The 57,671-nt window shown below is 62.5% G+C and carries 47 protein-coding genes (1 of these 47 only partly in view); 18 read left to right on the top strand and 29 right to left on the bottom strand.

Features of this window, described 5'->3' with window-relative positions; genetic code table 11:
- The 5 genes from FHW69_RS02310 to FHW69_RS02290 all read left to right on the top strand — a co-directional run.
- Positions 1–937: the 3' portion of an FkbM family methyltransferase gene (locus tag FHW69_RS02310; protein ID WP_183421398.1), read on the top strand. 488 nt of this gene lie to the left of the window's left edge; only the last 937 of its 1,425 coding nucleotides appear in the window; the start codon falls outside the window, past its left edge; its stop codon occupies positions 935–937.
- Positions 938–1,050: 113 nt separating this feature from the next.
- On the top strand, positions 1,051–4,383 hold the full coding sequence (locus tag FHW69_RS02305; RefSeq protein WP_183421397.1) for a glycosyltransferase family 1 protein: 3,333 nt from the start codon (positions 1,051–1,053) through the stop codon (positions 4,381–4,383).
- A gap of 89 nt (positions 4,384–4,472) precedes the next feature.
- The gene (gmd, locus tag FHW69_RS02300; protein WP_183421396.1) at positions 4,473–5,507 is read left to right on the top strand and encodes a GDP-mannose 4,6-dehydratase; all 1,035 of its coding nucleotides are present in this window, start codon (positions 4,473–4,475) and stop codon (positions 5,505–5,507) included.
- Positions 5,491–6,414 carry an NAD-dependent epimerase/dehydratase family protein gene (locus FHW69_RS02295; protein WP_183421395.1) on the top strand — a complete coding sequence of 308 codons (924 nt, stop codon included), beginning with the start codon at positions 5,491–5,493 and terminating at the stop codon, positions 6,412–6,414. The genes gmd and FHW69_RS02295 overlap by 17 nt, the downstream gene beginning before the upstream one ends.
- Before the next feature lie 18 nt (positions 6,415–6,432).
- Positions 6,433–7,779, top strand: a complete 1,347-nt coding sequence (locus tag FHW69_RS02290) for a phosphomannomutase (protein ID WP_183421394.1) — start codon at positions 6,433–6,435, stop codon at positions 7,777–7,779.
- A 30-nt stretch (positions 7,780–7,809) separates the two neighbouring features.
- On the opposite strand, the gene FHW69_RS02285 is transcribed toward FHW69_RS02290, so the two are convergent.
- The 8 genes from FHW69_RS02285 to FHW69_RS02250 form a co-directional block, all read right to left on the bottom strand.
- Complete coding sequence (locus FHW69_RS02285; RefSeq protein ID WP_183421393.1) at positions 7,810–8,517, bottom strand: class I SAM-dependent methyltransferase; 708 nt, start codon at positions 8,515–8,517, stop codon at positions 7,810–7,812.
- A 31-nt stretch (positions 8,518–8,548) separates the two neighbouring features.
- On the bottom strand, positions 8,549–9,961 hold the full coding sequence (locus FHW69_RS02280; protein WP_183421392.1) for a mannose-1-phosphate guanylyltransferase/mannose-6-phosphate isomerase: 1,413 nt from the start codon (positions 9,959–9,961) through the stop codon (positions 8,549–8,551).
- An 84-nt stretch (positions 9,962–10,045) separates the two neighbouring features.
- Positions 10,046–11,206, bottom strand: coding sequence for a glycosyltransferase family 4 protein (locus tag FHW69_RS02275; protein WP_183421391.1), 1,161 nt, complete (start codon positions 11,204–11,206; stop codon positions 10,046–10,048).
- 4 nt (positions 11,207–11,210) lie between these two features.
- Positions 11,211–11,570, bottom strand: coding sequence for an EamA family transporter (locus FHW69_RS02270; protein WP_183421390.1), 360 nt, complete (start codon positions 11,568–11,570; stop codon positions 11,211–11,213).
- Position 11,571: 1 nt separating this feature from the next.
- Positions 11,572–13,809 (bottom strand): hypothetical protein, encoded by a 2,238-nt coding sequence (locus FHW69_RS02265; RefSeq protein ID WP_183421389.1) that lies wholly within the window; start codon positions 13,807–13,809, stop codon positions 11,572–11,574.
- A gap of 45 nt (positions 13,810–13,854) precedes the next feature.
- The gene (locus FHW69_RS02260) at positions 13,855–15,279 is read right to left on the bottom strand and encodes a UbiA family prenyltransferase (protein WP_183421388.1); all 1,425 of its coding nucleotides are present in this window, start codon (positions 15,277–15,279) and stop codon (positions 13,855–13,857) included.
- Between the two features lie 137 nt (positions 15,280–15,416).
- A complete protein-coding gene (locus FHW69_RS02255) occupies positions 15,417–16,355 on the bottom strand; it encodes an electron transfer flavoprotein subunit alpha/FixB family protein (RefSeq protein WP_183421387.1) in 939 nt (312 codons plus the stop codon).
- A 21-nt stretch (positions 16,356–16,376) separates the two neighbouring features.
- Positions 16,377–17,123 (bottom strand): electron transfer flavoprotein subunit beta/FixA family protein, encoded by a 747-nt coding sequence (locus tag FHW69_RS02250; RefSeq protein WP_183421386.1) that lies wholly within the window; start codon positions 17,121–17,123, stop codon positions 16,377–16,379.
- Between the two features lie 225 nt (positions 17,124–17,348).
- Between FHW69_RS02250 and FHW69_RS02245 the strand changes: the two genes are divergently transcribed.
- Genes FHW69_RS02245 through FHW69_RS02225 form a run of 5 tightly spaced genes read left to right on the top strand, consistent with a single transcriptional unit; the run spans position 17,349 to position 22,667 of the window.
- The gene (locus FHW69_RS02245) at positions 17,349–18,314 is read left to right on the top strand and encodes a glycosyltransferase family 2 protein (protein ID WP_183421385.1); all 966 of its coding nucleotides are present in this window, start codon (positions 17,349–17,351) and stop codon (positions 18,312–18,314) included.
- Positions 18,307–18,876, top strand: coding sequence for a class I SAM-dependent methyltransferase (locus FHW69_RS02240; protein WP_183421384.1), 570 nt, complete (start codon positions 18,307–18,309; stop codon positions 18,874–18,876). The genes FHW69_RS02245 and FHW69_RS02240 overlap by 8 nt, the downstream gene beginning before the upstream one ends.
- On the top strand, positions 18,873–19,508 hold the full coding sequence (locus FHW69_RS02235; protein ID WP_183421383.1) for a class I SAM-dependent methyltransferase: 636 nt from the start codon (positions 18,873–18,875) through the stop codon (positions 19,506–19,508). The genes FHW69_RS02240 and FHW69_RS02235 overlap by 4 nt, the downstream gene beginning before the upstream one ends.
- The gene (locus FHW69_RS02230) at positions 19,505–20,401 is read left to right on the top strand and encodes a hypothetical protein (protein ID WP_183421382.1); all 897 of its coding nucleotides are present in this window, start codon (positions 19,505–19,507) and stop codon (positions 20,399–20,401) included. The genes FHW69_RS02235 and FHW69_RS02230 overlap by 4 nt, the downstream gene beginning before the upstream one ends.
- Positions 20,382–22,667 carry a hypothetical protein gene (locus tag FHW69_RS02225; protein ID WP_183421381.1) on the top strand — a complete coding sequence of 762 codons (2,286 nt, stop codon included), beginning with the start codon at positions 20,382–20,384 and terminating at the stop codon, positions 22,665–22,667. The genes FHW69_RS02230 and FHW69_RS02225 overlap by 20 nt, the downstream gene beginning before the upstream one ends.
- A 15-nt stretch (positions 22,668–22,682) precedes the next feature.
- On the opposite strand, the gene FHW69_RS02220 is transcribed toward FHW69_RS02225, so the two are convergent.
- From FHW69_RS02220 to FHW69_RS02170, 11 genes are all read right to left on the bottom strand, one after another.
- Complete coding sequence (locus tag FHW69_RS02220) at positions 22,683–24,650, bottom strand: hypothetical protein (RefSeq protein WP_183421380.1); 1,968 nt, start codon at positions 24,648–24,650, stop codon at positions 22,683–22,685.
- Complete coding sequence (locus tag FHW69_RS02215) at positions 24,647–25,987, bottom strand: NAD(P)/FAD-dependent oxidoreductase (protein WP_183421379.1); 1,341 nt, start codon at positions 25,985–25,987, stop codon at positions 24,647–24,649. Before FHW69_RS02215 ends, FHW69_RS02220 begins: the two co-directional genes overlap by 4 nt.
- Position 25,988: 1 nt before the next feature.
- Positions 25,989–27,047 carry a lysylphosphatidylglycerol synthase transmembrane domain-containing protein gene (locus tag FHW69_RS02210; RefSeq protein WP_183421378.1) on the bottom strand — a complete coding sequence of 353 codons (1,059 nt, stop codon included), beginning with the start codon at positions 27,045–27,047 and terminating at the stop codon, positions 25,989–25,991.
- Positions 27,029–27,802 (bottom strand): glucose-1-phosphate cytidylyltransferase, encoded by a 774-nt coding sequence (gene rfbF / locus FHW69_RS02205; RefSeq protein WP_183421377.1) that lies wholly within the window; start codon positions 27,800–27,802, stop codon positions 27,029–27,031. The genes FHW69_RS02210 and rfbF overlap by 19 nt, the downstream gene beginning before the upstream one ends.
- 10 nt (positions 27,803–27,812) lie before the next feature.
- A complete protein-coding gene (locus FHW69_RS02200) occupies positions 27,813–28,772 on the bottom strand; it encodes a glycosyltransferase family 2 protein (RefSeq protein WP_183421376.1) in 960 nt (319 codons plus the stop codon).
- Complete coding sequence (locus tag FHW69_RS02195) at positions 28,769–29,698, bottom strand: NAD(P)-dependent oxidoreductase (protein WP_183421375.1); 930 nt, start codon at positions 29,696–29,698, stop codon at positions 28,769–28,771. The genes FHW69_RS02200 and FHW69_RS02195 overlap by 4 nt, the downstream gene beginning before the upstream one ends.
- On the bottom strand, positions 29,695–30,789 hold the full coding sequence (gene rfbG / locus FHW69_RS02190) for a CDP-glucose 4,6-dehydratase (protein WP_183421374.1): 1,095 nt from the start codon (positions 30,787–30,789) through the stop codon (positions 29,695–29,697). The genes FHW69_RS02195 and rfbG overlap by 4 nt, the downstream gene beginning before the upstream one ends.
- 115 nt (positions 30,790–30,904) lie before the next feature.
- A complete protein-coding gene (locus FHW69_RS02185; protein WP_183421373.1) occupies positions 30,905–33,853 on the bottom strand; it encodes a glycosyltransferase family 1 protein in 2,949 nt (982 codons plus the stop codon).
- Entirely contained in the window at positions 33,850–34,074 is a 225-nt protein-coding gene (locus FHW69_RS02180) for a hypothetical protein (RefSeq protein WP_183421372.1), read from the bottom strand. The genes FHW69_RS02185 and FHW69_RS02180 overlap by 4 nt, the downstream gene beginning before the upstream one ends.
- Complete coding sequence (locus FHW69_RS02175) at positions 34,071–35,261, bottom strand: glycosyltransferase (RefSeq protein WP_183421371.1); 1,191 nt, start codon at positions 35,259–35,261, stop codon at positions 34,071–34,073. The genes FHW69_RS02180 and FHW69_RS02175 overlap by 4 nt, the downstream gene beginning before the upstream one ends.
- A gap of 88 nt (positions 35,262–35,349) precedes the next feature.
- The gene (locus FHW69_RS02170; protein ID WP_183421370.1) at positions 35,350–36,951 is read right to left on the bottom strand and encodes an electron transfer flavoprotein-ubiquinone oxidoreductase; all 1,602 of its coding nucleotides are present in this window, start codon (positions 36,949–36,951) and stop codon (positions 35,350–35,352) included.
- Positions 36,952–37,126: 175 nt separating this feature from the next.
- Here FHW69_RS02170 and FHW69_RS02165 point away from each other — a divergent pair, with 175 nt between their 5' ends.
- Both FHW69_RS02165 and FHW69_RS02160 read left to right on the top strand, forming a co-directional pair.
- Entirely contained in the window at positions 37,127–38,530 is a 1,404-nt protein-coding gene (locus FHW69_RS02165; RefSeq protein WP_183421369.1) for an amidase, read from the top strand.
- 53 nt (positions 38,531–38,583) lie between these two features.
- The gene (locus FHW69_RS02160; RefSeq protein ID WP_343203949.1) at positions 38,584–39,135 is read left to right on the top strand and encodes an alpha-ketoglutarate-dependent dioxygenase AlkB; all 552 of its coding nucleotides are present in this window, start codon (positions 38,584–38,586) and stop codon (positions 39,133–39,135) included.
- 40 nt (positions 39,136–39,175) lie between these two features.
- On the opposite strand, the gene FHW69_RS02155 is transcribed toward FHW69_RS02160, so the two are convergent.
- From FHW69_RS02155 to FHW69_RS02140, 4 genes are read right to left on the bottom strand one after another with little or no spacing between them, the layout of a single operon-like run.
- Positions 39,176–39,799 carry an ABC-type transport auxiliary lipoprotein family protein gene (locus tag FHW69_RS02155; protein WP_183421368.1) on the bottom strand — a complete coding sequence of 208 codons (624 nt, stop codon included), beginning with the start codon at positions 39,797–39,799 and terminating at the stop codon, positions 39,176–39,178.
- The gene (locus FHW69_RS02150) at positions 39,796–40,734 is read right to left on the bottom strand and encodes an MlaD family protein (protein WP_183421367.1); all 939 of its coding nucleotides are present in this window, start codon (positions 40,732–40,734) and stop codon (positions 39,796–39,798) included. The genes FHW69_RS02155 and FHW69_RS02150 overlap by 4 nt, the downstream gene beginning before the upstream one ends.
- A gap of 5 nt (positions 40,735–40,739) precedes the next feature.
- A complete protein-coding gene (locus FHW69_RS02145) occupies positions 40,740–41,549 on the bottom strand; it encodes an ABC transporter ATP-binding protein (protein ID WP_343203948.1) in 810 nt (269 codons plus the stop codon).
- Positions 41,546–42,685 (bottom strand): ABC transporter permease, encoded by a 1,140-nt coding sequence (locus FHW69_RS02140; RefSeq protein WP_183421366.1) that lies wholly within the window; start codon positions 42,683–42,685, stop codon positions 41,546–41,548. Before FHW69_RS02140 ends, FHW69_RS02145 begins: the two co-directional genes overlap by 4 nt.
- A gap of 141 nt (positions 42,686–42,826) precedes the next feature.
- Between FHW69_RS02140 and gcvT the strand changes: the two genes are divergently transcribed.
- Complete coding sequence (gcvT, locus tag FHW69_RS02135; protein ID WP_183421365.1) at positions 42,827–43,936, top strand: glycine cleavage system aminomethyltransferase GcvT; 1,110 nt, start codon at positions 42,827–42,829, stop codon at positions 43,934–43,936.
- 63 nt (positions 43,937–43,999) lie between these two features.
- Here gcvT and FHW69_RS02130 read toward each other — a convergent pair whose 3' ends face one another.
- Positions 44,000–45,307 carry a DUF3103 family protein gene (locus FHW69_RS02130; protein WP_183421364.1) on the bottom strand — a complete coding sequence of 436 codons (1,308 nt, stop codon included), beginning with the start codon at positions 45,305–45,307 and terminating at the stop codon, positions 44,000–44,002.
- A 368-nt stretch (positions 45,308–45,675) separates the two neighbouring features.
- Between FHW69_RS02130 and gcvH the strand changes: the two genes are divergently transcribed.
- The 3 genes from gcvH to FHW69_RS02115 all read left to right on the top strand — a co-directional run bounded on the left by gcvH (position 45,676) and on the right by FHW69_RS02115 (position 48,518).
- Entirely contained in the window at positions 45,676–46,074 is a 399-nt protein-coding gene (gene gcvH / locus FHW69_RS02125) for a glycine cleavage system protein GcvH (RefSeq protein ID WP_183421363.1), read from the top strand.
- Between the two features lie 497 nt (positions 46,075–46,571).
- On the top strand, positions 46,572–47,213 hold the full coding sequence (gene metJ, locus FHW69_RS19175; protein ID WP_343203947.1) for a met regulon transcriptional regulator MetJ: 642 nt from the start codon (positions 46,572–46,574) through the stop codon (positions 47,211–47,213).
- 267 nt (positions 47,214–47,480) lie between these two features.
- Complete coding sequence (locus FHW69_RS02115) at positions 47,481–48,518, top strand: energy transducer TonB (RefSeq protein ID WP_183421361.1); 1,038 nt, start codon at positions 47,481–47,483, stop codon at positions 48,516–48,518.
- A gap of 90 nt (positions 48,519–48,608) precedes the next feature.
- Here the strand turns inward: FHW69_RS02115 and FHW69_RS02110 are convergent, their stop codons facing one another.
- Positions 48,609–50,021, bottom strand: a complete 1,413-nt coding sequence (locus FHW69_RS02110; RefSeq protein ID WP_183421360.1) for a serine hydrolase domain-containing protein — start codon at positions 50,019–50,021, stop codon at positions 48,609–48,611.
- A 234-nt stretch (positions 50,022–50,255) separates the two neighbouring features.
- Between FHW69_RS02110 and FHW69_RS02105 the strand changes: the two genes are divergently transcribed.
- Positions 50,256–51,539 carry an MFS transporter gene (locus FHW69_RS02105; protein ID WP_343203946.1) on the top strand — a complete coding sequence of 428 codons (1,284 nt, stop codon included), beginning with the start codon at positions 50,256–50,258 and terminating at the stop codon, positions 51,537–51,539.
- Here FHW69_RS02105 and FHW69_RS02100 read toward each other — a convergent pair.
- The 3 genes from FHW69_RS02100 to mtgA all read right to left on the bottom strand — a co-directional run bounded on the left by FHW69_RS02100 (position 51,532) and on the right by mtgA (position 53,724).
- Complete coding sequence (locus FHW69_RS02100; protein WP_183421358.1) at positions 51,532–51,960, bottom strand: CBS domain-containing protein; 429 nt, start codon at positions 51,958–51,960, stop codon at positions 51,532–51,534. The two genes, FHW69_RS02105 and FHW69_RS02100, sit on opposite strands and share 8 nt — an antisense overlap.
- Positions 51,961–52,056: 96 nt before the next feature.
- The gene (locus FHW69_RS02095; RefSeq protein WP_183421357.1) at positions 52,057–52,980 is read right to left on the bottom strand and encodes a glycosyltransferase family 2 protein; all 924 of its coding nucleotides are present in this window, start codon (positions 52,978–52,980) and stop codon (positions 52,057–52,059) included.
- A 9-nt stretch (positions 52,981–52,989) separates the two neighbouring features.
- Entirely contained in the window at positions 52,990–53,724 is a 735-nt protein-coding gene (gene mtgA / locus FHW69_RS02090) for a monofunctional biosynthetic peptidoglycan transglycosylase (protein ID WP_183421356.1), read from the bottom strand.
- A 97-nt stretch (positions 53,725–53,821) separates the two neighbouring features.
- On the opposite strand from mtgA, the gene FHW69_RS02085 reads away from it, so the two are divergent.
- The gene (locus FHW69_RS02085) at positions 53,822–54,733 is read left to right on the top strand and encodes an Hsp33 family molecular chaperone HslO (RefSeq protein ID WP_343203945.1); all 912 of its coding nucleotides are present in this window, start codon (positions 53,822–53,824) and stop codon (positions 54,731–54,733) included.
- Between the two features lie 20 nt (positions 54,734–54,753).
- Here the strand turns inward: FHW69_RS02085 and FHW69_RS02080 are convergent, their stop codons facing one another.
- Complete coding sequence (locus FHW69_RS02080; RefSeq protein WP_183421354.1) at positions 54,754–57,651, bottom strand: EAL domain-containing protein; 2,898 nt, start codon at positions 57,649–57,651, stop codon at positions 54,754–54,756.
- Positions 57,652–57,671: the final 20 nt, after the last annotated feature.

Here is a 57,671-nt window from a genome sequence, read left to right as displayed (position 1 = left end):
CTTGCTGGAAGCGGTTGAACCCAATAGCCAGATTCCCAATCACCAGCCATGGGAATACCTGCTGACGGATCGCGGCTACGTGCTTGCTTACGACGACGGCCTGAATCGGTTCTATGTCGCCAGCGAGAAATCCGATTTGCTGCCGGCTTTCGCCTTCCCGCCAAACATCTTCGATGATTTCGTGCGCGTGGGTGACAAGGCCGCGCACGATCAGCTGGATGCGGCGCACGTGCGTCTGCGTGCCATCACGCTGGAACTGGAGGGTGCCCGTTCGGCCACGGCGGGCGCTGCCGAGAGCCTTCGTAAGGTGGCCGCCCACTACGAGCATTGGCGTGCTGAACATCAGCGCCAGGCAATCGCTGCCCAGACGGAACGTGACGAGGCAATAGCCCGCGCGGCGGGCGCCGATGCAGAGATCGCGGCGCTTCGTGCTGAAATTGATTCGCTTTACGGGGACCGTCAGCGTCGCCATGCGGCGGGTCGTAGCGGGTCCACGAGCGAGGTGGATCAGCTTTTGCGCCGGCAGCATGAATTCCTGGTGATGACCGAAGGCCTTCGCGAGCAGCTCAAGCGGCAGGACGAGGCGATTCTGGCACTTACCACCAGCACATCGTGGCGCATCACGAAACCTTTGCGATCCGGTGTCCTATTCTCCCGCAGAGTTGCGCGCAGAACCTGGAGCATCAGCCGTCCGCTGGTCGTGAAGCTTGCCCGTGCAGGGAGGCCGCTGGTCCGCGGAATTCTGAAGATCGGGCCGTTGCGAAGGGTGGCAGCGTCGCTGGCTGGTCCGGAAACGCGGCTTGGACGGCGAATCCGGCGTTTCCTTTTTCCTCATGGGGTCGCTCCGGTGGTTGGCGCGCAGACGCCGAGTGCGATGTCATCTGAGGCCGTGGCTATCCAGGGGATGCTCAAAGACGCGATCGGTCGACGCAAATAATTTTCTGATTGGGAGGTGGAGCCATGCGCGTCGTTGTGGATATGCAGGCATGTCAGTCACCTGACGGACGAATTCGTGGGGTAGGTCGCTATTGCCTGTCGCTTTGCATGGCCATGGCCAAAGGAAATGAAGGCCACGAAGTCTGGATTGCACTCAATGGCTCCATGCCCGATTCGGTGGGCACCCTGCGCGACATGTTCGATGGCGTGATTCCGCCCGAACGTATCGTTGCGTGGGAAAGCCTGGTGCCCACGGCATCCATGCACGCGGCCAATCACTCGCGCAATGCGGCAGCTGAACTGCTGCGCGAGAGCTTTCTGGAAAGTCTTCATGCCGATGTGATTCTTACCGCCAGCATGGTGGATGGCTGGGTGGATTCGGTAGTGACCTCCGTGCCGGCGCACTCGCGTGCGCTGCAGGTGGCCATTCTCTTCGACCTCATCCCACTGGTGATGCCCGACATTTATCTGGGCAGTGACGGCATTCGTCCCTGGTACATGCGCAAGCTGGACCATCTGAAGCGCTGCGACCTGTTGCTTGGCATTTCCGAGGCGACCCGTCAGGAAGCCATGCAACTGCTGGACGTCGATGCCGCGAAAGTGGTGAATATTTCGGCGGCGGTTGATGGCATCTTCCGCGTGCTGCCCGACGCTACCGTAGCGTCCGTGGGTCGCAAACACGGCATTGAGCGCTCGTTTGTGATGTACGCGGGTGGCTTTGACCATCGCAAGAACCTCGCATCCCTTATCAAGGCCTATGCGGCGCTTTCTCCCGCCGTGCGTGCGGAGCATCAGCTCGCCCTGGTTGGAAATATCGCGCCGAAGGAACTGGGTGAGCTCACTGCGGTTCGCGAGCAGGCGGGCCTGCATGAAAGCGATGTGGTGTTCACCGGATTTGTATCCGATGCCGAGCTGATCAAGCTTTATAACGCGTGTTCGCTCTACATATTTCCGTCGACGCATGAAGGCTTTGGTTTGCCTGCGCTGGAGGCTATGTCTTGCGGCGCCGTTGTGCTGGGGTCCAATACGACTAGCCTGCCGGAGGTCATCAATTCGCCAGAAGCGCTCTTCGATCCGCTGGATATCGCAGATATCACCGCATCCATGCATCGCGGACTGACTGACGAGGCATTCCGTCAACGTGCTCGCGAGCATGCTGCGCGACAGATCAAGGGATTTTCCTGGGAAGCATCTGCTGCGAAGGCGTGGGCGGCGATCACCGCAGCCGCGCACGCGCACAGGCACCGCCCTGAAGCTGCCAGCATTTCGACGTCCGCTCCGGTGGTCGCCGTGCTGGCTTCGCAGGCGCTGGATGTGGCGGCTATCGCAAGTATCCAGGCGCGCGCTCCATCGCACGTCGATGTCTACGGCGATCTGAATCACACAGGTTTTGTTTCCGCTTCGTTCCCCGAAGGATGGAAGAAGAAGGCGTTGTCGACGCTTGAATCGTCGCCTTTCCATGAATTGTTCATGCAGGTTCATGACGATGCAGCGGCGGCGCCGCTGCTTCTTGCGGCCAAGGGAATGAATGCCACACTCCTGCCCACGGGCGAGGGTGTGACCCAGGCGCTTCGTGAGCTGGAAGTCGTGGATCGCCGAATGCTTGTCGGTTTGATTTATCGGGCGAAGGGCTATGCCGCCCTGCATCGTGTGGCGGGTCCAATAGCGGCAGATGCTTTTGCAGACCTGACGTCGCATGATCTTAAATACGCGGACCCGGCCTGGTTGAATGCCAGCCATGAGCCCATTCCCGCGAGCAGTGGTCGCGTTGACGTGCGCTCACTGGTTGACCGGCTGGCCGCTGTTCCTCATATCGACCGTTGGGATGACGACGACCTGGCACGGCTGGCGATGGCCGTCTCGCGCAATCAGCCGCGCGCGCAATCGCAGAAAACGGTGTTCGTCGATATCTCCCATCTGGTGATCGAAGACGCGCTCACCGGCATTCAGCGCGTGGTGCGCCATATCGTGGCCGAGATGATGGCGTTGCCGCCCGAGGGCTATCGGGTCGAGCCGGTGTACATCAACGACGATGGCATCTTCCGTTACGCACGCTCGTATTGCCAGAAGCGTTTCTTCCCGGAATTGCCCATCCCCGACGATGAGCCGGTGACGTTCATGTCGGGCGATATTTTTGTCGGCTTGGATCTGGCCGCACATCTGGTGCCGTATTTGCGTGATACGTACGTCTGGATGCGCAGCCGTGGCGTACAGATTCACTTCGTGGTGTACGACCTGTTGCCGCTGCTCCGGCCCGACTGTTTCGACGAAGCTGGGTTGCCGACGTTCCGGCGCTGGTATGAAGCGGTGGCCGAATTGTCCGATGGCATCATCTGCATTTCGCGCACGGTCGCGGACGAATTCCGCACGTGGCTTGACCAGTCGATGCCGGCGCGCGGTCGACCGGTCAAGATCGGCTACTTCCACCTGGGTGCCGATCTGGTGCCCACCGCCGAGCCGGCTATGCTGGACGGCGCTGTCGGACTTGATCTGGGTGGCCGTCCCTCTTTTCTCATGGTGGGCACCATCGAACCGCGCAAGGGGCACGCGCAGACGCTGGATGCGTTCGACATCCTCTGGAGCACCGGCCACAACGTCAACCTGATCCTCGTTGGCAAACCCGGCTGGCGCGTGGATGAGCTGGTCCTTCGCCTGCGCAATCATCCCGAAGCCGGTCGTCGCCTGTTCTGGCTGGAGCGGGCAGATGATCGCCAGCTGATCGCGATGTACCACACAGCGTCGGCTCTGCTGGCTGCGTCGGAAGGCGAGGGCTTCGGTCTCCCGCTGATCGAGGCCGCGCAATACGGCTTGCCGATCATCGCCCGCGACCTGCCGGTGTTCAAGGAAGTGGCTGGGGAGCATGCCCATTATTTTTCGGGCATGGAGCCCGAGGGCATGGCCTCGTCCATCATTGCGTGGCTTGATTTGTATGCTGCTGGCGAGGCACCGGCATCCACGGGCATGCCGTGGCTTACCTGGCAGCAAAGCGCCCGGCAACTGGAGGGTGTGGCGGTCCATGGCAACTGGTACCAGAGCTGGACGCCCGGTTCCTATCGACGCTTTGGCGCTTCGGACTACCGCGCACAGACATCCACCGGTATCTTGCGCCGCTGCAGCCGGCAGGCTGATGGCTCGCCTGGGGTCCTGTTCGGCACGCCGGAATTCCCGGTGGCCAGCGGTACCTATGAATTACGCCTTCATGGCAAGCGTCATTCTCCTGCGGGCGTCGCGTGGGTGGACGTCGAAGCACACGCGGGCTCATGGCGTCTTGAGTCGACGGCGTTGCATGGCGATGCCGGCTACCTGGGCAAACTGAACGTAAATGTCCCGGAAGATGTTCTCGACTTCCGGATTCGTGTCATGGTCGATGGGGCAGCCGACGTGGTTTTCCACGGTCTGGAGCTGGTTCCTGCCCATCGTCCCGAGGTGAGGGCTGGCGCGTCCTGAACGACGTGCCCCGTTCGACTTGAGTAGGCGGGCCCGGTCACGGAGAATGCCTGCCCCGAAGAATCAATCATTTGTAGCGACGGACACACATGAAGACAGCACTGATCACTGGAATTTCGGGCCAAGACGGCGCCTATCTCGCCGAGCTTCTGCTCGAGAAGGGCTACCGGGTCTTTGGCACCTACCGGCGCACGAGCTCGGTGAATTTCTGGCGCATCGAAGAGCTGGGCATTCAGAACCACCCGAACCTGGAACTGGTCGAATTCGATCTGACCGACATGGGCTCGGCTATTCGTCTGCTGCAAACCACGGGTGCCACCGAGGTGTACAACCTCGCTGCGCAGAGTTTCGTGGGCGTGTCGTTTGACCAGCCGGCCACCACGGCGCACATCACGGGAGTTGGCGCGCTGCACCTGCTTGAAGCCATCCGCATCGTCAATCCGAAGATCCGCTTCTACCAGGCATCCACCTCGGAGATGTTTGGCAAGGTGCAGGCTGTACCGCAGAAGGAAGATACGCCCTTCTATCCGCGTAGCCCTTACGGCGTGGCCAAGCTCTACGCGCACTGGATCACGGTGAATTACCGCGAGTCGTACGGCATCTTCGGTTCCAGCGGCATCCTCTTCAATCACGAGTCGCCGCTGCGCGGCCGTGAGTTTGTGACACGCAAGATCACCGACTCGGTCGCCAAGATCAAACTCGGCAAGCTCGATCAACTGGAACTGGGCAACCTCGACGCGAAGCGCGACTGGGGTTTTGCGAAGGAATACGTGGAAGGTATGTGGCGCATGCTGCAGGCCGACGAGCCCGATACCTTCGTCCTGGCAACCAACCGCACGGAAACCGTGCGTGACTTCGTCACGCTGGCCTTTGCGGCGGTCGACATCGCGATTGAATGGTCCGGTTTGGAAGAGAATGAAATCGGCGTCTGCAAGGCTACCGGCAAGACGCTCGTCAAGATCAATCCGAAATTCTATCGTCCGGCTGAGGTGGAACTTCTGATCGGCGATCCGGCCAAGGCACTGGAAAAGCTGGGCTGGAAGCCGCAGACCTCGCTGGAAGATCTTTGCCGCATGATGGTGGAAGCAGACCTGCGCCGGAACGAACGTGACGCTTCCTTCTGATACGTCCAGCCAACGGGTTCTGGTAACGGGGCACCGCGGTTTTACCGGTCGCTATGTAGTGGATGCACTGCAGGCGGCTGGTTACATCGTGCACGGGCTCACCGTTGATCCGGCCAATCTCGACGCCGAAAGCATTGATCTGCTGGACCGCACTGCCGTGGCATCGGCGGTCGCTGCGTCGAAGCCTCACGCGGTCATCCATCTTGCGGCCATCGCCTTCGTCGCCCACGGCGACACGGATCAGATGTACCGCACGAACGTGGTCGGCACGCGCTATCTGCTGGATGCCCTGGCGTCGCTTGAAGAGCGCCCCAAGGCCGTACTGCTCGCGAGCAGCGCCAACATCTACGGCAACAGCGACGTCGAGGTGCTGGATGAGTCGGTTGCGCCGCAGCCGGCCAACGATTACGCCGTCAGCAAGCTGGCCATGGAATACATGGCTCGCCTCTGGGCTGATCGTCTGCCGATCATCCTGACGCGTCCGTTCAACTACACGGGCATCGGCCAGTCGCCGCAGTTCCTTTTGCCGAAAATCGTCTCGCACTTTCAGCGCGGCGAACGCGTGATCGAACTCGGCAATATTGATGTGGCGCGTGACTTCCAGGACGTCCGCTTCGTTGCTGACGCTTACGTACGCCTGCTTTCGTCTACGGAGAAGGCGGCCGGCCTGGCGATCAACCTGTGTTCGGGTGTATCGGTTTCACTGACCGAAGTCATCCGCATGATGGAGCAGATCGCGGGCTACACGATCGAGGTTCGGGTCAACCCTGCCTTCGTTCGTGGCAACGAGGTAGCCCGACTGACGGGCGACAACCGCCGGCTGGCCAGCGTCATCGGCCCCCTGGCCATCATTCCGCTGCAAACGACCCTGCAGTGGATGTACGAGCACAAAGACGCGTCACACTGACGCCAGAGGACGTTCTCCATGCATTGCTTCAAGGCCTACGACATTCGCGGGCGCGTTCCTGACGAATTGAACGAAGACATTGCCTACCGCATTGGTCGCGGCATGGCGCACGCGCTGGGTGACGGGGCAGTGGTCGTCGGGTACGACATCCGTCTGGACAGCCCTGCGTTTGCAGCCGCCGTGATTCGTGGCCTGAACGACGAAGGCCGCGATGCCATCGACATCGGCCTGTGTGGCACGGAAGAAGTTTATTTCCAGACCTCGCATCGCAAGGTTGCCGGTGGCGTGATGGTCACGGCCAGTCACAATCCCATCGACTACAACGGCATGAAGCTGGTACGCGAAGAGTCGCGTCCGATCAGTGGCGACACAGGCTTGCGCGACATCGAGCGCATGGTCGAAGACAACGCATTTGGTCCGGTGGCGGCGACGCGCGGCAACGTGCTTGTCGATCACGACAAGACGGCCTATATCGAGCACCTGCTGGGCTACATTGATACCTCGACGCTCAAGCCGCTGAAGATTGTCGTCAATGCGGGCAACGGTGGCGCAGGTCTGATTGTGGACCTTCTCGCTGGGCGTCTTCCGTTCGAGTTCGTGCGCGTCAACCACGAGCCGGATGGACATTTCCCGCATGGCATTCCCAATCCCCTGCTGCCGGAGAACCGCGATGCAACGGCGCAGGCGGTAGTCGAATCCGGCGCTGACTTCGGTATTGCATGGGACGGCGACTTCGATCGCTGCTTCCTGTTCGACGCGCAGGGTCGTTTCATCGAAGGCTATTACATCGTTGGCCTGCTGGCCGCACAGCTTCTGGAAAAGCACCCCGGCTCGAAGATCATCCACGACCCGCGGCTGACCTGGAACACGGTGGACATGGTGGCCTCTGCCGGTGGCATCGCGGTGGAAAGCAAAACGGGCCATGCCTTCATCAAGGAACGCATGCGTAGCGAAGATGCCGTCTATGGCGGTGAAATGAGCGCGCATCACTACTTCCGCGATTTCGCATATTGCGATTCGGGCATGATTCCGTGGCTGCTGGTGGCAGAGCGGATCTGCAAGACGGGCGTGTCGCTGGCCGACATGCTGGAAGAGCGCATGGCCGCCTATCCATGCAGCGGCGAAATCAACTTCCGCGTTTCCGATGCCGCCCGTACGGTGGCCCGCGTGGTGGCTCATTTCCAGACGCAACAGCCGTCCGTCGATCACATTGACGGCGTGAGCATGGCGTTTGACACGTGGCGCTTCAATTTGCGTTCGTCCAACACCGAGCCGCTGCTGCGACTCAATGTGGAAACACGTGGCGACGCCGCGTTGCTGGATGCGAAAACGGCTGAGCTGCGCGGTCTGATCGAAGCGGGCTGAAGCTGAGCGCTTGCGGGTCGGCGCGCGGCGTTACGCGGCGCGTCGACCCAGCAGGAAGATGGACGATTCCCCCGTGCCGGGGGCCAGGATCATCCGGCCCGCCGCAAACTGCGTGAGCGTGGGCCAGCCCCGCAGCCCAACATCCATCAGCTTTGATGAGCGGGGCGGATACGGGAAGTCGTAGAGGCCGTCTGCGCCTTCCTTCAGTACACTGAATCCGTGCTTCAGGAAAAGGTCACGCCAGGCGGCGTGTCCTTTCAGGTTGATGTGCGTCGGATCAGTGAGTGCATGCCAGTCCTTGCCTTTCTTGCGCGATGCCCAGCCCGTGGCGTCCGGCGTCACCAGCAGAAGCTTTCCGCCCGGCTTCAGCACGCGTGAAAACTGCTGAAGCACGCCGTCCAGGCCTTCGTCGTCGATATGTTCGATGACGTGAATGGAGACGATGCCTGCGAATGCGCTATCCGGGCAATCCATCAGCGAGGGGTAGACCGTGGAGGTCGGGCAGCGCTTCCTGGATTGTTCTGCTGCCCAGGCGCTGGCTTCGACGCCTGACACATCCCTGTCAGATGACAGGCGCTTCAACAAATGCCCCATCCCGCAACCGAAGTCGAGCACCGGGCCGGGAGGAAGGTAGCGCTTTACCCATCGCTGGTAGAGCAGCAGGGCAGGGCGATCCCTGTCCTGCTGATTACCCTCGTAGTAACTATTGTCGTAGCGCGGATGGACTGCATTCGACATTACAGCTCCCTGTTACAAACGATTTGCGGATTCATGCGCGCCCGTAGATATCCTCGAAGCGAACGATGTCGTCTTCGCCAAGATAGCTGCCGGACTGAACTTCGATGAGTTCCAGCGGCACCTTGCCTACGTTACGCAGACGGTGGGTCACCCCGAGCGGGATATAAGTACTCTGGTTTTCCGTCAGCAGGAAGACTTTCTCGCCACAGGTCACTTCCGCCGTGCCGGATACGACAATCCAGTGCTCGGCGCGATGGTGGTGCATTTGCAGGCTGAGTACGGAACCCGGCTTCACAACGATGCGCTTGACCTGGAATCGCTCGCCCATGTCGATGGAGTCGTAGCTTCCCCAGGGACGATACACTTCGCGATGCGCCAGATGTTCGCTGCGGCCATCCTTCTTCAGTCGGTCGACCAGCTTTTTCACGTCCTGGACCTTGTCGCGTGCGGCCACCAGCGTAGCGTCGGGCGTGGCGATGATGACGACGTCATCCAGTCCGATGGTGGCAACCAGGTGGCGTGCATGAGTGCGCACCAGCGTGTTGCGGGTGTCCAGTGCGATCACATCGCCATCGGTCACGTTGCCGTCGGTGTCTTTGTCCGACGCTTCCCACAGTGCCGACCAGGAGCCGATGTCGCTCCAGGCGCAGCTGACGGGCACAACGGCTGCGCGGTCGGTCTTTTCCATGACCGCGTAGTCGATGGAATTGTCCGGCACGGCATCCATTGCGGCCTTGTCGAAGCGCACGAAGTCCAGGTCGCCATGGGCAGTCTGGAACACGGCCTGGGAAGCGGCGTGGATGTCGGGCGAATGAGCTTTCAGTTCTTCGAGGTAGCGCGCTGCCGAGAACAGGAACATGCCTGAGTTCCAGTCGTACTCGCCGCTTTCGACGTAGCGTCGGGCGGTGTCCATGTCCGGCTTCTCGACAAAGCTACCCACGGTGAAACCGGCGTCAGAGAGCGCGCGATCACGGCGGATGTAGCCAAAGCCGGTTTCCGGCGCTTCCGGACGGATGCCGAAGGTCACCAGCCAGCCATCGTCGGCCAGCGGAGTGGCGCGGGAAACGGCGCTGACGAAGCTCGATTCCTTGCCGATCAGGTGGTCGGCCGGAAGAACCAGCAGGACGGCGTTCGCATCGGCGGCCAGAGCGTGCATCGCGGCAAGAGCGATGGCCGGAGCGGTATTGCGCGGGCTGGGTTCCAGAAGGATGGAAGCGCCTTTGATGCCCAGGTCCTGAAGCTGCTCGGCAACCGTGAAGCGATGATCCTCGCTGCACACGACGATCGGTGCGGCGGCGTCATTCAGCTTGGCGGTGCGCTCGACGGTCTGCTGGAACAGCGTGCTGTCCCCGACCAGGGCCAGGAACTGCTTGGGGCGATTCTGCCGGGAAAGGGGCCACAGGCGCGTGCCGCTTCCACCGCTGAGAATGACCGGAACTATCATGTTGGTTCAACTCCGTCCAAAATTCCGTTGCGCCGAAGTATACGGCCCCCGCAGCGACGGCGCTGAATAGTCTGAACGCACCTTTCAGCGGGTGCTTTCATCCGTTTCAGGTGCCAGTTCTTCGATCATGCCCGCGTAACGCTGCACGAAGGCTGCATTGGAAAACACCCCCAGGGCGGCCTCGCGGATGGCCTGGCGTGATGTGCCCGCCCGGACGTCCACGCAGCGCAGGATGGCGGCGGCCAGGGCGGAGGCATCGCCGGGCGGTGCCAGTTCGCCCGCGCCCGTCAGGCGCACGGGCACACGCACACCCCGCATGTCGCTGGCCACCACAGGCACGCCCGTGAACATGGCTTCCACCTGCACCATGCCAAATGCCTCGTAGGCATTGACGCTGGGGAGCACGAAAACGTCCAGCTGGCCATAGAAAGCGCCCAGTTCGTCGTCCCCGATGCGGCCCAGCAACTCGATGCGGTCGCCAAAGCCGGTGATTCGCTTTTCGATTTGCGGATAAATCGAGCCGCCGGCGACGTTTTTGTAGTCACCTGCGAGGATCAGCCTCGCGTCCGGTCGCTGTGCCAGTACGTGTGCGAAGGCCTCGATCAGTACGTCGATGCCTTTTTCGGCGACAAACCGGCCAAGGAAGCCGATGACAGGCGCCTCGTGGTTGATAGGACGATTGATCGCAATACCCGGGCCGTTGTCTTTGATAGGCGCATAGCCTTCGACGAGATGCGTGGGCTGTGCCGCCACGATTTCAGAGCCGTCGGCGTAGTCGCGAGAGAGGACGACCACGCGCGAGGAACGCCGCAGGCAGGTGCGTGACGCGTGGTTCACCGCGGCAACGGCCAGTCGGTCGACCAGGCCACCAATGGCCTGCACATCGCACTGATAGGTGGTGATGACCGGTACGCGCCGCGGCGTCAGGCGAGCGAGCCAGGCCACATCCAGCATCGGAAGATGGAAATTGACGACATCCGACATCGCGGCAAGTGCGCGGTACTGTCGGGCCAGCGCCGGGCTGATGTAGCCCTTGTGCAGGAACAGGAGCGCAGGCGCCCGGTGAACGTCCACGCCGTGCATCCGTTCAAACACAGGAAGCGACGGATCGTGCTGCCCGGTGAGCACGGTGACGTCGTAATCGGCGGAAAGTCCTTCGGCCAGCAGCTTGGCGTATTCGGACACACCACTGATGTACGGGTGGTAGTAGCTCAGTACGACGAGGAGGCGTTTCCGGCGTGCCATGGCTTCAGGACCTCGAAATGACGACGACGCCGGCAACGATGATGGCGATGCCAGCCCAGCGCTGCACCGTTACCTGCTCGTTGAAAAAGTAGATCGCCAGCAGCGGCGTGATGACATACACCATGGACATCAGGGGCTGGAGAAGGCTCAGTTCCACCTTGCGCAGCAGAAGAATCCACATCACCGCGGGCACGAAATACATGAAAAGGCCTGCCATGATCTTCCAGTTGAGGAAGATGAGCAGCAGGTCGGTCGGCCGTTGCATGGGTGTCAGTTCAACAGCGCCCCACTTGAGCAGAATGCCGCCAAACGCGCTGAGCAGAGCCCCGAGGAAGACGATGGGAAGCAGCAGGATGATAGGCATGTCAGGGGCTCGTGCAATGAATCGGGGTAAACAACGGCTTGTCCGATAGCGACATCGCCGATACCTGGTAGGTCAGCACGCGCGCGTCACCGGACCCTTCAATCAGTGTCTGCGGACTTTCGGCACGACCGCGGGCCGTGATGGTGATGGTGTGCTTTTTCCCTGGTGGCAGCGGGAACGACACCTCATTGCGTTCGGCATCGAACTCCGTCTCGCAGGTGCTTTCATCCGTGCGGATAGTGACAGGTTCCGTCGGCGATTCAGGAATGAACCGATGAGCGAATACAGCGTTGATGTACTTTGCGCGCTCGCCATGGACCGTGATGGTGATTTCCTTCGGCATCCACGAGAACGGACCTTCGTTGGCATGCAGGCCCGATACCGAGAAGCGGCTTCCGTGTTCGAGGTCGATCACGGTGAAGCGTCCCCTGGTGAGCACCGGTTCGGCCGGGAACGACGCAGCCCGCATGTATTCATCCTGGCCTACGGCGAGCGGCGCGCTTTCAAACGGCGCGGCCGGGTGGTCGTTGGTGTAGCTGGCAAGGTAGCCGCCTCCGCCAAAATCGTTGGAGAACACGACAGGTGTCTTCGCGAAATAGGTAAACCACATCGAGAAGAAATACGGCTGTTCGGTGAATCGGGCCGAAATCGGACGGCCATTCGCATGCGCTGATGCGGCGGCGGAAATGGTCATCAGGTCTGTGTTGATGTGCTTCTTCTCGCCGAAGTTCAGGCTCTGCATCACCATCGCGTAGGCACAGGAAATGTGCAGGCCCGCTATCAGCACGAGGGCCAGAGTGGACAGCGCACCGGACCAGCGCTTCCGTGTGCCGGGGGCGCGTGCGACGGCGAACAGCATCATGGGAGGCAGGAAGAGCGAGAAATACTCCGCGATCTTCATTTTTCCGTAGTTGAATTCCTTGAACACGATCATGCCGGCCAGCACAAGGAAACCGAGTGCCACACCGATATAGAAAGGTTCTTCTTTCTTCTCGCGCCGGGCGAGAAGCGCGCTGGCAATCACCACAAGGATGGAAAGCCAGATGGCTCCTTTGGGGATGTGCTCAAGCACGCCACGGGTCGTGGTGAGGAACGCCACGAGGTAGCGGGGGCCTTTCAGCCCGGCATACGGGTCACCCCATGCCGTCCCCTGGGTTGAAGCCTCGAAGTACGCGCCCTTGATGACCCAGATGGCCGACGAGCTGATCCAGAAAAACACGATTGCGCCAAGAGCGACGACACAAAGAATCCTGACGCCACGGACCACAGCTTCGGTGAATGTGGCCTCGCGCAGAAGCCACGTGCAAAGCATGATGCTGCCCACCACGCCCAGGCCGATGGGCGCCAGCTCGGCATACGTGGCCAGCAACGCCGCGAAGATGACAGCCGGGATCGGGTCCAGCCACGCAGGCCGCGAGCGGCAGGCGAACACGACGAATGCAGTCAGCAGGATCGTGCCGAAGGCATTCGCGAAATTGGAATTGAGCACCATCTGCATGGCGGCGGGCGCCAGAGCCAGGCTGATGGCTACACATGCGCTGCGCAGCGAGATGCGCTTCATCATGGTCGCAACGTTGTGCGGGAGCAACGCGTACAGCGCAAAGATGCCGGTGGCCGTGGCCACCGCCTGCATGGGGTTGTACAGATACACCGGATCGCGGCGCGCCACTGAGCTCACGAATCCGAGCAGCGCTTCGCTGCCAATGCGGCCCAGCGGAGCGTGGTCGGCAAAGAAGAAGCGGGAGATCGAGTAGAACGGGTCCAGCGGCGAGTAGGCCAGCGTCTCGGTGGACGCGTGCGCCATCATCCAGCGCGCGTTGGTCACGTAGTAGATGCTGTCGTGATTGGACGTGCCCTCGAAGAGGATGGCGCCGTACAACGGGATGGGCAGATTGCAAAGCACGACCGCCATCACGATGCCGAGGATGCACAGGGCGAATGTCATGCCACTGGTGGCCGTGGCGTCCGCGCAGAAATCGGCACGTACCGAGGCGCGTGTCCATGTGGCAATCAACCACAGGCCCAGCAATGCCAGCAACCAGGGCATGGCAAGGTCGATGGGCATGACGTACGCGAGGCTGCGTGTGATCGCGATCAGCACAGCCATGGCGAGGGCCGGGGCCCAGAAAATGCGCGATGGCTTCGCTTCCAGCCTGGAAAGGCGGGCAAACGGATACCCGATCAGGATCAGGGCGATGAAGATCAGGGCAAATGCCGCGCTGAAGAAAAAGGTATGCATGGACTCACAGTGCCGCAGGTGCGGATTGGAAAGCGGGCAAAACGTTCAGACCGACAGCAGCGCAAAAAGCCCGGCGACGGCCAGGATGATCTGGCTGGTGCGATCCGTAACGGCGAAGACCACCGGGTCGTCGATCATCTTGCCGCGATGGGCGATGAGCCACGCGCGGGTTACCCAGTAAAGGAGGCATGGGCACACCAGCCACAGCATGGCTGGATGGCGGTAAAGCTGTTCGCTGGCCGCGCTGTTGATGTAAAGCGCAAGCACCAGCACGCTGAGATAGCCGCTGGCCACGCCCATGGGCTGGATCACCGGCAGGTCATCGGTTGTGTACGCGCGTCCCGCGATGGCCGTGACGCCCTTCCTGAGCGCAACCTCCAGCTCGACGCAACGCTTGAGGATGGCGAGGCTGAGGAAAATGAAGACCGAGAAGGCCAGCAGCCAGAAGGACAGCGGGCTGCCGATGGCGAACGTGCCGCCAATGATGCGTACCGTATAAAGCGCGGCAAGCGTGATCACGTCCAGGACTTCCACTCGCTTGATCTTGAACGAGTAGGCGAGAGTGGCGGCCAGATAGGCGAGCAGCAGCCAGGCGAAGGCCGGCGGCAACGTGGTCAACGCCAGGGCGAACGCCGCCAGCGTGAGCAGCGGCGTGGCAACCATGCCCCACAGAAGATTCATGCGGCCGGAGGCAAACGGGCGATTTCGCTTGGTGCGATGCGCGCGGTCGGCGTCCAGGTCCAGCAGGTCGTTCAGGAGGTACACGCCAGACGCGCAGAGGCCGAAACTCAGGAATGCAATGACCGAGGCGATGACGGCCTCACGCTCAAATACCCGATGGGATGCGAGGAGCGGGATGAAAATGAGGGCATTCTTGATCCACTGGTGCAGGCGCAGGGCTTTTAGCCAGACACGCGGCGTGAGCTGGTGGGTGTCGAATGTGCGGGTGGTCTGGGCCGCGCGGGCTGCTTCCTCGCGCAGTCGGGGACTATTGCTGATCACGATGGCTTCGTGCGCGTGTTCCCACACGTGAATGTCTACGCGATGGTTGCCCGCGTAGTCGAAGCCCCGCTCACCGAAGCGAGCTACCAGACGCCGTGCCTTCTCCCTGCCCGACACGTTGGCGGTGTCGTCGGTAGCGATCAGTTCGGAGAAGATACCGATATGGTCCACCACGCCCGAGGCGATGCTCTGATGGGTGGCGGTCACAAGGATCAGCGGGCGATGAGTTGCCTCCTCCCGCAACCAGGCGAGAAGTTCTTTGTGATAAGGAAGGAGGTCGGTGCGGATCTGCGTGCGGCGTGCGATTTCCCGCTTCAGGACGACGCGACCCTGAAAAAGCCACCAGATCATGGCGACGATGAAAAGCGGATTGCGATGGATGAGTGCCAGCCCCGATTCCACCAGCAGATCGGTGTGGATCAGCGTTCCATCAAGGTCGACACATAGGGGTCGCGGATTGGTTTCCATGGGGCCGTCGATCTCTGTGTGTATACCAGCGTCAGCGTGCTGGCGATGGTTATAGGTGGTTGTATCCCCCTGGGGCGTCACATCGTGGCCTACGCTGCGTGGCCACGATGTGAGCCGTACGGCACCTGATCAGTCGATCAGAGCGCCTGCTCAAGTTCCGGAAGAATCTTGAACAGGTCACCCACGAGGCCGATGTCGGCAATCTCGAAGATCGGCGCTTCGCCGTCCTTGTTGATGGCGACGATGGTGCCGGCGTCCTTGATGCCCGTCAGGTGCTGGATGGCGCCCGAAATGCCCACGGCGATGTACAGCTCCGGGGCGATGATCTTGCCGGTCTGGCCGACCTGCATTTCATTGGGCACGTAGCCTGCGTCGACCGCAGCGCGCGAAGCGCCCACGGCGGCGCCGATCTTGTCGGCGAACTTGTAGATGATCTCGAAGTTTTCCTTCGAGCCCACACCACGGCCACCGGACACGACCTTCGGCGCACCCTGCAGGTCGGGGCGGTCACTCTTGCCCTGGTGCAGTTCGACGAAGCGGGTGTGCGTGGGCAGCGTGGCATCGACGGTCAGTGCCTCGACCGGGGCGGAGCCCGTTGAGGCGGCAGCCGGCCACGAAGCCGTGCGGATGGTGGCCACGACCGTCTGGTCGGCCGGCACGTCGACTGTGACGATGGCATTGCCTGCGTAGATCGGGCGCTTGAAGCTGTGGCTGCCTTCCACGGTCATGACATCGCTGACCTGAGCCACACCGAGCAGCGCGGCCACGCGCGGAGCGAGGTCCTTGCCGAACGTGGTGGAGGGCGCGAACACGTGCGTATAACCGGCGGCAGCCTTCGCAATCTGCGGTGCGTAGATGGCGGCCAGGGCATGCGCGTTTTCGGCGCGGGCCACGGTCAGCACTTTCGTCACGCCGTCGATTTTCGCGGCTTCCGCGGCGATGGCATCCGGCGCGTCGGCCAGCACGATGACGTCGATGGCATCGGGCTTCACGGCCTGCGCGGCGCTGACGGCGCGCGCGGTGGCACCGTTGAGCTTGCCGTCCAGGTGTTCTGCAATAACGAGAATCTTGCTCATCATGTTCTCCCGTGCGGCTGCTTAGAGCAGACCCTTCGATTTGAGGGCGGCGACCAGTTCGGCGGCGTCTTTCACCATCACGCCCTTGCTGCGCTTGGGCGGAGCGGCGTAATGGGTGACCTTCACGTGATCGGCGGCATCGACGCCCAGCGAAGCGAAATCGACGACGTCGATAGGCTTGGACTTGGCCTTCATGATGTCCGGCAGCTTGATGAAGCGGGGTTCGTTGAGGCGCAGGTCGGTCGTGATGACGGCCGGCAGCTCGGCTTCGATGACTTCCAGGCCGGCGTCCACCTCACGGGTGACCGTGGCCTTGCCGTCGGCGATCTCTACCTTGCCGGCAAACGTGGCCTGCGGGCGATCCCACAGCGCCGCGAGCATCTGGCCAGTCTGGTTGGCATCGTCGTCGATGGCCTGCTTGCCCAGGATCACCAGGCCCGGCTGCTCTTTCTCGACCAGCTTCAGGAAGGTGCGGGCAGCGGTCAGCGGCTGGATGGCCTCGCTGGTCTGCACGTGGATGGCGCGATTGGCGCCCATGGCCAGGCCGTTGCGCAGGTGCGCCGTGAGGTCGGCAGGACCGATGCCCACGATGATCACTTCCTCGGCAATGCCCTTTTCGCGCAGGCGCAGGGCTTCTTCGAGGGCAATATCGTCAAAGGGGTTCGCGGAGAGCTTGACGCCCTCGGTCACCACGCCCGAGCCATCGGGCTTGACCTGAATTCGTACGTTGTAATCAACGACTCGCTTGTAGCCGACCAGAATCTTCATGTGCGGATCCTTGAGATGGCGCGGCCGGGAGGGCCTTGCCTGGCAAAGTGACCGGAGATTATAGCGTGGCGGGGCATGGTTCACCCGCCACGGGCCAGCCCTCCGGGTTGGTCTATTTAACAAACGTGGTTACTATTGGTCATCTAATCGTCACAAAAGTAAACGGATTCGTCGGTCAGGCGTTTGGGGGGCGCTGTGGCTGTGAGTTTTAGGAAAGGATCGCCGATGAAACTGATCATTCAGATTCCTTGCTTCAACGAGGCGCAGACCCTCGCGATAGCACTGGCTGATCTGCCTCGCAAGGTGCCCGGGTTCGACGTTGTCGAATGGTTGATCATCGACGACGGCAGCAAGGACCAGACCGTGGAGGTCGCGCGCCGGCATGGCGTCGATCACATCGTCCGGCACACGCACAACCGCGGCCTGGCCTGCGCCTTCAAGACGGGCCTCGATGAATGTCTCCGCCTTGGTGCAGATGTCATCGTCAACACGGATGCCGACAATCAATATGTGGCCGCCGATATCCCCCTGCTGACCCAGCCCATCGTGGATAGCCGCGCGGAAATCGTGGTGGGTGCACGTCCGATTGCCACGATCAGCCATTTCTCGCCGCTGAAGAAGCTTCTGCAATGGGTGGGCAGCAGTGTCGTGCGCCTTGCCAGTGGCACGCGGGTTCCCGATGCGCCCAGCGGATTTCGCGCCATTGCGCGTGAGGCGGCGCAGCGGCTGGTCGTTTTCAGCGAGTACACCTATACGCTGGAAATGATCATCCAGGCTGGCCAGAAAGACATGGCGATCCTGTTCGTGCCTGTACGCGTCAATGCTGATCTGCGGCCGTCACGGCTGGTGCGCAGCATGTTTTCGTATGTCCAGCGCAGCATCGTCACGATCATCCGCATCTTCGCCATCTACCGGCCATTCCGGTTTTTCGGCTCCATCGGGTTGCTTTTCATCGTGGCCGGCCTGATTCCCGGTGTGCGCTTCCTCTTCAAATTCTGGCTGGGGCAGGGCGATGGCCATATCCAGTCGCTGATCCTCGCCGCGGTGCTGCTTGGCATCGGTTTCCAGACCTTGCTGATCGCCTTCGTGGCAGACCTTCTGGCCGCCAACCGCAAGCTGCTGGAAGATGTGCGTTACCGTACTGCCGATCACGCATCGGACCCATCAAGGGAGAAAATGCCGCATGACTGATCAGGCAACCGAAGGTCTGCTGTCGCCCTTTCTTCGCGAGCGCCGCCTGCGCGCTGCCATTCCCCATCTGAAAGGCATGGTTCTGGATTTTGGCTGCGGCTCCGGTGCGCTGGCGCGCATGCTGCCGCCCGAGCGCTACGTCGGCGTCGAGCGTGACAGCGAGTCGCTTGCCGTGGCCCGGCAGCAATATCCGCGTCACCGTTTTGTGCGCGATCTGGAAGATGTGCCCGAGGTGGTCGACACCGTGGTGTCGCTTGCCGTGATCGAGCACGTGTCTGACCCGGTGGGTTTTCTGCGTGCGCTGAGCGGTGTGCTGAACGACGACGCGCAGTCACGCATTGTCGTGTCCACGCCGCATCCGTCGATGGACTGGATTCACGATGCGGGCGCGCGCGTTGGCCTTTTTTCCGGCCATGCCAGCGACGAGCATGAAGAACTGCTGGGGCGTTCGCGTCTCGCTGAAGTGGGGCAGGGCGCCGGCCTTGCGATGATCGGATACTCCCGCTTCCTCTTCGGTGCCAACCAGATTGCCGTTTATGCGCGCGAGCGTACAGCGGCATGAAAATATCGGGTGGACAGGAAGAAAACGGGCTGGTCGTTGGCAACGCGTACGACAAGTACGGATCACGCAACATCATCGTTCGCCGCCTGATGAGCGGGTTCGAGTCGGCGCTGGCAGGACTCGTCGCCGCGATAGCGCCGCGTGCCGTCTACGAAGTGGGCTGCGGCGAAGGCTACTGGGTGCTTCGCTGGACGGAAGAAGGCAAGACCGCTTCCGGATGCGACGTGTCGCCCGCTGTGATCGGGCTGGCTCGTGAGAACGCGGTAGCGCGCGGGTTGTCGCCGGATGTGTTCAGCGTGGCCAGCATTTACGACCTGACCGGAGCACGGCAGCCCGGCGAACTGGTGGTGTGCTGTGAAGTGCTCGAACACCTGGACGATCCACGCGCTGGCCTGGCCGCTCTGCAACGCATTGTCAGCGACTACCTCATCGTCAGCGTGCCGCGCGAGCCGATCTGGCGCGCGCTCAACATGGCGCGAGGCAAATACCTGGGGCAACTGGGCAATACGCCCGGTCATTTCCAACATTGGTCAGCGAGCGGTTTCCGCCGCCTCGTGGGCGAATATTTTGATGTCGTGGAAGTTCGCCAGCCGCTGCCGTGGACGATGCTTCTTTGTCGGAAGCGCCCGTGAGTACAAAGGCTTCGTGGCGACGGTCGTTGCTGAATGCCGTGGGGGGAGTGTTATCGGTAGCCGGCATCGTCTACGTTGCCTTTCGCATGAAAGGCTACTGGGCCAGTGTCGATGTGGCAGCGCTGGACCGGTCGTTGTGGGTGTGGTGTGCCGTGCTGGTTCCGCTGGGCGTCGGCATGAATGCGTTGCTGGCACTCGCCTGGCGCGACCTGCTGCTTTCACAGGGCGTGCCCACCCGCCGCCGTCTTGCTCTTGCGTTGTATGGCCGCTCTCAGCTGGCGAAGTACGTGCCGGGGAACATCTTTCATTTCGCGAGCCGCCAGGCGATGGGGATGTCGGAGGGATTGCCGGCTGCTCCACTGGCACGCTCCGTGCCGCTTGAGCTCGGCCTCATCTGCTTCGCAGCAGCGCTGTGCATGCCTCTGATCGTCCCTTCCCTGGTGCCACGCATCGGCGCTTGGCTTTCGGTCGTGGGGCTGGGGTTGACCATCACGGTGGGGGTTCTGGTCGTAAGGCGTTTCCTGAGTGCGGTGGCTGGACGAGCGCTGCTCTTGCACGTCGGCTACCTGCTTGCATCGGGTGCCATGTTTGTATCGCTGGTGAGAGCGTCGTCGCTGCCGCTGGGTACGGATGCCTGCTTTATCGTGGCAGGAGCGTACGTGGCCGCATGGCTTGCGGGCCTGGTCACGCCGGGCGCACCGGCCGGCATGGGTGTTCGCGAACTCGTGCTCATCGCGTTGCTGGGCGCGCTGGTCAGCCAGCCTGTCCTGTTGCTGGCGCTGGTACTGACCCGAATGGTCGGCATCGTGGCTGACGGCATCACCTGGGTCATTGCACTGCTTATTCGCCCACACCATCCGAAGGACAGGGATCATGCGCACTCACTCCACTGAGACGCCGGGGAACACGTTACTGGTCGTTGCGGCGTTCGTTTTTGTATTGATGGTGCATGGGGCGCTTCCGGGTTTCGGCCTGCCCACCCTGGGGCAGGCCATATGGACCTCTGCGTTCGCACAGGCGTTCGCGGATGCGTCGCCCTGGGCGCTGACCTCGCACATGTTTGGCCTGCCGGCCCCTTCGGCCATGGCGTTTGGATTGGCCGGGGCTCGCGTTGCCGGCTGGTACATCACGCTGGGGTTGCATCCGGCGGATGCGTATTCCGCCATGGTGGCCACGTGGCTTCTGGTGTCGTTTGCGTCATGTCGCAAGCTGGGCCGGTTCGTCGGCCTCGGATCGCGCATGGCGACTCTGGCCGCCGTGCTCTGGCTGAGCATGCCGATTGCCTGGGCGCATGGCGGCTACAGCATGGTAGGTATCGGCATCGCGCTTCTGCCCTTCTATTTCCTGTGCACGGCATCTCTTCTGCCCGCGCATGGTGTGCGTCGCCGCTGGGCGGTCGTTCTTGCGCTGGTGGGTCCGGTCATCGCCATATTCATGGACGGATACACGTTCATGATGTTTGCCGTGGGCAGCACGGGCATGCTGGCGTGGGTATTCCTGCGAGAGCCGGCTGCCCGAAAGCAACTGCTTATCTTTGCCGGGCCCATGCACGTGGCAGGGTTTGTGGTGGCTTACCTGCTGTTCCGTGCCTACATCCACGGAAACGGATTCCCGGCTGAGTCGCTGGACTTCTTCCGCGCCTGGGGTGTGGATCTGTCGTTCGTTGCCAGGCCTACGCAGGGGCAGCAATGGCTGTGGGACACGATCGGCTATTCGATCTACCGCGACGACACGATTTACTACGGCGACTATTCGGTCTGGACGACCACCTTCTGCCTGCCGATCCTTCTGGCGGGCGTCATCGCCTGGTGGGCGGCGCGACGCCGCAGCGTGCTTGCGTCCGGTCTGTTGCTGGTGGGCATCTTCGCGTTCTACATGGCTCTCGGGCCGTCGCTGAAAATTGATGCGCGCAAGCCCACCGTAGAATCAGCTGCCGTGGCGGATGCGCAACAATTGATGCCGCCGGAAGCAGGGCCGATTCATACGGGTAACGCACGCATTTCGGTGTATCTGCCTGGCTTCAATGTGATGCGTGCTGCGTATCGCTGGGTGGCACTGACCTTGTTCTGCCTGTGGGGTGTGCTCGTGCTTGCGCTGGCCAATGAACGGGCGACGCGCTGGCGCATCTGGCCCTGGGTCATGGCGGCGCTGGTCCTGGCCAATCTTCCCCATCTGGGGCAGTCGCTCATGCAGGCCAGGTCGCAGCGCGACATGTTCCAGGCGATTGACCACGACATGGTCAAGCCACTGAAGGACCTGGTTCCCAGAGGGTCCACCATCGCGTTTGCGCCGTATGGAAACGACTTTCTCGGCATCTACATGGCAGCCCGCGCGAAGACCCCGTCGTTCAACGCGGGTGGCGACAAGAACGTGGCGCTTGCGCAGGCCTATTGGCCTGCGTCGATGCTGAGCCTGGGCGATCCGGCGATACCGGGTCAGGAGGGGGCGATTGTCCGTTTCCTCCTCGACAAGACGGGCGATGCGGTCGTTGTTCCGTATGCGGATATGTTGTGGAGCGCGCACGGCTGGCCTTGCTATAGGCCCGGTGATTGCATTGCCGACCGGCGCAAGGCGTTCGCTCCGGCCATCGCTGCACTGAAGGCCATTCCGATCATCCAGGTGGACGAGACGCCTTACTTCGTCGTTGCACGGCTGCGTCCTGAATATCGAAAGGCAAGCATGCAGGCCACGGCCGAAGCGCTTGCGATCGGCTCCATCCATTATCCGATCCGTACGCGTTCGTCTTATGCCATGGCGGACATGGTGCTGACACGCGGCTGGTACCCGGGCGAGGCGGAGTTCACCTGGTCGGGTGCCACCGCGATTCTTTCGCTACCGGTTCCCGCCTCATGCCGTACGGACGCCATGTGTTCGGTCACGTTGAACTTCAGCGTGTTTGGTGCGGGCGGCGACCGGTTGCCCACGGTCACCTTCAGCGATGCCGACCATCCTGATGCCCCGGCTACGGCGGTTCGCGTTTCCGACCCCGGCGAGCAGCACGTGTCACTGCCCTTGCGGACAGGACAGCCGGTCAATCGCATCAACGTGTCGGTATCGCCGGCGTGGTCGCCCAGGCAGTTGGTCGGTTCACCCGACGAGCGCGTGCTGGGCATCGCGCTATCCCGCATTGAGCTAAAAGACGGCGTGAGCTCCGATTGAACTCACGCCGTCCGGTCAGTGCAGGGTGATGCTGTGCAGCTTCACGCCAAGGACGCGGGCATCCGTATTGATCCCGGCTTTCAACGGCGAGATCGCGTCAGGCAGCCGAAGCTCCACGGTCATGCCGTCCTTCGCGACGTCAGTGCCGGCAGGCAGCGTGACGTCGATGGCCTGACGGTCGTGCAGAACCGCGTGTGCAGCCTGCGATCCGTTGATGAGCACATCAACCGTCTGGCCGGTGTGCAAGGGGTCAAACGGCTCGAGCGTAAGCGTGGCCGTAGTCACCCGGGCCAGCTCCGGATTGCCTTTGCAGGCATAGGCCGATGAGTTGCCCTCCGTCCAGCGGCCGTCGGTCTCTGCTCCGCTGAAGCCCTTGATCGAGCGGCCCGGCACGAAACCGGCTGAGGTGAAATCGGCAGCAGCGGCGCAGGTGTCACTGAATTTGCGCTGCACGCAGGCGTAATCGAGCACCGTCAATCCGCCGGGATAGTGCCCGGATGAGCACTCGGGGCTGCTCAGTACGGCATCTGCCGAGGTGGAAGTGAGTACCTTGCCGATCTTGTCCGGTTCCTGAAACTCGGTGTTGGTCAGCAATGCCATGAGGTCAGGGCTTCTGGGCTGTTCAAGCACGCCCATGGACATCATGTAAGTGACGATGTTGCCCATCTCGCCGATGGGAATGCGCGCGACGTACTTGGGCAGCGGTCCTTCCAGTGCACCCGAATCATTGACCAGGCGTGTGATGGATTCCATGCGCACGACATCGGCGGTGTCCGCACTCTTGTGCGTGTGCGCCAGCGTGAAAATCCACAATGCCCAGAGAATCAGTGAGGGCTGCAGCCAGCGCAACGGAGCGTGGGAACGGGAGCCGGCGAACCGCTCGGGAACCAGCAGCGCGATCAGCGCAGCGATGTCCAGTATGAGGAACGTCGCCATGCCAAACGCATATTTGCGGCAGGCGTATTCTGAACCGCCGCCGCCGTGAAGCAGCAGAACCATCTGCATCAGGCACAACAATGCGATAGCCGCACTGGCGCAGCCGAGATGGCGTGCCAGCAGATATTTGCCGGGGCTGGCCGTACGGCCTGCGCGCATCGACATCACGATCAATGCAACGGAGGCGGTGAGGCATACCACTGCGAATATCACCAGTTCACGCATCGTGGATAACGAATGCAGGAATGCGCCCCCATTGTTTTCACTGATGGCACGCATGGCTGCAAACGCGGGATGTTTGAGCAGCAAGCCGGCAGCGATTACGCCAACGACAGCGACCACGGCCAGACGCTTGATGCGCTTGCCCGGTTCCATCAGGGCGGAGGTGGCAAGCAGCAGCATGCCGTAGCCCATTCCCTCAATGGCGGGAAGCAGATGCACCCCCGCAGTCAGGATGGCGATCAGCGTCAGACCGGCGCCGATGCCGACGTGCCGGCCCCAGCGCCGTTCGCAGAGCGCACCTGCCAGAACGAGCAAAAGGAAACACGCCTGGCCAGCCAGCTGCGAATAGAAGTAGTTGATGACAAGCTCGTGCCCGATAAGGTCAAGCTTCAGCGTGTAGCGATTGATCGCGATAAGTGCGATCACGGCGAGCGTATAAACCCATGAGCGCATGCCTGGCAGCAGGCGTGGCGTCAGCGCAGCGACACCCCATGCCACCACCAGCGAAAGACCTGCCGCTACCTGCAATCCGATGACGGACGAGCCGAAAATGCCGCCTATGACAGCCGCGAACACGTGGCTGTAGCGGGGATAGATGGCCATTTCGGCCAGTACCGGACTGCTGTCCGGTACCGACCAGTGGGTCCAGATCCACTGGATCAGGGCGTAGTGATGAGCGAAATCGGCGCTTGCACCGTAGATCGCTGATGTCGTGCCCCAGAACGCCACGAAGGCAACCAGGGTCAGAAGGACGCCAGCCAAAAGCCGCTCGCCTGGTAGAGCGCGGAGCTTCGTACCGGACTCGGTAAAGGTACCAGGGCTCATGCGTGGGTCGTCTCGTTGAGGCGCTTGTTGATCACTTCGGCCATGCGGCTGCCTTCGCGGATGGCGTAGTTGGTACCGCGATCTTCCGGATAGATCTGTGCCATCGTGGAAATGAGCGCGTTGTTGAACGGCGTTTCCTCGGCGGGCACGTAGCTGGAATAGTCGCGTTCAGTGACCGGCTGCGCATAGGCGGCACGCCAGATGCGGAACTCCTTGACCCAGTCGCGGCGAAACTTCGGGAACATGCGTTCCAGATGGGGAAGCGCGTAGTCCAGGTACTGGGCATCGCTCATGTCCCAGGTTTCATCCGACGTCGCGAGGTAGCGGGACAGGAACACGATGTGGCGGCCAGCGTAGTGCGAGCTGTCATCCAGATTGGTGTGCTCGATGACGCCGACGAAGGGGAAGCCCGGATCGTTGACGTTGAGCCAGTAGGTGTCCGAAAGGCTGTGAGTCAGTTCCATCACAAGACACACATTGCCGAGGTAATTTACCCGGCGCAGGCTGTCCAGCCACGGCTTCGGTGCATCCTTGAGCATGTCTGCGATCTGGTGGAACGAGGGCGTCAGCAGATACTCGCGCGCGGTGACGTCACCGGCAGGCGTCTGCAGCGCCGTGATGGCGCTGTCGGTCACGGTGGTGCCTGTGACCGGCGTGTTGTAGCGGATTTCGCCGCCCAGCGAGATGATCCGTTCGGCGATGGCCTCTGCCAGCCGGCCAAAGCCGCCGCGGAAATACGCCAGCTGTTCGCCGCCCTTGGTGTCGCGCGTGCTGCCGCGCAGCACCAGCTTCTTCCAGAACCACACCGCATTGATATCCTCGGCAAACACCGAGAACTTCGAGCGGATGAGCGGCTCCCATACGATCTTGAATACCTTCTTGCCGCACAGCGGCTCAAGCCATTCGCGGATGGTGAGGTGTTCGATCGACTTCCAGTCCTTGACCTTGCGCACCTGGAATACCAGCCAGCCGAGACGGATGCGGTCGATGAAGGGCAGGGGACTGAAGCGCAGCACGTCCAGCGGCGTGGACAACTTCCACAGGCGGCCGTTGTAGTACATGCCAGTCTTCGACGGCAGGGTCAGGATCAGATCGCTGAGTCCCAGTTCTTCGACGAGCTTGGGCACGTAGGCATCATTGTTGAACCAGTGGTGGTAGAACTTTTCGATGCGTACGCCGTCGTCGAACTCGAACGTGCCTGCCAGACCGCCGGGGGCGTGATCGCCTTCCAGCACGACGACTTTGCGGCCTGCCTGTGCCAGACGAAGAGCAGCCAGCAGGCCGGTGAAGCCTGCACCGACGATGGCAACGTCGTGCGTGGTGTTTTGAAGGGTCATGTCATTCTCCCGCTTCGACGCGTACCGCCTGGGTGCGCGCCGCCTTGAATAGATTTCGATTGAAAAGCATCACGACCGCACCTGCGATCGTGGTGGGAAGCCATACCCCGAGATGGCAAAGCACAGCCAGCGTCATGGCCTGCGTTTCGCTGCCACCCATGAGATGGGCGGCCGTGAAGGCGGCCAGATGATAGGGGCCGACGTAACCGGGTGAGGAAGGGACCAGAGTGGCGATAGTCGCCATGGACATCAGCAGCAGGCCGCCGGGCAGCGAGAAGGTCATGCCGATGCCCTGCATCAGCGACAGATATAGCCCGAGTTCGCCCGCCCATGCCACAAAGGATATGGCCAGCGCCGCCAGCAGCGTGCGGATGCCGGAAACGTCACCGAGCGCGGTGCCCAGATCGGCCACGACATGAATCACCTTGACGAGCTTCGCCGGTATTTTCCCTTCCAGCCGGTCGGCGACGGCATGCAGCAGCCGCACGATGGGACGGGTGAAGAAGATTACCGCGAGCAGTGTCACGCTGCCGAGTACGGCAAGCGCCAGCACGGCATCCACCACGGCCGCAGGAAGCGCGCCACTCGGGAAAAACGATGCAGCGACCGCCAGGCAGATCAGCAGCGTCAGCAGGTCGACCAGTCGTTCAAGCACCAGCGTGGCAGTGGCCGCCGTGCGGGTGACACCCATTGCCGCCGGGAATACCAGTGCACGCACGACATCGCCCAGCCGAAACGGCAGCACATTGTTGAGCGCGATGGAGGCGAGAAAAGGCGGCGCACAAGCCGCTGTGGTGATGTGCCGGGCCGAGGTGGCCAACAGCATCTTCCAGCGATAAATGCGCGCTGTATATCCGGCCGCAAGCGATGCCACGCCTACCAGCAGGTATGGCCAGTGGAACGTCGCCAACGCATGTCCCACGTCGGAGAAATGGATGTTGCGAAACACGAAGTACAGGCAGATGGCGGAAAGCGCGCAGCCCACGATCAGTCGCGCGATGCCGCCTCTGGAGCCCGAAGACGGCTCGGTTGCCGGTGCATTCACGTTGTGGGCTTCCACGGCGCGTTGCCCGAATCCCATAGTGTCTGGAGTTCGCGCTTGTCACGAAGCGTGTCGCACGGCTGCCAGAAGCCGCTGTGCTGGAACGCCATCAATTGCCCGTCGCGAGCCAGGTTGGCCAGCGGAGCACGTTCGAACGAGGTGCTATCGTCTTCGATGTAATCGAGCGCCGAAGGTTCCAGCACAAAGAATCCACCATTGATCCAGCCGATCTCGTCCTGCGGCTTCTCCTCGAAACTGGTGACGTTGGCGTTCTGGCCCATGTTGAGTACGCCGAAGCGGCCCGGGGGCTGCACAGCCGCCACCGTGGCGAGCTTGCCGTGGGCACGGTGAAAAGCCACTTCAGCTGAAATGTCGATATCCGACAGACCATCGCCATAGGTGAGGCAGAAGGTTTCGTCGCCCAGGTACTGGCGTACCCGCTTCACGCGGCCACCGGTCATCGTGTCCTGGCCGGTGTCGATCAGCGTGATGGTCCAGTCCTCGGCTTGCGAATTGAGGACAGACGCATCGCCTGTGCGCAGATTGATTTCCAGGTCGGCCGTGTGCCGGTAATAGTTGAAGAAGTATTCCTTGATGACGTAACCCTTGTAGCCAAGGCAGATCACGAAATCCTTGATGCCATGCCCGGCATAGGACTTCATGATGTGCCACAGCAAGGGTCGTCCGCCCACTTCCACCATGGGCTTGGGCTTGTAGTCGGATTCTTCGGCGATACGTGTGCCGAGACCACCTGCGAGGATGACTGCCTTCATGTGGGATTGCTCAAAGTTTGATGTCGTTGGGGGCGAAATTCAGCGATTCCTCGACGATGGCGATGGGCTCCCTGCGCAGCAGCCGATAAATGCGCAGCAGATATTCGCCAAGAATGCCGAGCAGCAGCGACTGAAAGCCGATGCCGAAAAGAATCAGGATGTGCAGGCTTGCCAGGCCGCGGGGAAGGTCCGGATAGAGCAGTTTCAGAAACAGGTAGTAGATCGCGCCAATCAGGCTCAGTGAGAGAATCGACACGCCTGCCACGGTGGCCAGGCGCAGCGGGACCAGCGAGTGATTGAACACGCCGGTAAGCCCAAGGCGAATGAGCTGGCCCACGCCAAACTTGCTGGAGCCGGCCACGCGGGCGGAGCGATCATAGACAACGCCGGTCTGGCGGAAGCCCATGCCTGCGATCAACCCGCGAAGATACGGTTCGGCAGAGCGTTGCTCTGCCAGTGCGCGCACCACTTTACGGTCCACCAGGCGGAAGTCACCTGCATCGCGTGGAATGGGGTGCTCGCTGATGCGGTCGATGAACCAGTAGCCCACCTTCCGGAACGTGTGCAGCACCCGGCCTTCGGGACGGCTGCGGCGAACGCCGTAGATCACGTGATAGCCCTGCTTCCACAGCGCGAGGAACTGCTCAAGCAGCTCGGGAGGGTCCTGCAGATCCGCGTCAATCTGCAGGATCGCATCACCGCTGGTGTGCAGATAGTTGGCCAGGATGGAGCGCTGAAAGCCGAAGTTCTTGGAGAAACGAATGGCTTTGACGCGCTCGTCTTTCGCGGCCAGCGCCTCAAGCATCTGCCAGGTAGCGTCCGTGGAATGGTTGTCACTGAAGACAAATTCCAGACGGCACTGGCTGGCCATGGCCTCTCCCAGGGCCGAAAGGCGCGCATAAAGCGCATCAATGTTGCCTTCTTCGTTGAAGACAGGAATGGCGATGGAGATGAGCGGAAGGGTGGTCATGACTCGGGCTTCGATTCGGTGCGCATTTCAATAACCGCCAGTTCGATGGCGCGTTCAACGCTGGTATGCGGGCGCCAGCCGGTGACGGAAGCAAATTTTTCCGGATCACCCACCACGCGGGGAAGGTCGTCAGGGCGCATGGGCAACTCGCCAAAATGCAGTGCGGCCGCATCACTGCCGACGGCCGCTGCGACAGCCAGCGCGAAATCACGTACCGAGGTGCCCGTGCCGCTGCAGACGTTGTAGTGCCCCGAGGTCAGTACGCCGGTCAGGGTGGCGTCCAGAGCGGTGACGACGGCGCGGCACGCGTCATCCACGTGGATGAAGTCGCGCAACTGGGTGCCTTCGGACAGCGGTACTGCCTCGCCACGCTCCAGTCGGGAGACCAGCGAGGGAAGCAGGCGATGTGGAGCTTCCCCGGGGCCGAAGACATTGAACAGCCTGAGATTGACGGCCGTGATACCCGCAGCCACGCCTGCGGCCACCGCCAGGATGGCGCCAGCGGCCTTGGTGGCGCCGTATGCCTTGAGCGATTCCAGCGGCGAATCTTCGGCCACATTTTGCTGGCCTGCCGCTGCATATTCGGCATTGCTGCCTGTCATCACGAAGGCGCGCGCGCCGCGTTGTTGCGCGAAGCGCAGCAAGTCCGCGGGCAGATGGCCATTGACCTGCACCAGTCGGTCCATGTCCCTGTCGCTGGGATGCACGCCGGCAGCAGCGAGATGAATAACAGCGTCGAATGAAAGATGGGCAGGCAGGGACGCGAGATGTTCAGCGTCCAGCGTGGCGACGGTATGGCAGGTAACGTCAGCGTGCGCGATTGCGTTTCGGCCGACGACCGTCACATCAACGCCCGCGCGGCGCAGATGATCGAGCAGCCTGCGGCCAATGAACCCCGAAGCACCCGTCAGCAATACGCGGGTCATGCGACGGCAGGCCGCAGGGCGCTGCGCCATGCTTCCAGCTGGTCGAGGGTGATGTCGCTGGCAGGGCGGGCGGCAAGATAGAAATCGCGATACCACTCAGCAGTGCGCACGATGGTTTCATCGGCGTCCCATGCTGGCTGCCAATGAAGTACGTCACGCGCCAGCGTGCTGTCCAGCGCGAGCAGCTTCGCTTCCGGTGCGGGGTTGTCCAGATAGTTGATCTCAGGCCGCGTCCAGGTATCGGCAAGTGATTCCAGTACGCTGCGCACGGTGAGCGCGCGCCCATCCGCAGGCCCCAGGTTCCAGCTACGGGATGCTTTTTCAGGCGACTCGATCAGCTTCGCGGCCAGCATCAGATAACCCTGCACTAATGCCAGCACATGCTGCCAGGGGCGGGTGGCTTCGGGATAACGCAACGTGATCGGGGTGCCGTCGGTCACGGCGCGCACGAAGTCAGGCACCAGGCGATCTTCGGACCAGTCACCGCCGCCAATGATGTTGCCGCCACGTGCGGTGGCGATGGGCAGCGGGCGGCCGTCAGCGGTCTGAAATGCGTACAGGTAGCTCTGGATCACCATTTCCGCGGCAGATTTCGACGCGCTGTAAGGGTCCTTGCCGCCCAGTGGATCGTTTTCGCGGTAGGGCCACGCCCATTCGCGGTTTTCGTAAACCTTGTCGGTGGTGACGCATACCACGGCGGCAAGCCCTGCCACGCGCCGGGCGGCCTCAAGCACGTTGAGCGTGCCCATGACATTGGTATCGAAGGTTTCGAACGGTTCGCGATAGCTTTTGCGAACCAGTGGTTGCGCAGCCAGATGAAGGATTACGTCGGGCTGAAAGGCATCGACAGCAGCGTTCAGCGACGGCCGGTCGCAGATGTCGCCCTCGATCGACTCCATCTTCGAAGACAATGCCAGCTCATTCCAGAGGCTGGGTGTGGTTTCCGGTGCTCTGGAGTAACCGCAAACGTGGGCACCAATGCGAAGCAGCCATGAGCATGCCCAGCTTCCGGTGAAACCGGTATGGCCCGTCACAAAGACTTTCTTTGCGCGCAGCGACGCCTCAAAAGGCAAAAGGCTCAAAGGATCCATCGAACTCTCCTGTCATGACGCCACCACCATCCCCCCGAGGGATGAATGCAGGTTCTTTGGCCGTTTTTGCGATGGAGGCGTGAAATTACGTCACATCAACCACGTATTTACTCAATTATAGCCAAGGATTTGTGGCGGTGGCGGAGGTACGCGACACTGCTTCAGCCAGCGTGCGGGCACTGGTGGACCAATCGACCAATGCGGGAAGTTCGCCTGATGAGGGGCGTTCCGTAAGCCACTGAGCCAGCAACGTGGCCAGCGCGCGGGGCTCGTCGTCCGTGAAATAGAAGGGATACGTCCCTGCAACTTCGCGAAAAATCGGAAGATCCCGAGCGATCACGGGGATGTTTTGCCGCGCCGCTTCAATGACAGGCAGACCAAAGCCTTCACCCAGCGAGGGGACCAGCAGCGCGGTGGAGCGCCGGTACACGGCCTCCAGGGTGGTGTCGGTGGCATTGCGCAACCAGAAGAGTCTGCGCCCGAGTTCACCATGGCGGCTGAGGCGGTCAGCCAGCTCCTGCACCATCCAGCCTTGCCGCCCCACGATTACCAGATTGACGTCAACGTCACGACGCCAGAGTTCTTCCAAAGCGTCCAGCGCGGGCACATGTCCCTTGCGCGGCTCGACGGTGCCGACCATCAGCAGTGTGGCGCGAGCGGTCAGCGCATCGTTGAGTGCACCTTCAGGCAAGTCGTCGCTGTGCCCGTTTGATTCAGGTGCATCCACGCCGAGCAGGAAATGGTCGACTTGCGGCGGCTGACCGAACTGCCATGGCGGTGTGGTTGTGTGCATCCATTGCGTCAGCTCCTGGGCGGTGGCCCGGGAAACGCAGTGGAGCGCGTCCGCTGTGGTGGTGATCGCTTCGAGCCACGCGAGAAACTGCTGTCGGGCAAAGGGGTGGAAGGTTTGCGGCAGCGAGACAGGCAGGATGTCGTGGACCACGAAGTGCATGCACACGCCCTGCCGTCGCCAGGCCCGAAGATGCGGCCGGGCAGCGGCCATGCTTTCGGCGGCCCAGTCCAGGCCAACGAAAACATCGTGAGAACGTGCACGTACCGGTGTGTCCGGCAGCGTACGGGCATCCTGGCCCAGCAGACTCATGGCGTAGCTGCGCGCATGCACATAACGGCCTTCGCGGAAAGCAACCGGCTCGATACGTACGTCGGCGGGCGGGTGTCGCAACCATTGCCGCAGGACGGAGCGCACCACGCGCTGGACACCCGTGCCAATGTCGTTCTGCGATATCTGCGTCACGTCGACCAGCCAGCGAACAGGCTGCATGCGGCGCGAAGCACCGACAAGGGCATCTGACACCTGTGCCAATTCGTCATCGCTGAGCGCGCTGGCCGCGTGCTCAGCGATGTAATGTTCTGCGGCCAATTGCCGCGGAAGGGCGAGCGTCGCGTAGCTGGCGGTCAGGCGCTCCATGACCGTGCTGGCGAAGTGGGGATTCACCGCATCGGCAGCATCCATGGCCATGACGTCAACGGCGTCGACGGCGAGCCACGCGAGCAAATCATCGCCACGGCCAGCGGTGGCCACGGCTGCAAAGCCACCGGATTCATAACGGATGGCAGTATGTGTGGGGGCATTGGCGGGGAACGGGCCCATCCACACAACAAAGCCGGGCCATCGGCGCAGCAGCGCCTGCACGGTAACGGCGCTGTCTGCGTCCACCATATAAAGAATTTCGCGTGCCCGGGCGAGCGCGTCGCCGTGCTGTTCCGCTGGATTCGATTCGCGGCCGCGCACGTCGATCAGATCGTGAGCAGGCAGGGCATCAAGCCATGCCGGAGTGGTCGCACCCTGCACGCACAAAAGCCGCACGGGTGCGGGGATGGGTGCTGTTTTGGCCTGACGTGCCGACGCAATCGCCTGAAGTGCCCTGGCCGCCACGCGTTGCCAGGTGAAGTGGCGTGCGCGCTGAAGTCCCGCCTTGCGCAACAATGAGGCGCGCTCGGGCGAGGTCAACACCTCGCGCATGGCAGTCGTCAGGGCGGAAGCGCTGCTGCCATCGAAGAGCGCGGCAGTGTTTCCGACGACCTCCGGAAGGCTGCTGGCGTCATTCACCAGAACCGGTGCGCCGCATGCCATCGCTTCCAGAGGTGGCAGGCCGAAGCCTTCGTTCTGTGACGGGAAGACGAACAGATCGCAGGCCTGATACAGCGCCACCAGTTCGTCGTCACTCACAAAGCCGGCGAATACCACGGCATCGTGCGGCAACCCGGCGCGGCGGATGCTCGCCTGAATGCGGTCACGTACTTCTGCACTCATGCCGCCCACCAGTACCAGCTGATGCCCTGCCGTGACGTCATGCGGAAATCCGGCGAACGCCTCAATCAGCACGCCGACGTTCTTGCGGATGTCGAAGCCACCGCTGTACATGACGAAGGAGCGTGTTATGCCATGGCGTGCCCGCACGCATTCGGCAACGTGCGCCTTGTCCTGCGGTGGCATGAATCGTTCATCGACGCCGGCGCCAATGGTCACGATGCGCGCGGGGTCGATGCCCATATGGCGGACGGCATCGTCGCGCACCCAGTCGGAAATGGCGAGCAGGAGGTCGCAACGGCGAAGTGTCGACAGGCGGCTTTCGTACCATTGCTTTGAACGCGGATGCCCCAGCGACGCCGGATCATGGAGTGGAATGAGATCGTAGAGCGTGGCTACCGTGAAGCTTCGCAACGACTCGTCGGGCATCACGGCATCATCGGCGAATCCTTCCACGACGCTGCCAAGCCAGATGATGTCGGCCTGGGCTTCATCCAGGGCATGGGCATAGACCCTCGCGGCGGCAATGCGACGTGCATCGTTGGCAGCCAGCGAGCTTCCCGTGTGGCGCATCGGGCCGACGACCAGGCGGCGACCGCTGGATGCGTGCGGCATCAGGCAAGTGATGGCCTCATCAAGTCCGGTATCAAGGGCGCCGTTGAATGCAAAGCATACTTCATGATCGTCATGCGCCAGCGCAGCAAATGCGCGTGAGAGTGCAAGGCAGTAACGACCAATGCCGCGATGGCGGCTGTCGGTCTGAATCCCCTGCATGTCGAGCAGGATCTTCATCGTGGCGTGTGGCCCCGGATGCGGTCGAACACCTGACGCGATTCAATCGACAGGTGCGCGGCGTCCACGTCGGGAACCGTCTGCGATGGGCTGCTCTGGCTGGCCGCGCGACGCAACGCCATGTCCAGACCGGGCAGTCGATAGATGGTGTTGACCAGTGCGCGTTTCAGCGACGGGTGGCGCGATACCCAGCGAACGATATGGCGAACCAGGCCGGTCACGCGTGGTCACCGGATAGCGCACGCTGAAGCGAGCGACGCGCACCCTCGACGGAAAAGTGTTCGCGCACGTTCTCCATGGCGGCGTCAGACAACTTCAGCCAGAGATCGGCGTCGGTATAGGCAGCAAGCACCGCGCTGGCGAAGTCGGCGGGCGCATCAGCAATCATGGCGTTTTCGCCGTGGACCAGATACATGCCCTCCGCTGCGATGCCGGTAGCCACCACAGGAAGGCCGTGGCTCATGGCCTGGTTCACCTTGCCCTTTACCCCGGCGCCGAAACGCAGTGGTGCGACCGAAAGCCGCACGTTTTCAAGCAGGGGCGTGAGATCAGGCACGCGTCCGTGAATCACCAGGCCATCGCGGCTCAGCGCCTGACGGGATGCATCGTCGATATCACCCACCACGTGCAACTGAATGTCGGGCTCGTGCTGGCGTAGTCGGGGAAGGATTTCCGAAGCGAACCAATGGACGGCATCAGCGTTGGGAGGGTGGCCAAATCCGCCGACAAACAGGAGATCCTTGCGCTGTTCGAAGGGCATGCCACGGTCGTGGATGTCGTGCACATTGCTCAGCAGAACCACGCGTGCATCGGGCAGTTCGCGTGCCAGGACGGCGCGCTCGTCATCACTGACCACCAGTGTGACGTCACTTCGATGGATGGCATGAAGCTCACGCGTACGTGACCGGGCTGCCTGCCGGGCCAGTGATCGACTGCCCGTAAGCGCAGCGGCGCGCCGCTCGCGCACAAAGTGCAGATCGACCGTGTCGAACAGAACGCGTGCGTGAGGCGCCAGTCGCCGCGTGATGTCCAGATACTGATCTGCCACTGGCAAGCGGCAAAGCATTACGGCCTGCAACTTCGGCCCATGGGCTGGCAGCCACGAGGCCAATGCCTCGCGGGAGATGCGTACGCCCATGGCCGCAAGGCGGACGGCATCGTCGCGGGTCGCCAGGCCGTCGTCGGGGAAGAAGTCGATGGTCCAGCCATCGGCGTGCAGCAGCGCGAAGATCTGGGTGAGGCGCATGGACCCGGAGTCACGCGTGGCGTCCGGCGTCATGCTGTCGACAATGAGAATGCGCCGGGGTGCTGTCTGTACCGGGGGCGCTGCCACGACAATGTCTGCCCACGATTGGGCAGACCCGTTGCCTGCGCGCGCCCTGCTGCGCTCCTGGAGCATTCGCTGCATGGTCCCCCGCCAGCCCCGGACAGCAATACTGCCTCCGAAGCGTCGGACGAGGTGAGTCAGGCGGCGAATTTTCCAGCCGATATCCATTTCAGAGATTCTGGTAATTCGGCCCGGAGCCACCTTCGGGCGTAACCCAGGTGATGATCTGGTATGGATCCTTGATGTCGCAGGTCTTGCAGTGCACGCAGTTGGCCGAGTTGATCTGCAGGCGCTTGCCGGCCTCGTCATCCACGATTTCATAGACGCCTGCGGGGCAGAAGCGCTGGCACGGGTTGCCGTATTCCACCGTGCATTTTTCGATGCAGATGTTCGTATCGGCGACCTTCAGGTGGATCGGCTGGTCTTCATCGTGCTCGGTCGCTGCGAAGTACACGCTGGCCAGACGATCGCGCGGCGCCAGGGTGCGGTCGACGTAGTCGCGCTTCGGCGTTTCGTAGTCGCCCAGTTTCTTCAGTGAGGACCAGTCGGCGTGGTTCTTCAGCGTCCAGGGCGATGCCCCGCCGGTTACCGTTTCCCACGCTGCATTGATCAGGCCGACCCACAAGCCCTTGTTGAAGCCCGGGCGGATGTTGCGCACCTTCTTCAATTCGCTCATCACAACCGAGCCGCGCAGTTTCGCATCCCAGCCAGCAGCACCCGCGGTCTGTGCAAAGTGTTCGGCGGCCAGCATGCCCGAGCGGATGGCCTGATGCGTGCCCTTGATCTTGGGCACGTTGACCAGTCCTGCCGAGTCGCCAATCAGGATCGCGCCGGGCATTTCCACCTTGGGCAATGACTGAAAGCCGCCTTCGACAATGGCGCGCGCGCCGGCCGAGACGATCGTTCCGCCATCCAGTAGTTCCTTGATCTTCGGGTGGTGCTTGAGCTGCTGGAATGCCTCGAACGGCGAGAAATTCGGGTCCGGGTAATCAAGGCCAGTGACAAAACCGACCGCTACGCGATCATTGTCCAGGTGATACAGGAAGCTGCCACCATAGGTGTCCGAGGCAAGCGGCCAGCCCAGCGTGTGCATGACTTTGCCCGGTTCAACGCGGCCGGGCGGCAGCTGCCACAGTTCCTTGATGCCGATGCCGTAGGTCTGCGGGTCGCTGTCCTTGTCCAGGCCAAACTTCTGGATCAGCTGCTTGCTGATGTGACCACGGCAGCCTTCGGCCAGCACGGTGATCTTTGCGCGAATGTCGATGCCTTCGGTGTAGCCGGGCTTGTGCGTGCCATCGCGCGCCACACCCATGTCGCCAATGCGTACGCCGGCGACGGCGCCGCTATCGTCAAACAGTGGTTCGGCGGCGGCGTAACCGGGAAACACGTCCACGCCGAGCGCTTCGGCCTGCGGAGCAAGCCACGCACACAGCGCGCCCAGGCTGACGATGAAATTGCCATGGTTGTGCATCTGCGGCGGCGTCGGCAGCTTCGTTGCCGAGGCGTGATCGCGCAGCATCCAGAACTCATCGTGCTTCACCGGCACGCAGACCGGTGGTGGATTCTTCTGCCAGTCCGGCAGTAGTGCGGTGAGCGGCTCCGGCTCGATCACCGCGCCAGACAGGATCTGCGCGCCGATGGTCGAGGCCTTCTCGATCACGCAGACGGTGGTTTCCGGCTGCAGCTGCTTCAGGCGGATGGCGAACGCAAGGCCAGCAGGCCCCGCTCCGACGACGATGACGTCGTATTCCATGGTTTCGCGTTCGCTCATGGCTGGCTCCCTCAAGGCTGGCTTTGGCGCGCGGTGAGACCACGCATGACCGCTCATTGTCCGGTTTACACCGTGCAGCGGCAATCATGCGTTTCAAACAGCCCGATTTGAGAACAGGGGCTTGCGAACTTTTCACATATACCTCCCATAATCGACCCAGCAAAAGGGAGATTTCATGAATACGATGCCACCTGTCGCCGATACTGAAATGCGCCGCGCCACGCTGTTGCGCATGCTGCACTGGCTGGCAAGCGGAAGGGTTCAGCCACAGGCCCTGTCCGACGTGTACCAGAACGCCATTGAGCGCCTTAACCCGAAAATCAACGCTTATGTGGATCTTCGCCCCAGCCTGACCCAGGAGCAGGCGCTCGCGGCAGACCGCCGCCGCCGGGATGGCGTGATCGGCCGGCTCGATGGTATTCCCATCGCCATCAAGGACAATTTCGACGTGGGCGGCTTGCCGACACGTGCCGGCATGCGTCGCCGTACCCGCATTGCAGAAGAGGACGCGCACGCGGTCGCGCGCCTTCGTGCATCCGGTGCGGTGTTGTTGGGCAAGACAAATATGGACGAAGGCGCGTTGGGCATGACGACCAACAACCCTCACTATGGCGCAACGCACAATCCGCATCGCATGGGTTACACAGCCGGCGGATCGTCCGGTGGCGCAGCGGCGGCGGTGGCCTCGGGCCTTGCGGCGGCCGCCATCGGATCGGATAGCCTCGGTTCCATCCGCATTCCTGCCAGCTATTGCGGCGTGTATGCACTGAAACCCACCCACGGTGAAATCTCTGCGCGCGGCTTGGTGCCCGCAGCGCGTCGTCTGGATGCAGTGGGCCTGCTGGCGCGTGGCGTCGATGATCTGACGGTGCTTTTGCAGACGCTGGCCGGTTACGACGCCGACGATGCCCGATCACGCCGCCGACGCGTGGCCTTCTCGCCGCCGGACTGGGAGCCGGGCAATCTGCGCGCTGGCTTCCTGCCCGATCTGGCCGCCATTGGCGTGGAACAGGACGTCATCGACGTCTTTGAGGCCGCTCTGGAAAAATTGCCGCGCGAGCTCGGCGAACGCCGCACGGTCGACTTCTCCGACTGGGATTTCGCCCGTACGCGCCGCGCAGGCTTGCTGCTGATGGAAGCGGAAATGCTCAACACCTTCCGCGAGGAGCTGGACGACGAGGCCTATCCGGTATCGCCGCAGTTCCGCCAGATGGTGGACTTTGCTGCCACCAAGAGTGCGGCTGAGTATGCTGCCGCGGATCTTGTGCTGGATGCGGCGACCCTGAAAATGCGGCGCCTGTTTGCTCAGGTGGACGTCCTGGTGCTGCCCACCACCTCGCAGGGGGCGTTCCCGCTGGATGGCCCCGTGCCTGCGTCGCAGGGCGATCTGTGCAGCTTCGCCAGCCTGGCGGGCTGTCCGGCTGTGAGCATCCCCATGGGCACGTTGCCCAACGGCATGCCAATCGGCATGCAATTGGTGGGCGCGCGCGGCTCGGATCTTCGCCTGCTCGAACTGGCAGCGGTTTGCGCGTCGTCGCTGGACGCCGAGCCGGAATATCCCGTGGAACCGGTCGGGTGAGCCTGTTCCCGGAGCCCGCGCAATGGCGGCGCGTCGATCTTCCGGGAGCGGACGTGACGATTCACCCCGGCTGGATGAATCCGGCCGGGGCTGATGATCTGCTGCACGAGCTTACGGCCAGCCTCCCCTGGGAGGTGCACCGCATCCGCATATTCGGGCGCATGGTGGACTCGCCGCGCCTCTCGGCATGGATTGGCGATGCGAACGCGACATATACCTATTCGGGCACGCGCTTTCCCGCCTTGCCATGGACGCCCGCGTTGGCGCTGCTACGGGACCGTGTCGCGGAGGCATGCGGGGCGCGCTTCAACAGCGTGCTGGCGAACCTCTATCGGGATGGCACCGATTCCATGGGGTGGCACAGCGACGACGAGCCTGAACTGGGTCCGCACCCCGTCATTGGCTCACTCACCCTGGGCGCGACGCGCACGTTCCGTTTTCGGGATCGCGCGACGGGCAAGCATACGATGGCGCTTGACCTGGAAAGCGGAAGCTTGCTGCGCATGGCCGGGCAAACCCAGTCGCTTTACCGGCACGACTTGCCCAGGCGCGCACGGGCGCATGGTCCCCGAATCAATCTGACGTTTCGACAGATTGATTCGTAGCGCGGGCCTGGCGTGCCTCGGGACTGGCAACCGTTGCGCGCTAGCGCCCTCCCTCAGGCGGTACGGTCGGATTCCGCTCAAACGTCCATGTCACGACCTGTCTGGCGAGCGAATCGGACGCCTGGCCAAATGCCGCCACCACGGCCGGTACTTCCTTGCCGTCCACTGGCTGGCGGACTTCAAAGGTGCGGCTGGCAAGGATGTGGTGTTGACGGGTGTCAGCCAGTGTGGCGTCGAAGCGGATCGTGACTTCCGGTTTGCCTGCCACGTACTCGGTCTGGAACGAACGCAGTGTGCCGCCCAGTTCAAAGTCGGCCTGCAGTTCGCTGTCGTCGGTGCTGAGTGCGGCGATGCGGCCGCTGTCGCGGAAGGCATCTGCAAGGCGGTCACGCAACAGATGGGTGACGTTGTCGCTCCAGCGGGCGCCGGCATAGACACTCAGCGTGTTGGCTTCAGGCACCACGGCGATGCGCGTGCTGTCCAGCGTGCGTGATGCGTTGGGTGTTGCAACGCGCAGCGACCAGCTTACCGGGTTGCCTCCGGCCGGTCGCGCACCCGGGCTGGCAGGCAACGTATATATAGAGGGCGATTCGGCTTTCGGAAGAATGGAACAGGCGGTGAGCACGCCCAGGCTCAGGAACGCGGCGAGGTGAGTGATCTTCACGGGGTGAACTCCTTGGTCTTCTCGCGTCCGAACAGGTAGCCGCTGGGATTCTCGTCGAGACGACGGGTGATGGATCGCAGCGAGTTGAGGCTGTTGCGAAGATCGCGAAGGGCAGGTCCCAGGTCGCCGAGGCTCTGGACGCCGCCGTTGATGGCATCGGTGTTGTCAGCAAGCAGGCGGTCGATGCTGGCGGTGGTGTGTTCCAGCGACGCCATGGCGCGCTGCGCACTTTGCAGCGTGGGCTTGCCCTGGTTTTCCAGCAGACCGTTGGCGTTGCGGACGAGTTTCTGCGTTTCTGCCAGTGTTTCGTTGGCCTGGCGGCTGGCGACGGCCAGTTGCTTGACGAGATCGCGGATGTCCTCGCGCTCGTCGGCAATGACGCCGGTGGTCTTGTCCAGGTGATCCAGTGTGCGTTCGATGCGGTGCACGTTGTCCGGTGACAGCAGATCATTCGCGCGGGCGGCCACCTGGTTGATGTTGGTGACCAGATCTTCGCCGTTGGTAAGCAGGCGGGTGAATGGGGACGGATCGGCCACGATCGTGGGCACCTCGCCATCATGTCCCACCAGCAACGGCGTTCCCGGTGTACCGCCACTCAACTGGATGAACGCCACGCCGGTAACTCCGGCGAGCGCGAGCTTGGCATGCGTGTCGCGGTGCAGTGGGGTATCACCGGACACGCGCACCCTGGCCAGCACGCGGCGTGGATCTTCCGGATCGAGCCGCAACTGCATGACGTCGCCGAGGCGGATGCCGTTGTATTGCACGGCACCGCCCTTGGACAGGCCGGTCACTGCCTCGTTGAACACAATGTCGTAGTAATTCCATTCCTGATCGGAGCGGGTCTTGGCGAGCCACACGCCGAAGCCCAGCCCCGCGATCACGACGAGGACGGTGAACAAGCCGATGAGGATGTGATGTGCGCGGGTTTCCATGACGATCAGTCCTTCCGTCCGGCGTGGGCGGATTGCAGGGCGGCGCGACCGCGCGGCCCGTGAAAATAAGCCTGCACCCACGGATCGTCCGTGGCTGCCACTTCGTCGATGGGCGCGGCGGCCAGTACGCGGTGCTGCGAAAGCACGGCAACGCGGTCGCACGTTGTATATAAGGTGTCCAGATCGTGGGTGACGAGAAACACCGTAAGCCCCAGCGCGTTTTGCAGCGTGACGATCAGGCTGTCGAAGGCTGCCGCGCTGATCGGATCGAGTCCGGCCGTGGGTTCGTCCAGGAACAGGATTTCCGGGTCCAGCGCCAGCGACCTCGCGAGCGCCGCGCGCTTGATCATGCCGCCGGACAACTGCGAGGGGTACTTGCCCGCCGCGTCGATGGGCAGGCCTGCCAGCGCGAGCTTCACGCCTGCCAGGCGTTCTGCATCCGGACGGGGAAGGCCCGCATGCTCGATCAGTGGCAGCGCCACGTTCTCGGCAACCGTCAACGACGAAAAAAGCGCGCCACTTTGAAACAGCACACCAAAGCGACGCTCGACCATGGAGCGTCGTTCCGCTGGCAGTGCGAGAAGATCTTCGCCGAAGACACGCACGGAACCTGATTCCGGCCGCACCAGACCGATGATGGTTCTGAGCAGCACCGATTTGCCGGTGCCCGAGCCGCCCACCACGCCGAGGATTTCGCCGCGGTAAACGTCCAGGTTCAGGTGGTCGTGAACCAGTTGCGTGCCGAAGCGGTTCACCAGATCGCGCACCTCGATCACCGGCTGCCGGGCGGCTTCAGTGGCGTGGATGGCGTTCACCAGCCCATCTCCATATAGAAGAGGGCGGCCGTTGCATCCATCAGGATCACCACGAAGATGGACTGAACGACGGCGGAGGTGGTGTGCTCGCCCACCGACTGGGCGCTGCCGCTTACCTTGAAACCTTCCATGCAACCGATAACACCGATGAGAAAGGCGAACACGGGCGCCTTGGCCATGCCGACGAGGAACTGGGTGACCGACATGTCATCGCGGAACATGGAGATGAACATCGACAGCGACATCTTCAACACGCTCAGGCAGACCACGGCACCACCCACGATGCCGGTGAGCATGGCGATGAAGGTAAGCAGGGGCAGGGCGATCAGAAGCGCCAGTACGCGGGGAAGCACCAGCAATTCGATGGGATCCAGGCCGAGTGTGCGAATGGCGTCGATTTCCTCACGGGCTTTCATGGAGCCGATCTGGGCCGTGAACGCGCTGGCCGTCCGGCCGGCCAGAAGGATGGCCGTCAAAAGCACACCGAACTCCCGCAGGAACGCGAAGCCGATGAGATCGACCACAAACACGCTGGCGCCATAGGTGGCCAGTGCCGTGGCGCCCAGAAACGCCACCACGGCTCCCACCATGAATGAGAGCAGCGAAAGGATGGGCACAGCATCCAGCCCGGTCTGTTCAATGTGGGAGACCAGCGCGGTAACCCGCCAGCGTCGCGGACGCCAGATGGTGGCGGCGATGGCCTGGAGCACCATGCCGATGAAGCCGAGCAGCTTGAGCGTCTGCTTCCATGACGACACCACGGCCTGACCGATGCGCTCCAGAAGAATGGAGGCGGTCGAGCGTCGCTCCCGGGGGAGGGGCTGGCAGTAAGTGTTCATCGCGTCGGCCACGGTCTTCAGCAGTGCGCGACGGGGTGCGGGGATCGAGACGTCCAGCGCCAGCTCCTGTGCCCGAGCGCTGCCCAGCCACTGGGCGATGACCATGGCGCCTGAGGTATCCAGTGCGCCGAGGTTTTTCGCGTCGATGACGGTGTTGGTGTCCACATCCTTTGAGACGGTGGCCATGAGGTGCTGCAACTGGACGTAGTGGGGCAGCGTCCAGTCGCCGGAGATCATCAGGCGGGACGCTTGCGCGTCGCGGACTACCTGGGCTCGTCCTGGTGGCGATTCGGTCATGCCAGAAGGCTAGCAGGACTTTAAGTCAGCGGCGAAGCCAATCACGGACGCCTGGACGGCCTTTGCTGCGAGCGCGCTTGGATTGCCGGCAGGAGCGTCCGATAATGCGAGGCTGCCCGCTCCCCCTTTCAAGGTAAAGCCATGACCGACAAGACTGTTCTCAACGCCACCCACCGCGAGCTTGGCGCGCGCATGGTCGACTTCGGCGGCTGGGACATGCCCATCAGCTACGGTTCGCAGATCGACGAACACCACGCGGTGCGCAACGACGCCGGCATGTTTGACGTGTCGCACATGACGGTGGTTGACCTCACGGGCGAGCGTACCCGCGACTTCCTGCGCCACCTGGTGGCCAACAACGTCGACAAGCTGACCAAGTCGGGCAAGGCGCTTTACACGTGCATGCTGAACGAGGAAGGCGGCGTCATCGACGACCTCATCATCTATTTCCTGCGTGAAGACTTCTTCCGGCTGGTGGTCAACGCTGCCACGCGCGTGAAGGATCTGGCGTGGATCGAAAAGCAGGCAGTCGCTTTTGGCGTCAGTGTTCGCGAGCGTCCGGAATTCAGCATGATCGCCGTGCAGGGCCCGAATGCACGCGAGAAGGTGCTGGGCCTGCTGCCCGAAGACACCCGCGAGCTCGCAGGCAAGCTTGGCAAGTTCGCGGCACTTGAGGGCGAAGGTCCGGATGGCATGCCGCTGTTCATTGCCCGCACCGGCTACACGGGTGAAGACGGTTTCGAAATCGTCGTGCCCGAGTCCCGCGCTGTTGAGCTGTGGAAAGCCCTGCACGCGGCAGGCGTCGCACCGGCAGGTCTGGGCGCACGTGACACCCTTCGTCTGGAAGCTGGCATGAATCTGTACGGTCAGGACATGGACGAGACGGTCTCGCCGTGGGAAGCCGCGCTGGCCTGGACGGTCTCGCTGGACGAAGGTCGTGACTTCATCGGCCGCGCCGCGCTGGAATCGCAGAAGGCCGCTGGCGTTCCCCGTGTGATGGTTGGCCTGGTGCTGGACGAGAAGGGTGTGCTGCGTCACGGCCAGAAGGTGCTGACTGCGCAGGGTGAAGGCGAAATCCTTTCCGGTACGTTTGCGCCCACGCTCAACCGTGCGGTCGCGTTCGCGCGCATCCCGGCGGGCGAGCCGGGTGATGTCCGCGTGGATATCCGTGGCCGCGAAGTGCCGGTGCGCCTCGTGAAGTTCCCGTTCGTGCGTGACGGCAAGCCCCAGCCCGGCATCGCCGACGCCTGATCTGGCACGTTTGCGCCTTTAGAGAAGGGGCCGTCATCGACGGCCCCTTTTTTGGCCTGTGTATCAGTTGGCCTCGTAATCAAATGTGGCCACGCCGTTGGGGCCACCGGTTTCCTTCAGGACGACCGAGCCGGGCAGGTTGTTGTAGGTCTTGTAGCGCCGCACGTTATAGAACGTGTCGACATAATCGGTCGTCGGGCCAAACAGGCCGGTGGGCAGCGATTCGATGATCTTGTCGGCAATCGCGCCGATGGGTGCGAACGGTGCCGTGATCGGGTTGAGCACCAGACCCGCCGTCACCGACTTGGCCAGCGCCTGGGCAAAGTCCTTGAAGTTGAGGTTGCCGTCGTCCTCCATCAGCTGGATGTTCACGGCATCCAGCGCGAAGTTGGACCAGTACACAATGGGCATGTTCGGCTGGTACACCGTCTTGTCGTGTTGCAGCCACGGCAGGTTGACCGGCATGACCTCCGCCCCGTCCACGTTCTTGTTGATGCCCGACACCAGCGCGAAGATTTCAGCCGGGCCTTTCGAGGCGGGCTCGTGATCCTTCTGGAGACGGATCTTCCTCAGGATCGTGAGATCGCTGTTGCGCGGGTCAGTGGTGCTGGCAGCGCGTGCCGTCGTGCGGCGCGCAGGGGCCGCATGGGACAGGCCGTTGGCACGAAGGATGTCGGTCATGACCTCCATGCCCGCGCGCACCGTTTCCTTGCCGTTGATGTCCACGATCAGGAGCGGTGCGGTGATGTCGGCGTTGGCGTTGAGATATGTCTCATTGCCGTAGGTATCGTAGGCGGCGTATTCCGTCTGGTCGTCCACGTGGCCGTGGGGTGCGGCGGCAACGGGCAGCCCGGCGATGCTCGGTATGCCGTTCACGCCGTCCGGAATGTGCAGGCGAATTTCAAAGGCGCCCGGCAGCACGTCTGCCAGTCCTTTGCGCTCAAGCATCAACTTGTCCAGTGCGCGCAGTTCGGTGGCGATTGCATTACCGCCGCGGATGCCGCCGGTGCTGACAGGGCCATTGCCCCCCTGAAAGCCGCCAGCACTGTTGCCGCCATGTAAGCCGCCGGTACCGGCAGCAGTGTTACCTCCATGGACGGCTCCCATCTCGCCGTTCCCGAACCCGCCGTGGCGTTCTTCGTACAGCGACAGCACTTCGTGCAGCTGCACGGGACCGGAGGCCAGGCGCTCGCGGAAGGCCTGCTGGAAGTCCGGATCTTTCATAAGAACGGCGAGTGATTTGGCGATCTCGCGGCCGGTCACCGAGGCGGGCGAGTTGTCCAGGTGGGTCGACTCGGCTGCAAACGCTGCGGGCGAGAGAACGAGGGAAAGTGCCGCTGCGAGAAGCGAGCGACGGAGGGTTTTGTTCATGGGTCATTCCTTGGCCGATGAGGTGGGCGCACTTAAGGGGAGGCGCTGTGACGCCACTGCGGATGTAGGTTGTAGTGGCGGTCGTAAGGTTATGCGCGCAGACCGTGGGTATCTGTCCGGGATGTCTGCGGACCTGCCGCTTCACGGATGACGTTGACGTAGTCGTCCACTGGTAACGGTGCCCGGGGAGGGACTGCCCGAGCGGAGGGCAATGGACCAGGGTGGCTTGTCGTCTCCCTCACGAGGGCACTTTTGACGCAGGTGGCCTCTCTCAAAGGCGCATGCACTTTCGATCTTCGCCCGCTCCAGTACACTACGCGCCATAATTGGATTCACCCACACAAAACACCACACCCCTGGAGACCCCCATGAGTGAGATTCCCGGCGAGCTGAAATTTCTGAAATCCCATGAGTGGGTCCGCATCGAAGACGATGGCAAGACCGTCACCGTGGGTATCTCCGACCACGCGCAAGAGCTGCTCGGCGATCTTGTCTACGTTGAGTTGCCGGAAATGGGCTCTGACGTTAAAGCTGGCGCTGGCATCGCGGTGGTTGAGTCGGTGAAGGCTGCGTCCGATATCTACGCACCGGTCTCCGGCACGATCGTCGGTATCAACGAGATGCTGAACGACAAGCCGGAAACCATCAACGAAGATGCGTGGGGCGCCGGCTGGATCTACAAGATCGAAATGAGCGACAAGGTGGAGCTCGATGATCTTCTCGATGCCGACGCATATGCCGAGTTGCTCGAAAGCGAAGATCACTGATTCATTTTGAAGTACGAACACCCGATGCCGGTCGTTCGCGACCGGCATCTTTTTTTGCCCACGCGCCGACCGGCATCTGTCGCTTCGATGACCTTCAGGGGCGTTTGGGGTGGTCTGAAAGGGTGGCTCGGAGAAATTTTTTTTCGCCCCAGTCGACTACCGTTCATGCCCGCAACGCGCCCCTCGCGGGTGCCTTCGCGCCCGTGTTGGCGGCGATGCGCAAACGCATGTGCGGCAAACAGGCTTTTTCGCCGCGTGTTCAGAAATAGCTTTATTTAAGGTGTTTGCTGCATCAGTGGCGGTGAGTTGCTGTTGATTCTTTAGACATCCAAATGATTATCGAGGTGTCGTTGATACCTCAGGCAGCGCCCTTGAAGGTAATGAGGACGCGCATTAAACCGCCCGCAAGGCCTTCATTTCATGGCCAAAATTTATTGACAGCGGGTATGTTCAGGAATAGCTTTTGCGTCAATTGACGGGGAACGGGTGATATGGGAATGGGAAAATTCATCAGGCCGTATGTCGAGCACGGTTCTAAAGCGGGAGCGGTACGCAAGATCACTGTCTCGATTCCGCTTCACGTGTTGCGTCTGCTTTCCGATGAACGCACTCGCCGCCAGGTGAACAATTTGAGGCACGCTACGAACAGCGATCTGCTGGTCGAAGCGTTCCTCCACGCTTTTACTGGGCAACCACTGCCAACTGATGAGGAGCTGAGAAGAACTATGGCCACAATTAAGAAAGTTGCTGTCAAGAAAGCCGCGGCCAAGAAGGCCACCCGCAAGACTGCGGTGAAGAAGGCCGCCACGAAGAAGGTCGCCGCAAAGAAGGCAACGACCCGTAAGCCGGTCGCCAAGAAGGCAGCCGGTACCGGTGCCCGCAAAGCCACTGCCAAGAAGACCGTAGCCCGCAAGTCGCCGGTCAAGAAGGCCGCCGCGAAGAAGGCTGCTGTAAAGAAGGTTGCCCGCAAGGCACCCGTGAAGAAGGTTGCAGCCAAGAAGGCTGTGAAGAAGGCCGTCAAGAAGGCTGCCACCCGCAAGGTCACGGCCCGCAAGGCTGCTCCGCGCAAGGCTGCTACCAAGAAGGTCGCCGCCGCCAAGGTTGTTCGCGCTACCAAGACCGCCAAGGTCAAGAAGTAAGCGTCACCCATATAAGAAAAGCTGTCGTTTCGAATTATCTCCCTGCGGTGCCCAGCGCGGGGAGACACTCGAAGACTTGACCCCGGCCCCGGCCGGGGTTCTTCGTTTATGGGGCAGGTGATCCGAAAAGCTCCTAGTCCCCATCGCTGGACCCGTAGGCATATTGCAGTTACCTTTCCATGACATCGCGCTGCGGAAGACGGGGGGTCTGCCGCTTCAAGCCATCAGGGGGCGCGCGTATCGAAGAATCTTCTGTAGCGAGCGATCATGCCAACCCAAACCCGTATTCCGGCACGCGCGAGCGTGCGCGGGGCCGTCAGTCCCGTTGTTCTGGCGGTGCTAGCCATCGTTGTGGCGCTCTCCGTCGCTGCCTGGTTCCTGATCGTCAAGCCGTATCGCGATGCGACGCAGGCGGTTACTCCCGTCGGCGCATCGGCACCGGCCGCAGGCTCGGAGAAAGCGGCGGCTCCCATCGCCAACGTGGAATCGCTCAGCGTGGACCAGCTTCTGGCCGAAGCCCGCAAGGCGATGAACGAGCAGCGCCTCGTCGCGCCGGCTGGCAACAACGCTTTCGAGTTCTACATGAAGGTGCTGGAGAAGCAGCCAGGTCACCCGGTGGCAGCGGATGCCCTGCGTGAAACCTTTCCCTTCGGCGCCACCGCGGCGGAGCAGACGATCAACCAGCGTGACTTCCCTGAAGCTCAGCGCGAGATTGACCTGCTGGCCAAGGCCGATCCGGAAAATTACACGCTGACCATTCTTCGCTCGAAGCTCGATGCCCAGCGCAAGACGCTGGACCGTGAGCAGCAGGCAGCAGTGGACCAGCAGAAGCAGCAGCAACTGGTTGCGCAGAATGCCGCAGCGGCAGCCAGGCAGCAGGCCGCTGATCAGCTGGCAGAAACCCAGCGTCAGCAGGCAGCGCATGAGCAGGCGGCGCGTCTGGCTGCACAGCAGCAGGCATCGGCTGCGGTGACGGCACCGGCTGCCAAGCCGGTAGCAGCGCGCCCCGCGGCGGCGCCTGATTCCGATGCCATCAGTGACGCGGTGCTTACCAAGCAGATTCGCCCTCGCTACCCGACGGCAGCCATGCGTTCCAACCAGGAAGGCTGGGTGGACGTCGAGCTGACCGTGGACACGCAGGGTGCGGTGTCGAATGTGACGGTGGTGGACTCGCAGCCCAAGCACGTGTTTGATCGCGCGGCGCTGGATGCGGTGGGGCGTTGGGAGTTCAAGCCTGCGATGCGCAACGGCGAGCCCATGCCGGTGACGTTGCGGCGACGGATTCTGTTCAACCTGGGACGGTAAGGCCGTCGCAGAAGGAAGGCGCCCCCGTCGGGCGCCTTCTTTTTGAGTGTCTGGCAGGTGCCTTGTCGCGAGCTTGCCTGCGAGCTCAACTCACGGCGTCGCTGGTGTGGTTTTCTTCTTCTTGGCAGGTGTCTTTGCTTTTGCCGGAGCTTTGGCGGGCGTCTTTGCGGCTGCCTTGGCCGGGGCGGCTTTCTTCGATTTGGTGGCGGCAGGCTTCGCGGCAGCCTTGCTGCCCTTTGCCGCCTTAACCGGTGCGGCATGCACTGCGGGCGCCGCGCTTTCCACGCCAGCCCAGTCCACATGCGGAAGATCGAGCATGCTGTCGAAAACCATGGGCATCAGGCCGGCCGGCATCGGGCTGGCGGCATTCCACATCGTGACCACGCCCGCGTGGTACTTCGGGAAGAAGCCGATCATGGTGCGATAGCCGGACACGGCGCCTGCGTGATAGATCAGGGTTTCGTTGTCGTACTTGAACACGCGCCAGCCGAGCGCGTAGTGCGCGTCGGTAACGCGCGCACGACGCCAGGGCAGTGACCGCTCTTCGGACGGCGTGGCCACCTCAGGAGCGTGCAGGACGTCCAGTGAGGGCGTTGGCAGCACGTCGGGGCGTGCACCCATCTGCGCCATCAGCCACTGCTCCATGTCGCGCAGGCTGGCGTTGACGCCCGCCGCAGGAGCGACGCGGTAGTAGCTGTCGTTGGGCTCGTAGGGAATCCAGTTGTGCGGGCCGCCGCGATGCGGGCGTGCCCAGCTCTTGCTGGCTTCCAGTGCGTCGCGTCCGTAGCTGGCCGTGGTCATGCCCAGCGGCTGGAAGATGCGGCGCTCCACCTGGCGGAAGAAATAATCGCCCGTGGTGGCGTAGATCACATCGCCAATCATGCTGAAGGCGACGTTCTGATATCCGTAGCACTGGCCCACGTTGCAGGACAGGTCCACCTCATCGAGCTTGCGCACCAATTCTTCGTACGGGGCATCCGCTTCCAGCATCGCGTCGTACGTGTTGCGCGGCAGGCCAAGGCGCTGGCCCAGGATGTCGCGCACGGTGGCTTGCTGGGCCGCCTGCATGTCCTTGAGCTTGAAGTACGGAATGGTGTCGATGAGCTTGGTATCCCAGCTCAGCGCACCGGTACGCACCAGCACCGCGGTGACACCGGTGGCGAATGCCTTGGACAGCGAAGCGAGGCGGAAGACCGTTTCGGGCGTGGCCGGTTCGCGGGTTTTTGCGTTCGCATAGCCGATGGCGCGTTCATAAACCACTTTGTCATCGACGATCACGGCTGTGACCAGGGCAGGCGCACCATCGCGCGCCTCCACCTCGTCGAGCCATCGCTTGTAGTTCTCGATGGTGGCGCGCACGCGTTCCGGAGGAAGGTGCTGCGCTTGCGGATCTGCGTGAACGACCGGAGGCTTCGCCGGCGGAGGAGCAACGGGCGGCGCTGGCGAAGCGGCGAGCGCACAGGGGAAAGCAATGGCAAGCAGGGAAGTAAAACGAAACGACATGCTGTTCTCGCGGCACGGTGGCGTGGGGGCACGCCGCGGTAGGGAATCCGGGTGACCCGTGATCGTACTGCTGATCGTGGTCCCGGCCATTGTCTTTTACTTCGTCATTACCCACAACGCGCTGAACCGGGCATTTTCACGCACGGGGCGAGTGCCTTTGCGTGCGTGCGCGTGTGCGGGTGCAGCATGCTAGGCTTTGCGCGCCATGCGCCTTCCTTATCTACCGGACCTCACGTGAACGCACGTCGACAAGTCGCCTCAGGGGAGGGTCGCTCGCTGACGCTCTCGGCCCTCGCGTTTTTCTTCGTGATGACCTCGTACTACATCATTCGCCCGGTGCGCGATCAGCTGAGCGGTGCGGTCGGATCGGCGGGGCTTCCCGGTTTCTACGCCATCACCCTGGTGGTGATGCTATTGCTGACGCCCGTGTTCGGCTGGGTGGTGTCGCGCTTCGCGCGGCGACGGGTGCTGGTCGTCAGTTACGTGTTTTTTGCCGCGTGCCTTGCCGCTTTTGTGCCCGCCTTCGTCCATCAGGATCAGATTGGCGCGCGCGTATTGGGCAACGTGTTTTTCGTCTGGGTCAGCGTGTTCAACCTGTTTGTCGTGTCGCTGTTCTGGAGCTTCATGGCAGATATTTACGACAGCGGGCAGGCACGCCGGCTGTTTTCGCTGATCGCGCTGGGCGGCATGGGCGGTGCGCTGTTCGGCCCCACACTCACCTCAGCGCTGGTGGCGAGCATCGGTGTCGCGCCGTTGCTGGTAGTGTCCGCATTCGTGTTGTTGCTGGCACTGGTGCTTCTGCTGGTGCTGGCCCGGGACGACGAAGCTTCCGGTGCGCATGCCAGCGAGCAGAACGCGATTGGCGGCTCGTTGCTTGAAGGTGTGAAGTCGGCGTGGCGCAAGCCCTTCCTTCGCAACATGGCGCTGCTGATGCTGTTGAGCGACGGCATCGCGACCATGGCCTACGCCCTGATGGCCGACTACACCCAGACGCACTACCCGATGAAAGAGGCGCGCACGGCCTTCTATGCGCATCTGGATCTTGCGATCAACGTGCTGGGTGCAGGTCTTCAGCTGACGCTGACGCCCTATATCCTGCGGCGCTTCGGTGCCGGGTGGGGACTGGTGCTGCCTTCAGTGGTGAATTTCATCCTGCTGGGCATGGTCGCCATGTTCGGCACGCCGGATCTGGCGATGCTGGGCTTTTCCGTCTCTTTGCTGACAATCGTGCAGATCAGCACGCGCGGCCTGACTTATGGCATGACCAAGCCGGCGTCCGATGCGCTGTACACACGCATGCCCCGTGAAGCGCGCTACAAGGGCAAGAATTTCATCGAGACAACCGTCTGGCGCTTCGGCGACATGGTGATCACCAGCGGATTGCAGATACTGCGCGGCTTCGGCGTGACCATCGCCGGCCTGGGGCTTATCTGCGCGGCGCTGTCGGGTCTGGCCACGGTCGTGGCGCACCGCGCGTCGCGTGCGCCCGACCTCGAACCGGAAGACGACCTCAGCTAGCGATATAGCGTTGCAACTGGCCGATCTGTTCGGCCTGCTCGTCGATCACCGCCTTGACCAGGTCACCAATGGAGATGACCCCGATGACCCGCTCGCCGTCCACCACGGGGAGGTGGCGGATGTGGCTGTCGGTGCAAAGTCGCATGCAGTCTTCTACCGACGCATCACGGTCCACGGTCAGAACCGAGGAAGTCATGATGTCGGCCACCGGCGTGTTAGCCGATGAGCGGTCTTTCAGGATGACTTTGCGCGCGTAATCGCGCTCGGAAATGATGCCGGCCAATTGCTCGCCGCGCAGCACCAGCAGTGCGCCGACGCCGTGTTCCGCCATGCGGCGGACTGCATCCAGTACGGGGGCATCCGGAGCGATGGAGTACACCCCGCTGCCCTTGGTTTCCAGCAGATGTTTCACCTGGCGCATTGCTTCCCTCCCGAGACGGTCTTGGAAACGCTGTCGTGGCGAGTCTACCGCTGGCGGGCGTGGGCAGGGTAACAATCAGGTGAAAAATGGATGCTTTCAGCCGCGCTCTTCGTCGATGAAGTAGATCGGGCGCTGTTTGCTTTCTGAATAGGTGCGGCCCACATATTCCCCGATGACGCCGAGCGCCATCAGCTGGGCGCCTCCGAGAAACAGGATCACGACCATCAGCGTGGGATAGCCGCGCACCGGGTCGCCCCACACCAGCACCTTCAGCAGCACCCAGATGGCGTAAATGAACGCCAGAAGCGCTGCTGACATGCCCACCCAGGTGGCCAGGCGCAGCGGTGCGGTGGAAAACGACGTCAGGCCTTCAATGGCCAGATTGGTCAGGCGCCAATAGTTCCATTTGGTCTGGCCCGCTGCGCGCGCATCGCGACGATAGATGACGGCGGTCTGCCGATAGCCGACCCAGGCAAACAGGCCCTTCATGAAGCGCTGCCGTTCGCGCAGCGAGCGCAGGGCAAGCACGGCCCGGCGTGACATCAGGCGGAAGTCGCCTGTGTCGCGGGGAACGGGCGTATCGGACAGCCGTTCCATCACGCGATAGAACGCGGCAGAAGTGAATCGTTTCACGCGGGATTCGCCGTCGCGCTCGGCGCGGGTGGCGTAAACCACGTCGTAGCCTTCGCGGGCGCGCTCAAGCAATGCCGGAATGAGCTCGGGAGGGTCCTGGAGATCGGCGTCAATCACCACCACGGCATCGGCGTCTGCGCGATCCAGTCCGGCGGTCATGGCGGCTTCTTTGCCGAAGTTGCGCGAAAGCTTCAGCGCCGTGACCCGCGGATCAGCAGCAGCCAGCGCGTCGATCATGGACCAGGTGTTGTCCGCACTGCCGTCGTCTACATAAAGCACGCGGCCGGCAAGCGGCAACGCGTCGAGGACCGCCATGATGCGCTGATGGAAAGCGGGAAGTACGGCGGCTTCGTTATACGCGGGTACGACGACGGTCAGCGACTGCATGGCGGGCCTTTACCGGGGGCGTGGAGCGGGACGGCGGGTAACATAGTCGGTGCCCCCCAGATGCGCCATCTGTTGAAGAATCCAGGCGGTGCGCCGCTGAACATAAGCACTGGGTGCATCGACCCGCAGCTTTTTGGGATTGGGCAGCACGGCGGCCAGACGCGCGGCCTGCGTGGGCGAAAGTTGCGCGGGTGAGGCATGCAGAAGGGTGTCGCTGGCGGCGCCTACGCCGTACACGCCATCGCCCAGCTCGGCGATGTTCATGTACACCTCAAGGATGCGCTGCTTGGGCCAAAGCGCTTCGATCAGCACCGTGAACCACGCTTCCAGCCCTTTACGGACAAAGCTGCGGCCGTTCCAGAGGAACAGGTTCTTCGACACCTGCTGGCTGATGGTGCTGGCGCCGCGCAGGCGCTTGCCCTCATCCGCCGCGTCCAGCGCATCCTGGATCGCGTCGACGTCAAATCCGTGATGGAAAGGGAATTTCTGATCCTCCGCAGCCACCATGGCCAGCGGCACCTGAGGTGTCACGGCCGACCACGGCACCCAGCGGTAGCGCAGGTGAAAGTCTTTCTCGCCCGAGAAGGTGGCTTCCACGCGCCGTTCCATCATGGTGGCGCTGGTCCAGGGCGGCACAAACCGGAGCACCAGCACCATCAGGCAGCTCAGGGCCAGCCAGGACACGGCGAGAATGGCGAGCCATCGGGCAATGCGGCGGGCAATCGAGCGGGTCTCGTGGCTCATGGTGTCGGTATGGGGGCGGATGCGGCAGTATACGGGGGCGCTCTTGCTCCCGTGTTGCTCAGCCCCCATCTTCCGCGGCTTGCCCTGGAGAACTATCGTGATTGAGCCCATCGTCCAACAGGTACCCGTCAACGACGTGCTGCACCGCTTCATGCTGGAGCGTGCCGGCGTGCGTGGCGTGCTGGTGCGCCTTGGCGAGAGCTGGCGCGAAATCTCATCGCGCGCGGACTACCCCGATCAGTTGCGTGACCTTCTGGGCCAGTCCATGGCCGCGAGCGCGCTGCTGACCGGCAATATCAAGTTTGAAGGTTCGCTGTCGCTCGAATTCCGCAGCGATGGCCCGTTGCGTCTGATGTTCGCCGAGTGCACCGACAAGGGCCGGCTGCGCGGCATCGCCCGCTGGGAGGGCGACCTGCCGACCCCGCTGGACCTCAAGGACCTGCCCGCCGCGATGATGGCCATCACCATCGGTCACCCTGAGCGCGGCCGTTATCAGGGCGTGGTGGATCTGGATGCCGGGTCGGTTGCCGATGCCATTGAAGGCTACTTTGAACGATCCGAGCAGTTGCCCGCCCGCATCCTGCTTGCGGCGGATGGCGATCAGGCGGTGGGCCTCATGTTGCAGCCGATTCCCGGCGAAGGTGGCCATAGCGCGGCCGAAGACGACGCAGATGCCTGGGATCGCGTGCGCGCGCTGACCGCTACGCTGGAATCGTCCGAAATGCTGGGCACGCATCCGGAGGAACTGCTTTACCGGCTGTACCACGAAGAAACCGTGCGCCTGTACGAACCGCGTGAAGTGGCGTTCGGCTGCACGTGCTCACGTGAGCGCGTGGGTACGATGCTGCGTTCGCTGGGCCGGCAGGAAATCGAATCCACGCTGGATCAGCGCGAAGGCGAGATCGAGGTGGTCTGCGAGTTCTGCGCTGCCCGCTACGTGTTTGACCGTGTGGATGCCGAAGTCCTGCTCAGTGCCGATCCGTCGGAAAACCCGGGCACGCTGCAATAAACCTCAGACGGTCGCGCGTTTCACAGGCTCAGGCTGAGTGGGGCGCGCAACCATTTGGTGGCTGGCGCAGGCTGGGCAAACAGGAAGCCCTGGCCAAAGCGGCAACCCACGCGTTGCAGCGCGGCCTTCTGCGCTTCCGTTTCGATGCCTTCGGCAATGACCTGCATGCGCAGCGAATTGGCCAGCGCCTGGATCGCCCGGACGACCGCCGTGCTGTGACCCTCACCCTCATCGGGCAGCTCGACCACGAATGAGCGGTCGATCTTCAGGGTTTCAATCGGATACTGATGCAGATAGCTCAGTGACGAGTAGCCGGTGCCGAAGTCGTCCAGCGCGATGCCCACGCCGTGGGCGCGCAGGTTGTCCAGCATGCGCTTCACCTGTGCCGGGTTTTCCAGAAGCGCGCGCTCGGTGACTTCCACACGGATGAGGCGTGCGGGCACGTCGTGTTCGGCCAGCAGGTCGAGCAGCCGCTGATCCAGGTCCGGTGAGCGGAAATGGCTGCCGGACACGTTGATGCTGATGAATCCCTCATCGCGGGCAAGCGCGCGCGCCTGGACGAACACCTGCTGGAAAATCTGCCAGTCGATGGCTTCCGCGCAGCCGGTATCTTCGGCAACGGCAAGGAAATCGGCAGGCGAAAGCAGGCCGCGTTCCGGATGGCGCCAGCGCAGCAGCGCCTCATAGCCAACGACGCGATTCTCGGCAAGTTCCACGATGGGCTGGTAATAAGGCACGAACTCGCTGCGCGTGAGCGCGCGGCGCAGGTCGCCTTCCAGTTCCAGCAGCGAAAGCGCTTCGCGACGCAGGCGATCATCGAACACGGCGGCGCGGTGACGACCTTCGGCTTTCGCCCGGTACATCGCCGAATCGGCATCGCGGAGCAGTTCTTCCGGGCGCGTGTATTCCGGCGTGGGCAACGCGATGCCGATGGAAGCGGACGTGAAGATTTCTTTTGCACCCAGGCGGAATGGCGTCTGCAACTGGTCGATGATGCGCTCGGCGATCTGCGTGGCGGCGGCCGGGTCTGTGATGCCTTCCACGAGCACGGCGAATTCGTCGCCGCCCAGGCGTGCGACGACATCACGTGTTTTCAGGCAGGCGCGGATGCGGCCACCGACCTGGAACAGCAGATCGTCGCCCACCAGGTGACCCACCGAATCGTTGATGACCTTGAAACGGTCCAGGTCAATGAACAGGACAGCGAACAGCGATGCCGGGTCTTCCTGATAGTGCGCGAGTGCCTGTTCCAGACGTTGCAGGAGCAGCGTGCGGTTGGGCAGGCCGGTCAGCGAGTCGTGCAGCGTTTCATACTTCAGCCGGCGCTCGACGCGCTCGCGTTCGGCGATCTGTTCGCGCAGATCACGGTTGGCCAGAGCCAGTGCACGCGTGCGTTCGGTAACGCGGCGTTCGAGGCTGGCGTAAGCCTGTTTCAATGACTCGGTGGTGTATTTGCGTTGCAGTGCGTTGGCGATGTGGTAGCTGACGAAGGTCAGCAGTTCCTGGTCGCGCGCGCTGTAAGTGTGCTCGGGCGAATAGCTCTGTACCGCCAGCACACCCATGGATTTCTCGTTCCAGATGAGCGGCACACCCAGCCAGTGCAGGGAGCGGGCGCCGCTGGTGGTGAGAATCTGTTCGTCGTTCAGTTTGTCTATTTCGCTGCGGTCAGCAAGCATCGCCTTGCCATTGCGCAGCACGAATTCAGTGAGGCCACGGCCGAGTTCGCGCGGTTCGCGCGAGCCGTCCACTTCATCCACCGAATACGGAAAGGTGAGGGTGCTCTGGTCTTCGCTTAGCAGCGCGATATAGAAATTGCGCGCATACAGCAGGCCGCCGATGACCCGATGCACGGCAGCGTAGAAGTTCTCGATGCTGTCGGACGTGTTGGCAAGTTCGGCGATGCGGAAGAGGGCAGCCTGCAACCGTTCGCCGCGCTGGCGCTGCAACACCTGCTGGCGCAGCACGCGATTGGCTTCGCGCAGTGCGGCCGTGCGGGTGGTGACGCGACGTTCCAGTTCTTCGTGCGCCTGCCGGCGCTCCAGCGCCGTCTGCACGTGCTGGGCCACGTAGGTCAGCAGCTCGCGGTCGTTGTCGGTGTAGTGCGTGTCGTCGCGATAACTCTGCACGACCAGTGCGCCCACCACGTCGTCGCCACGTTTCAGCGGCACGCCCAGCCAGTCTTCGCTGGGCGGGCCTGCGCGGCGGTGCGGGCCGGGAATCTGGCGTTCCAGCTCGTGGCTGGCGCCCATCATCGGTCGACCCTCGTGCAGCAGATACCACGTGAGGCTGTGTTCGATTTCGTCGATGGGACGGATGCATTCCGGATCAGGAATGTCCGGGTCCTGGGAATCGACGAAATACGGGAAACGCACCGTGCGCGCCTGAGCGTCGAACAGCACGATGAAGAAGTTCTCTGCGTACATGAGGCTGCCCACAATGCTGTGGAGCGAGCTCATCATGTCTTTCATGTTGTGCTCGGCGCCTGCCTGCTCGGCAATGGCGTACAGCGCACGCTGAAGACGTTCGGCCAGCGCCAGGCGCGAGATGGCCTCATAAAGGTTCGCCGTCTCGGCAAGCTGGCGCAGACGGCCCGATACCAGGCGACCCACCCAGGCAATGCTGTCCTGCCATGTGTGGCGCTCGGTGGCGCCGGTGCGCAGTTCCAGGACCCGCAGCGTGCGCGGTTCCACGGCCATCTCAATAAGCGTGTGCGGACCTGAATCGAGTCCCGATACCTCGCCGTCGCGCCATTGAACAACGGCGTCGGGCAGGAAGCAGGCAGCCAGCGTCTGGCATTCGCGAGTGACGGCTTCCGCGTCCGGGGCGCGGAACAGCCGTTCCACCGACCCGTGCAGGGCTTCGTCATCCCCCGGAAAGGACTCTGTCAGGGCCGTGCTGTGTTCAGACGCGATGGTCATTCGCTGGCGGCTGTCCGGAT

The organism is Luteibacter sp. Sphag1AF, from assembly GCF_014192715.1.
GTDB lineage: Bacteria > Pseudomonadota > Gammaproteobacteria > Xanthomonadales > Rhodanobacteraceae > Luteibacter.
Note: the sequence above shows the minus strand (reverse complement) of the source record. Positions and strands in the feature narration are given on the sequence as shown.

What these genes read in the sequence shown, in the direction of transcription:
- FHW69_RS02305 (WP_183421397.1), top strand. Translation starts at nt 1,051, where the DNA reads ATGGCCAAAGGAAATGAAGGCCACGAAGTCTGGATTGCACTCAATGGC.
- gmd (WP_183421396.1), top strand. Translation starts at nt 4,473, where the DNA reads ATGAAGACAGCACTGATCACTGGAATTTCGGGCCAAGACGGCGCCTAT.
- FHW69_RS02290 (WP_183421394.1), top strand. Translation starts at nt 6,433, where the DNA reads ATGCATTGCTTCAAGGCCTACGACATTCGCGGGCGCGTTCCTGACGAA.
- FHW69_RS02285 (WP_183421393.1), bottom strand. Translation starts at nt 8,517, where the DNA reads ATGTCGAATGCAGTCCATCCGCGCTACGACAATAGTTACTACGAGGGT.
- FHW69_RS02280 (WP_183421392.1), bottom strand. Translation starts at nt 9,961, where the DNA reads ATGATAGTTCCGGTCATTCTCAGCGGTGGAAGCGGCACGCGCCTGTGG.
- FHW69_RS02275 (WP_183421391.1), bottom strand. Translation starts at nt 11,206, where the DNA reads ATGGCACGCCGGAAACGCCTCCTCGTCGTACTGAGCTACTACCACCCG.
- FHW69_RS02270 (WP_183421390.1), bottom strand. Translation starts at nt 11,570, where the DNA reads ATGCCTATCATCCTGCTGCTTCCCATCGTCTTCCTCGGGGCTCTGCTC.
- FHW69_RS02265 (WP_183421389.1), bottom strand. Translation starts at nt 13,809, where the DNA reads ATGCATACCTTTTTCTTCAGCGCGGCATTTGCCCTGATCTTCATCGCC.
- FHW69_RS02260 (WP_183421388.1), bottom strand. Translation starts at nt 15,279, where the DNA reads ATGGAAACCAATCCGCGACCCCTATGTGTCGACCTTGATGGAACGCTG.
- FHW69_RS02255 (WP_183421387.1), bottom strand. Translation starts at nt 16,355, where the DNA reads ATGAGCAAGATTCTCGTTATTGCAGAACACCTGGACGGCAAGCTCAAC.
- FHW69_RS02250 (WP_183421386.1), bottom strand. Translation starts at nt 17,123, where the DNA reads ATGAAGATTCTGGTCGGCTACAAGCGAGTCGTTGATTACAACGTACGA.
- FHW69_RS02245 (WP_183421385.1), top strand. Translation starts at nt 17,349, where the DNA reads ATGAAACTGATCATTCAGATTCCTTGCTTCAACGAGGCGCAGACCCTC.
- FHW69_RS02240 (WP_183421384.1), top strand. Translation starts at nt 18,307, where the DNA reads ATGACTGATCAGGCAACCGAAGGTCTGCTGTCGCCCTTTCTTCGCGAG.
- FHW69_RS02235 (WP_183421383.1), top strand. Translation starts at nt 18,873, where the DNA reads ATGAAAATATCGGGTGGACAGGAAGAAAACGGGCTGGTCGTTGGCAAC.
- FHW69_RS02225 (WP_183421381.1), top strand. Translation starts at nt 20,382, where the DNA reads ATGCGCACTCACTCCACTGAGACGCCGGGGAACACGTTACTGGTCGTT.
- FHW69_RS02220 (WP_183421380.1), bottom strand. Translation starts at nt 24,650, where the DNA reads ATGAGCCCTGGTACCTTTACCGAGTCCGGTACGAAGCTCCGCGCTCTA.
- FHW69_RS02215 (WP_183421379.1), bottom strand. Translation starts at nt 25,987, where the DNA reads ATGACCCTTCAAAACACCACGCACGACGTTGCCATCGTCGGTGCAGGC.
- rfbF (WP_183421377.1), bottom strand. Translation starts at nt 27,802, where the DNA reads ATGAAGGCAGTCATCCTCGCAGGTGGTCTCGGCACACGTATCGCCGAA.
- FHW69_RS02200 (WP_183421376.1), bottom strand. Translation starts at nt 28,772, where the DNA reads ATGACCACCCTTCCGCTCATCTCCATCGCCATTCCTGTCTTCAACGAA.
- FHW69_RS02195 (WP_183421375.1), bottom strand. Translation starts at nt 29,698, where the DNA reads ATGACCCGCGTATTGCTGACGGGTGCTTCGGGGTTCATTGGCCGCAGG.
- rfbG (WP_183421374.1), bottom strand. Translation starts at nt 30,789, where the DNA reads ATGGATCCTTTGAGCCTTTTGCCTTTTGAGGCGTCGCTGCGCGCAAAG.
- FHW69_RS02185 (WP_183421373.1), bottom strand. Translation starts at nt 33,853, where the DNA reads ATGAAGATCCTGCTCGACATGCAGGGGATTCAGACCGACAGCCGCCAT.
- FHW69_RS02175 (WP_183421371.1), bottom strand. Translation starts at nt 35,261, where the DNA reads ATGCAGCGAATGCTCCAGGAGCGCAGCAGGGCGCGCGCAGGCAACGGG.
- FHW69_RS02170 (WP_183421370.1), bottom strand. Translation starts at nt 36,951, where the DNA reads ATGAGCGAACGCGAAACCATGGAATACGACGTCATCGTCGTCGGAGCG.
- FHW69_RS02165 (WP_183421369.1), top strand. Translation starts at nt 37,127, where the DNA reads ATGAATACGATGCCACCTGTCGCCGATACTGAAATGCGCCGCGCCACG.
- FHW69_RS02150 (WP_183421367.1), bottom strand. Translation starts at nt 40,734, where the DNA reads ATGGAAACCCGCGCACATCACATCCTCATCGGCTTGTTCACCGTCCTC.
- FHW69_RS02140 (WP_183421366.1), bottom strand. Translation starts at nt 42,685, where the DNA reads ATGACCGAATCGCCACCAGGACGAGCCCAGGTAGTCCGCGACGCGCAA.
- gcvT (WP_183421365.1), top strand. Translation starts at nt 42,827, where the DNA reads ATGACCGACAAGACTGTTCTCAACGCCACCCACCGCGAGCTTGGCGCG.
- FHW69_RS02130 (WP_183421364.1), bottom strand. Translation starts at nt 45,307, where the DNA reads ATGAACAAAACCCTCCGTCGCTCGCTTCTCGCAGCGGCACTTTCCCTC.
- gcvH (WP_183421363.1), top strand. Translation starts at nt 45,676, where the DNA reads ATGAGTGAGATTCCCGGCGAGCTGAAATTTCTGAAATCCCATGAGTGG.
- metJ (WP_343203947.1), top strand. Translation starts at nt 46,572, where the DNA reads ATGGGAAAATTCATCAGGCCGTATGTCGAGCACGGTTCTAAAGCGGGA.
- FHW69_RS02115 (WP_183421361.1), top strand. Translation starts at nt 47,481, where the DNA reads ATGCCAACCCAAACCCGTATTCCGGCACGCGCGAGCGTGCGCGGGGCC.
- FHW69_RS02110 (WP_183421360.1), bottom strand. Translation starts at nt 50,021, where the DNA reads ATGTCGTTTCGTTTTACTTCCCTGCTTGCCATTGCTTTCCCCTGTGCG.
- FHW69_RS02100 (WP_183421358.1), bottom strand. Translation starts at nt 51,960, where the DNA reads ATGCGCCAGGTGAAACATCTGCTGGAAACCAAGGGCAGCGGGGTGTAC.
- FHW69_RS02095 (WP_183421357.1), bottom strand. Translation starts at nt 52,980, where the DNA reads ATGCAGTCGCTGACCGTCGTCGTACCCGCGTATAACGAAGCCGCCGTA.
- mtgA (WP_183421356.1), bottom strand. Translation starts at nt 53,724, where the DNA reads ATGAGCCACGAGACCCGCTCGATTGCCCGCCGCATTGCCCGATGGCTC.
- FHW69_RS02080 (WP_183421354.1), bottom strand. Translation starts at nt 57,651, where the DNA reads ATGACCATCGCGTCTGAACACAGCACGGCCCTGACAGAGTCCTTTCCG.